Here is a 57,671-nt window from a genome sequence, read left to right as displayed (position 1 = left end):
GTCAACGCGCATTACCACGCCGATCAAATCAAAGCGCATTTGTCGGATACGGACATAAGTGTCAGTTCCGAAACTCCGGAGATTCTCGACACGGGCGGCGGGTTGCGCCACGCGCTACCGCTGCTTGGGACTAATCCTGTCTATACACTGAACACAGACGCCGCGTGGCGTGGCCCGAACCCGCTGCATCAACTGGCGAAAACATGGGACCCGGACACCATGGACGCGCTTTTGCTCTGTGTTCCGCTTGACCGTGCGATTGGGCGCAAAGGCGGCGGAGACTTTGATATCGGTTCTGATGGTCAACTCACACGCCCCGGTGATGTCGTTTTTACCGGCGCACAGATCATCAAGACCGATCGCCTGGCGGAAATTGAGGAGACCGTCTTTTCGCTCCGGGAGTTGTGGAGCCTGATGGCCGACACGGGGCGTTTGCACGGGGCGCTGTATCCCGGCCAATGGTGCGACGTGGGGCACCCGGACGGCATCGCGCTGGCTGAGGACATGTTGCATGGCTGATCCACGCCTCTTCGCCTTGCCCCCCGGTGTCGATTTCGGCGAAGCGCTGGTGCACGGCCTGCGCGCGCGGTTCGGCGAGACGCCGGATGCGCTGGCCAAGGTCGAGCTTTATGTCAACACAACCCGCATGAAACGGCGGGTCGAGACGCTTTTCGACGAAGGGCCTGCCACGCTCTTGCCGCGCATTCGGCTGGTCACTGATCTGGCGGATCCGCTGACCCGCGCCGCCCTGCCCCAGCCTGTGCCAAAACTGCGGAGACGGCTGGAAATGACCGGCCTCGTGTCGAGATTGCTGGAAGCGCAACCCGGGCTCGCCCCCCGCGCGGCGCTGTATGATCTTTCGGACAGTCTCGTCACGATCATGGAGGAGATGCATGCAGAAGGCGTTTCGCCGGAAACCATCGAAGGGCTCGACGTCAGCGACCAGTCCGGCCATTGGGCGCGCGCACTGACGTTTTTCAATGCGGTGCAGCCATTTTTTGACGAAACAAGTGAGCCGGACGGCGCCTCTCATGCCCGACTTGCGCTGAAACAGAGACTGTTTTCTTGGCAATCCACTCCGCCAGAGCACCCGATTGTTATCGCGGGCTCAACCGGCTCTCGCGGCACAACGGCGGACTTTATTAAGGCTGTGGCCGCGCTTCCGAATGGCTATGTCGTTCTGCCCGGTTTTGATTTCGATATGCCGGTGTCGGTCTGGGATCAGCTTGGCGAACCCCTCAAAGGCGAGGATCATCCGCAGTATCGATTTGCACGGCTTATGGGCGATTTGGGCCTGAATAGAGACTGTATTGAGCATTGGACAAAGACCCCGGCCCCGGCCCCGGCGCGCAATCGGCTGATCTCGCTCGCCCTGCGGCCCGCGCCGGTCACACATCAATGGATGAGTGAAGGGCCCAAGCTGCCAGATTTGCGCGAAGCCTGCGCGGACATCACCCTTGTCGAGGCCCCGACAGCGCGCGAAGAGGCGCTCGCGATTGCGCTGCGCCTGCGGGATGCGGCGGAGAAAGGCGAGCGCGCGGCGCTGATCACGCCAGATCGCATGTTGAGCCGACAGGTAACGTCCGCCCTTGATCGCTGGGGCATCGTACCGGACGACAGCGCCGGAACCCCGGCCCAGCTGACGCCTCCGGGCCGGTTCCTGCGCCACGTGGCCGTGCTTTTGACAGAGCCGCTCACGGCGGAATCGCTTCTGACCTTGCTGAAGCACCCGCTGACCCACTCCGGTTCCGAACGCGGCGACCACCTTAGACACACCCGCGATCTCGAGCTTCATATTCGCAGAAAAGGCATGCCCTACCCCTCCCCGGATCGGCTCAACGCCTTTGGCGCCGCCCGCAAATGCGAAGATTGGGCAGCCTGGGTGGCCGAAGTGTTTTGCGACCGGCGGAGCCCGGGCGAACAGCACCTGAGCGTATGGATCGATTATCACGTCGCCCTCGCCGAACGGATGGCCGCCGGGCCGGGGGGAGACGGGTCCGGTGGGCTTTGGGACGAAAACGCCGGGCGCAAGCTTGCGGAAATCGTTGCTGACCTGTCTCTCGAGGCGGAACATGGCACAACCCTGACAGCCCGTGACTACGCAGACCTCTTCGGAGCGATTGTGTCGAGCGAAGAGGTGCGAAACCGGGATGCTGGCCATCCGGACATCCTGATTTGGGGCACGCTCGAGGCCCGGGTTATGGACGCAGACCTGCTCATCCTGGCCGGGCTGAACGAAGGGTCGTGGCCCGAAATGCCCGGCGCGGATCCCTGGCTCAATCGCGCTTTACGGGCGCAGGCAGGATTGCTTTTGCCCGAACGCCGCATCGGCCTCTCTGCCCATGACTTCCAGCAAGCCGCAGCCGCACGAGAGGTCTGGTTGACCCGGTCCTTGAAATCCGATGACGCCGAAACCGTCACTTCCCGCTGGCTGAACCGGATGGAAAACCTGATGAAGGGTTTGCCGGATCGTTTTGGGCCAGAAGCATTGCAAGACATGCGGGGCAAAGGGCAGACGTGGCTGTCCTACGCGCGCACCGTCGAGGCCCCAATAGAGACGCCCCCGGCCAAGCGCCCCTCCCCCGCCCCGCCTGTTGAGGCGCGCCCGCGCGAGCTTCCGGTGACGGACATCAAGAAACTGGTGCGCGATCCCTTTGCCATTTATGCGCGCAGAGTGCTGCGTCTGAAACCGCTGGATCCGCTGATGCAGGCTCCTGATGCGCTCCTGCGCGGTGTTTTGGTGCACAAGGTTCTTGAGAACTTCGTCAAGGACACGCGGGATGACCCGTCCCGCATCACGCCCGGCGCTCTGCAAGACCATGCCAAGGCGTTGCTGGATGATCCTGACCTCGTACCTTTCCCTGTGATGCGCGTGCTTTGGCAGGACAAGGTTCGCCAGGTCGCAAGCTGGTTCACCCAAACCGAGGCCGACAGGCAAACCAAAGCCCGACCGGCGCATTTCGAAATCAGTGGGCGCGTCGCAATCCCGTCGCTCGGCTTTACGCTCAAGGGACAGGCCGACCGGATCGACATCGACGAACGCGGCGGCGCGCATATCTATGACTACAAAACAGGTAAGGCCCCTACCGGCCCGGAACAGCAGCATTTTGACAAACAGCTGCTGCTCGAGGCCGCCATGGTTCTGCGCGGTGCCTTTCCGGATCTGATGCCGGATCACGTGGAGCGCGCCCTGTTTATTTCTCTCAAACCCGGTGATCCAAGGGAGGTTCCTGCGCCTTTGGAAGAGTCGCCGCCAGACAAGGTCTGGGAGGAGTTGACCCTGCTGATCAGTGCCTATCTCGCCCCAACTCGGGGATTTACGGCACGCCGGGCGCTCATGTCCGACACGGATCAATCAGATTATGATCACCTGTCTCGCCTCGGCGAATGGGACGTGACCGACGCCCCGCATCGGGAGGATCTGACATGATCCGCGATCTCGCCACACAACGTCAGGTCGACGCCGCCGCGCCCGGCAATTCCACCTGGCTCGCCGCCAATGCGGGCTCGGGCAAGACCCGGGTGTTGACCGACCGTGTTGCGCGCCTTTTGCTCGAAGGCGTTTTGCCGGAACACATCCTGTGCCTGACCTACACCAAGGCGGCGGCCACAGAGATGCAGAACCGCCTGTTCAAGCGACTTGGCGCCTGGGCGATGCTGGAAAGCGATGCTTTGCGTGCGGAATTGCGCTCTCTTGGGGTAGAACAGAGCCTGAATAACGACTTTCTGCGCGATGCCCGCACGCTCTTTGCCCGCGCAATCGAGACCCCCGGTGGTCTGCGTATTCAGACCATTCACTCGTTCTGCTCATCTCTCCTCAGGCGCTTCCCGCTTGAAGCTGAGGTCAGCCCGCAGTTTCAGGAGATGGAAGACCGCGCCGCAGAGCGTCTCCGTGCCGAGATCCTTGATCAGATGGCAGAGGGGCCGCAGGCGCATCTGCTGCACGCGCTTGCGCCCTACATCTCGGGCGACGACAGCGCTTCGTTACTGGCGGGTCTGACGCGAAACAAAGCCGATTTCATCAAAGCGCGTAGCGCCAGTGAAATCTTGGGCGCTTATGGGTTACCGGAAAACTTCACCGAAGAAAGCATAGCCGGTGAAGTTTTTCTTGGCGACGAAAAGAGCTTGTTTGACGCCATTCTGCCCGTCTTGGATGGAAGCGGTAGCAATGGACAGAAACTGGCCGATGCGCTGAAGCAGTGGAAATCACCCGACAGCGCCGGCCTGTCTCTGATCGAAACCGCTTCGCTGACAAAGGCGGGTACCGTCAACAAACGCCTGTTTGTGAAAAAGGTCCGCGAGGCTGCGCCCGGTCTTGTCGAGAAAATGGAGATGCTTCTGTCTCGGGTCGAATGCGCGCGCGAACGTAGGTTTTCGTTGCTCGCGGCTGAACGGGACATCGCTCTACACAACTTCGCCGCCCACTTTGTTCCGGCTTATGAGCAGGCCAAACAGCTGCGCGGCTGGCTGGATTTCGACGACCTCATTATTCGGGCACGGGATCTGCTGAATGACCCGAAGGTCGCGGCCTGGGTATTGTTCAAGCTGGACGGCGGCATTGACCATATTCTGGTGGACGAAGCGCAGGACACATCTCCGGTGCAATGGCAAGTCATCGAACGGCTGGCGCAGGAGTTCACCGCTGGCGAAGGCGCGCGGGCGGATGTGCGGCGGACCATCTTCGTTGTCGGGGACAAGAAGCAATCAATCTACAGCTTTCAAGGGGCCGATCCTGCCGAATTTGACCACATGCGGGATGAGTTCGGCGGACGACTGAAGGAAACGGACGCCCCCTTGAACGCCATGGAGCTGGAGCACAGCTTTCGCTCTGCCGATCCGATCCTGCGGCTGGTCGACATGACATTCGACAACGCCGAGGCCTCCGGTTTTACCCCGGACCAGAAACACATCGCCTTCAAGGACCAAATGCCCGGCCGCGTCGATCTCTGGCCGGTGGTCGGCAAGGTCGAAGAGGAAAAGGACGGTGACTGGTTCGAGCCGGTAGATCGCGTCGGGGCGCAGCATCAAACCGTGATCCTCGCCCAGCGCATTGCGCGGTTCATCAAAACAACCATCGACCGGAAAACCCCGCTTCCGATCGAGAAGGGCCACAGCGGCACTTATGAAGCCCGGCCCGTACACGCAGGGGATTTTCTCATCCTGGTGCGGTCCCGCTCCCGTCTGTTCACTGAAATCATCCGCGCCGCGAAACAGGAGGGCCTGCCGATTGCCGGGGCAGACCGGTTGAAAGTCATGGCTGAACTGGCGGTCAAGGACATCATGGCGCTGCTGCGCTTTCTTGCGACACCCGAAGATGACCTGTCCCTGGCCACCGCCCTGCGCTCGCCGCTTTTCGGGATCAGCGAACAACAGCTTTTCGATCTCGCGCACAGGCGCAAGGACAAGGCCTATCTTTGGGAAGCCCTGCGCGATCGGCGGGAGGATTTTCCGCAGGTTCTGGACATCATCTTGGACCTGAACGGGCAGACCGACTTTCTGCGCCCCTATGATCTGATCGAACGCATCCTGACACGCCACAAGGGCCGCCGCCTTCTGGTTGGCAGGCTGGGGTCAGAGGCAGAAGACGGGATCAATGCTCTTCTTGCGCAGGCGCTCAGCTATGAACGGACAGACATACCGTCGCTGACCGGCTTTCTGGAATGGGCGGAAAGCGACAACCTTGAAATCAAGCGTGCCGCCGAAAGCGCGGGTGAAACCCTGCGTGTCATGACGGTGCACGGCGCGAAGGGCCTTGAGGCACCAATTGTGATCATGCCCGATTGCGCGGAACGCAAGGACACGCTGCGCGCAACCCTTCTGCGCGATGAGCATGGGCTTTTGTGGAAGCAAACCAGCGACGCCCTGCCTGCCCGGCACAGCGCCGCTATTGACGCTGCCAAACAGGCGGAAGCCCGGGAGCGGGATCGTCTTCTATATGTCGGCCTGACACGCGCCGAAAAATGGCTGATTGTAGCGGCCGCTGGTGAGACCGGAAAATCCGGGAATGCGTGGTATGACAAGGTTCAGCGCGGTATGGAAGGCTGCGGGGCCGAGGAAACCTCTTTTGATTTTGGGGATTTGGGGGCTGACGCTGGTCTGACGTTAAGCCACGGCGATTGGGCCAAGCTTGACATGACCGCGCCTGAAAAGAAAAGCGAACAAACGCGTGCCCTTCCGGACCATCTGCTCGAGCCGACCCCGGAGCCCCCTGCCCGGCCTCAGGCGCGTAGCCCGTCTGATCTGGGCGGTGCCAAGGCATTACCCGGCGATCACGGTGACGAAGAGGACGTTGCTAAGGCGCGCGGCACTCTGATCCACGAACTGATCGAACTGCTCGCGCCATTGACGCCGGAAGCGCGTGCCACCGCCGGTCAGCAACTTCTCAAATCGCGGGGGCTTTGGCCGGAGGCCGAGCCGATGCTTGGCGAAACCCTTCTAACTTTGGATACCCACCCGAACCTTTTCACTCCGGACACTTTGGCCGAAGTTCCGATCACGGCGGACCTGCCGAACCTTGGACGGATTCATGGCATCATGGACCGCCTTCTGATCACCCCGGAGTGCATCCTCGTTGTGGATTACAAAACCAACCGCGCCGTGCCGGATACGCCCGAGCAGACGCCGGAAGGGCTCCTGCGCCAGATGGGCGCCTATGCCGCGGCCCTGACACAAGTCTATCCCGACAAGGACATCCAAACCGCGATCCTGTGGACCGCAACAGCACAATACATGCCGTTGCCGCACGAAACCGTGACACAGGCCCTCGCCCGTGCGACCACATCTTGACGCGCCCCCTACCCGTCCATACGTTCCCCCTCCAAAGACACGCTGCCCCTATTTCAGGAGATACCACCATGGCCACCGTTGCCGTTACCGACGCCACCTTTGACGAAGAAGTCAAAAACTCCGACGTTCCCGTTGTTGTCGACTTCTGGGCCGAATGGTGTGGCCCCTGTAAGCAGATCGGCCCGGCTCTCGAAGAGCTCGCCGCCGAATACGAAGGCAAGGTGAAGATCGCCAAAGTCGACGTTGACCAGAACCCGAACGCTGCCGCCGCCATGGGCGTGCGCGGCATCCCGGCTCTGTTCATTTTCAAGGACGGTCAGGTTGTCTCCAACCGCGCCGGTGCCGCTCCGAAAGCCGCGCTGGAAAGCTGGATTACGGAATCGCTCTGATCTGCATCCGCAGTCACACGAGCAACGAAAGCCCCGCCCGACCCGGCGGGGCTTTTCTCTTTTCCGGTCTTCTCCTTGGCAAAAATACCCAAATCCCCCATATGAACGGGAGCACCACAGGAGGCAGCACATGAGCGATACCGATTTCCCCGGCTGGCACGGCACAACGATCATCGGCGTGCGCAAGGGCGGCAAGGTCGTCGTGGCCGGTGACGGGCAGGTCAGCCTCGGCCAGACTGTGATCAAAGGCACCGCCCGCAAGGTGCGCCGCCTTTCGCCTGGTGGGTATGACGTGGTTTGCGGCTTTGCCGGATCGACGGCGGATGCCTTTACCCTGCTGGAACGCCTTGAGGCCAAACTCGAAGCCACACCCGGCCAGCTTCAGCGCGCCTCTGTCGAACTGGCCAAGGACTGGCGCACCGACAAATACCTGCAAAAGCTCGAAGCCATGCTGATCGTCACCGACGGCACTGATCTGCTGATCATCACCGGTGCAGGTGATGTGTTGGAGCCGGAACATGGCATTGCCGCCATCGGCTCCGGCGGAAACTTTGCCCTCGCCGCCGCCCGTGGCATGATGGACAGCGAGAAGGACGCCGAAGAGGTGGCCCGGTCCGCCATGGCCATTGCCGCCGACATCTGCGTCTACACCAATGGAAACCTGACGGTAGAGACCATATCCCCATGAGCATCGTTTCAGACGCCCTCGCCTTCTTTGATCGTTTCCTCGGCCCCGATGCCCACCGGAAACGGCAAAGGGTGAAGCTTCTGAACACTTTGCTCGATGACAAACGAAAAGCCCCAAACGGCATTCGCAGCCTCGATACCCTCGCCCTCAAAACCGGCATGTCCCATGAAGACTGCCGTACCCTGCTCTCCGAAATGGGATGTGAGGGTGTTGAGATGGACGACGGCAGCGAAGGTTGGCGCAAGATCAAGGACCCCAAATGACTGACCTCACCCCGCGCGAAATCGTCTCGGAACTCGACCGTTTCATCATCGGACAGGCCGACGCCAAGCGCGCCGTTGCCGTCGCATTGCGCAATCGTTGGCGGCGCAAGCAACTGTCCGACGATCTGCGGGATGAGGTCTATCCCAAGAATATCCTGATGATCGGGCCGACCGGTGTTGGCAAAACCGAGATTTCCCGCCGTCTGGCAAAACTCGCCCGCGCGCCGTTCATCAAGGTTGAGGCAACGAAGTTCACCGAAGTGGGTTATGTTGGCCGTGACGTGGAACAGATCGTGCGTGATCTGGTGGATGCCGCCATCGCCATGACGCGCGAGCACATGCGTGAAGACGTCAAGGCGCGCGCCCATGAGGCCGCCGAAGAACGCGTGATTTCGGCCATCGCTGGAGAGGACGCCCGCGAAGGCACGCGCGAGATGTTCCGCAAAAAGCTCAAGAGCGGCGATCTGGACGATACCATGATCGATCTCGACGTAGCCGAGACAGCCTCGCCCTTCCCCATGATGGACATCCCCGGCCAACCCGGCGGCGGCCAGATGGGTATGATGAACCTTGGCGATCTCTTCGGCAAAGCTCTTGGTGGCCGAACCACGCGCAAGCGCATGTCCGTTGCGGACAGCTATGAGGTGCTGATCGCAGAAGAGGCGGACAAACTGCTCGACGACGAACAGGTCAAACTGGCCGCGATTGAGGCAGTCGAGCAGAACGGCATTGTTTTCCTTGATGAAATCGACAAGGTCGCCGCACGGCAGGAAGCGCGTGGCGGCGACGTTTCCCGCGAAGGCGTGCAGCGCGATCTGTTGCCGCTGATCGAAGGCACCACCGTTTCAACCAAACATGGCCCGGTGAAAACCGACCACATCCTCTTCATCGCCTCCGGCGCGTTTCACATTGCCAAACCGTCTGACCTCTTGCCCGAACTGCAAGGCCGACTGCCAATCCGCGTGAACCTGCGCGCGCTGACCGAAGCGGACTTTGTGAGAATTCTGACGGAGACCGACAACGCCCTAACCCTGCAATACACGGCGCTTATGGCGACCGAAGAGGTGACGGTTGAGTTTACCGAAGACGGCATCGCCGCCCTGGCCAAAATCGCAGCTGAGGTGAATCAAACGATCGAGAACATCGGCGCGCGACGTCTCTACACGGTGATGGAACGGGTCTTTGAAGAGCTTAGCTTCGACGCCCCGGATCAGGCGGGCACAGGCGTGACTGTGGATGCGGCCTTTGTGGAGAAGCATCTGGGTGAGTTGACCCGTAGCGCAGATCTGAGTCGCTACGTTCTTTAAATGCAACCCAATTAGCGCTTGAAGTATTGACTCTTCCATGAGATTCTGGAATCGGAATTCGGAGGATGATTCGATGAGCGGAAAGAATCTCGTTGATAGACTTTTTGAGAATGGGCTTCTTGACCCAAACGCCTTGAAAGCAAGTCCTCATACTTTCGAACAATCAAAGTCAGTGACAACTGTGGGCTTTTCGTTGTACGGAGATTTTACACCAATAACTGTAAGATCGCATTCGATACCCAAAGATGCCGACATGGAATGAAGTTGACACTGATATCAATAGCAGGATTGCCGAAGGAAAGAGCGTTGATCTCGTTTGCGACGAGCTGAGACGAGACTACCTTAGCAATCTGTCTGCCTATGTAGGGCGACCGGTAATTGCCTATTACTCAGGCTTCTTACAAAAACCCCCGCATCCAGCGTTGTCTATCAACGATTTTGACATGAACGGTCTCATGGCCGTCATACACAATGTCGAAAGAGACAAAGGGCTGGATATTATTTTACACACACCCGGCGGCGGAATAGAAGCAGCAAGAGCAATTGTAGAATACCTTTATGCCATGTTTGGAAAGGACATCAGGGCCATAGTACCGCAAATAGCAATGTCTGCTGGGACTATGATTGCCTGCGCTACCAAACAGATTGTGATGGGAAAACACTCTAGTCTTGGTCCGACCGATCCTCAGGTCAACGGCGTTCCTGCAACAGGCGTCATACACGAAATTGAAAGAGCCTTGGACGAAATAAAGAAGGATCCGATTAGACAAGTTGTGTGGCAAGAGATTTTTCGCCAGTTTCCGCCGTCGTTTATCTCAAATTGCGAGCGGTCTTTGACCGGATCTAAAAAGATGGTTACTTCTTGGCTTGCTGAAAACATGTTTTCGGAAAGCCAAGACGCGACCAAGAAAGCTGAAAAAGCAGTATCTGAGTTAACTAACTATTCGAAAACCACGGAACACGGGCATCACTTTATGAAAGATGCATGCTGTAATTTCGGGCTCGACGTGTTCTCGCTCGAAGACGATCAAGACTTCCAAGAACTTGTCCTAAGTGTTCACCATGCTTATGTCGCTAGCTTCGCGCGCGTTAAGTCATTAAAATTCATAGAGAATTCTATCGGTGCGAGCTGGAACGTTTCCAGCGACTGAATCTTCAACTCTTCTTCGAAAAGATGCAGGCTTTCCGATCCCAACAAAGAAAAACGCCCCGGAATTCCGGGGCGTTCTTTTGTTCTAATCCGGTAAGGCTTACGCCATCCACCAACGCTCCGCCATGCGGGCGTTGTCCATTTGCCAGAGGTTGCCGACCGTGTCCGGGTTGGCGATCTTGTTGGAGACCGCCTGCACGTAGTTGGCAAACATCGGCAGGACCACGCCGCCGTCGTCCTTGAGGATCTGCTGCATCTCGCCGTACATATCGCGGCGCTTGTTGCTGTCGAGCTCCGCGCGTGCGGTGACGAGAAGATCCTGGAAACGCTCGCTGTCTTCACGGCCCCACTGGGTGTCGTTCCACGGCACACCATCTTCGTAGGCGGTGGCGAACATCCAGTCTTCCGTCGCACGGCCGGACCAGTAGCAAGCACAGAACGGTTTCTTCAGCCAAACGTTTGACCAGTAGCCATCGCTCGGTTCCTGCACCACGTTGATGTTGATGCCGGCGGACTTGGCCGATGCCTGATAGAGCTGCGCCGCATCAACCGCGCCTTCGAAGGCCGCGTTGGAGGCAGACAGGTCGATGTCCAGCGAGGAAAGACCCGCTTCCTTGAGGTAGAACTTTGCCTTGTCCGGATCGTAAGCGGTCTGCTCCATGTCGGAGGCAAAGTACTGGTTGGCGGGGCCAATCGGTGTGTCGTTGCCGACGCGACCATGGCCAAGCAGGATCTTGTCGACCATTTCCTGACGATTGATCGCAAATTTCAGCGCGCGGCGGACGTTTACGTCATTGAACGGCGCGACGTTCGTCAACATCGGGAAGGTGTACTGCTGGTTGCCCGTCACTTCCTGAATGCGGACCATCGGGTTCGCCTTGAGGAGCGCTTCGGTCTTGAAGTCGATCCGGTTGATCGCTTCGACCTGGCCGGTCATCAGCGCGTTCATCCGTGCGGTGTTGTCGTTGATCGCGATGTATTCCACTTCATCGAAGTGACCCGCTGCGTCGCCCTTGTAGTGGCTGTCCACCCGCTTTGCGACCATGCGCACGCCGGGCTCAAAGCTGACAACGCTGTAAAGACCGGTGCCGATGCCGTTGGCGATGGCTTCTTCGATCTGGCCCGCCGGGTACATCAGGATGTGATAATCCGACAGCAGGTACGGGAAGTCGGCGTTGCCGGCCTTCAGCGTGAATTGCACCTGATGATCGGTGATCTTCTTCATGTCGGTGATGGCTTCGACAATCGGCTTGGCTGCCGATTTCGCGCCTTCGGCCACGTGCATTTGCAGCGATGCAATCACGTCGTCTGCACCAAAGGCCTTGCCGTTGTGGAAGGTCACGCCCTGACGCAGGTTGAAAGTCCAGGTCTTGGCGTCTGCCGAGGCTTCCCAGTTTTCCGCAAGTTCGCCGGTCAGCGTACCGTCCGCCTTCACCTCGGTGAGGCTGTCGAACACGGTGCCCTGGGCCGCTGCGATCATGAACAGGTCGGAATGCGTCCGGGCATCCCAGCTGTCAGAAGTGTTTGCGCCGCCGAGGCCCGCACGAAGGCGTCCGCCGCGTTTCGGCATCGCCCGAAGGGGCAGGCCAGAGGCTGCGAGAACACCGGCGGCTGCACCGGTGGTCAATAGAGCGCGTCTGCTGATGCGTGTCATGTTGAGTGGTCTCCCTGTTGGCAGCGGCCTGAGCCGCCTTTTGTTTTGATGATTTGGCGCGGAATCAGGCCATCTTGTCAACGGCTGCGTCGCCGATGTTATCGGCACCGCGTTCCGCGAGCAGCGTGCTAAGCCAATCCGGATCCATTTCCGGAACCGAGCTGAGCAGCAAGTCCGTGTAAGGGTGATGCGGAGGTTGGAACATGTCGGTCTTTGGACCCTGTTCAACCACGTTCCCATCTTTCATCACCACCACTTCGTCCGCAATGGAGCGCACGGTCGCCAAATCGTGGGTGATGAACATATAGGAAAGGCCAAGCTCATCTTGAAGGTCTGCGAGCAAACGCAGAATGCCTTCGGCGACAAGTTGATCAAGCGCAGAGGTCACTTCGTCACAGATGATGAACTTCGGTTCGGCGGCCAAGGCGCGGGCAATCCCGATGCGCTGTTTCTGTCCGCCGGAGAGCTCCGATGGCAGGCGGTCAAAATACTGCGCAGCCGGCAGCTCGATCTGGTCGAGCAATTCTTCGACGCGGCGGCGCTTCTCGCGGCCCTTCAACCCCATGTAGAACTCGACCGGACGGCCAATAATCTCGCCGATCTTCTTGCGCGGGTTCAGCGCTGTGTCGGCCATCTGATAGATCATCTGAACCTGGCGCAGTTGTTCCTTGTCCCTTTGGCGGTAGTCGAGAGGCAGGGTGTTACCATCCAGTTCAATATGACCAATGCGTGGCGGCAAAAGCCCGGTGATGCAACGCGCTGTCGTGGACTTGCCAGAGCCGCTTTCGCCCACAACCGCAACGGTTCGCCCGGCATGAATGTCAAAGCTGACATCGTGCAACACATCGATTTTGCCATAAGCCGCTGTCACACCCTGAACCGAAATCACCGGCGTGGCGTCGGTTGAAACAGGCGGTTTTTGCGGCCGCTGGAACTCGCGGACCGCCCAGAGACTCTTGGTGTATTGCTCTTTCGGGTTCGAGAGCATCTCACGGGTTTCGTTTTCCTCAACCTCGTCGCCCTTGAGCAGAACTTTGATGCGGTCGGCCATCTGGGCAACCACGGCCAAGTCGTGCGTGATATAAATGGCCGCCGTGTCATACTCTTCGACGATATCACGAATGCTGGCGAGCACTTCGATCTGTGTGGTCACGTCGAGCGCCGTTGTCGGCTCGTCAAAGATGATCAGATCGGGGCGGCATGACATGGCCATCGCGGTCATCGCCCGCTGGAGCTGGCCACCGGAGACTTGGTGCGGATAGCGAAAACCGATCTCATCCGGATTTGGAAGCCGGAGCTTGCGATACAGCTCCATCCCATCAGCTTCGCTTTCGGCCTTTGACATCACGTTGTGCTGGGTCGGGCCTTCGGAGTGCTGATCGATCAGCTTGTGCGCCGGGTTAAAGCTCGCGGCGGCGGATTGCGCCACATAGGCAATCCGCTTGCCCAGAAGCGCGCGCTTCTGCTCGGCAGAGGCTGCAAGCAGATCGATCCCGTCAAACGTCACACTGCCTTCGGAAATCCGCACGCCATCGCGGGTGAAACCCATGGCGGCGAGACCAAGCGTGGACTTGCCGGCACCGGATTCACCGATGAGGCCAAGCACTTCGCCTTTCTGCAAGGTCAGGTCGACACCTTTGATAATCGGCGTCCAGGTTTCATCACTGCGGCCTTCCATTTTGATGCCGCGCATTTCGACAAGGGTAGGGCGGTCAGACATGGCTTACTCCTTCAGCCCGGAAGACCGGTGCAGCATCCAGTCGACAACAAAGTTCACGGCAACCGTCAGCAGCGCAATCGCACCGGCAGCCAGAAGCGGCGAGGCGGCGATTTGGGGGGCGAAGGCGGCGTAGTTGATGAAGGCCGAGAGGTCTTTCACCATCGTCCCCCAATCCGCGAGCGGCGGCTGAATGCCAAGGCCAAGGAACGAGAGCGCCGAGATCGTCAGGAAGACGAAGCAGAAGCGCAGACCAAACTCCGCCAGAAGCGGTGCCGTGGCGTTTGGAAGGATTTCCTTGAAGATCAGGTAACCAAGCCCTTCACCGCGCAGTTTCGCCGCTTCGATGTAGTCCATCACAACGATGTTCATGCCAACGGCGCGAGCAAGACGGAAGACGCGGGTGGCGTCGATCACCGCAATGATCACGATCATGGCGATGGTCAAACCCGTGCCACTGACCCAGGCAGAGGCCACAGTGATCAGCAAAAGCGAGAAGATCAGCGAAGGAATGGCCATCAGCACGTCCACCGCGCGGCTCAGAAGCTGGTCAACCCAGCCGCGCAACGTGGCGGCGAGAAAACCAAGGCTTCCGCCCAGCACAAAGGCCAGCAAGGTGGTGGCAAAGGCAATACCCACGGTGTTCTGCGCGCCGTAGATCAGGCGGGAGAGAATATCGCGGCCGATCTGGTCGGTTCCCAAGGGGAAGTCCGGATTGCCGCCCAGCGCGGGATCACCACCCGGAACAACGTTTGCGGCCGAGAAAACCTGATCTTGTCCGTATGGCGCAATCAGCCCGGCGAAGACCGCGGCAAACCCGTAGATCAGGATCACGAGGATGCCAAACGCGGCGGTCAGCGGCATTTGCCGAAAGATCTTGCGCGAAGCTTGTGTGCCAACGGCGCGTCCAAGCAGGCGGAAGATGAAGGCCGCGATGGCTGCGACAATAAGGAAATGTACAGCCCAGCGCCAGAAAACCACCGACGCGCGCGGCACACCGGCTTCATTTGCAGGCGGTTGCAGGTAAAGCCAGACGCCGCCAACAAACAGGGCCGCGCCAAGCGCAAAACCAAACGAGACCGCGTAGGGCATGTCCCGGAAGTAAGGTTTGTTCCCGGTCACCATCTGACCAGCAAAACGGAAGGCCCAGCCCAGCGCGGCAACCACGGCGAGCGCGACAATAATCCAAAGCAACGTGTTCATTTGGGATGCCTCAGGCGCGGGTTGGTCATGATCGAAAGAATGTCAGCGGCGAGGTTCAGAAGGATGTACGCCCCGGCAAAGATCAGGCAGCAGGCCTGCACCACGGGAATATCCCGGTTCTTCACCGCATCGACAAACAGCTGGCCGATGCCCGGATAGTTGAACACCACTTCGACAACAACAACGCCGGTGATGAGATACGCAAGGTTCAGCGCGATCACGTTGATGATCGGCGCCCAAGCGTTCGGCAAAGCGTGTTTGACGATGACGCGCAGAGGCGAGATGCCCTTGAGCCGTGCCATTTCGATATAGGGAGAGGCCAGAAGGCTGATGATCGCGGCGCGCGTCATGCGCATCATGTGAGCCGTCACGACGAGGGTCAGTGTTAGGGCCGGAAGCAGCGTGGCGACCAGTCGGTCTTGAAACGAAATCCCCTGATAGATGTTTGCGATCGACGGCAACAGCGGGTTCAGAACGGCGAGGAAAAGAACAAGGATGTAAGCCAGGAAGAATTCCGGGCTGGAGATCGACGTGAGCGTTGCGATGTTCACGCCTTTGTCGAAAACCGAGTTCCGGTAAAGCGCCGCCAGAACACCCAAGGTTACGGCGAAAGGAACCGCGATACAGGCGGTCACCCCGGCAAGAAACATGGTGTTGGCAAATCGCGGTGCAATCTGATCGGCGACGGTTTTCAACGTCGACGCACCCATGTTGCTTTGGAAGTTCAACTGCGCATAGCTCACCCCGAGATCGCCGGTCAGCATGGCGCCAAGCCATGAGAAATAGCGCACAAAGAAAGGCTGATCGAGATTGAGGTCTTTTCGGATAGCGGCAACCGCTTCGGGGGTTGCTGACTGTCCGAGCAAGGCTTCGGCGAAGTCGCCGGGGAGCATGTTCACTGCTGTGAAGATCACGAATGAAACGATGAGCAGTGTGAGAAGGCCAAGGGCCAGGCGTTGGAGTATGATTGTCAGTACTGGATTCACGATCCCTGTCGATCTTTTGTTATACTTGACTCACAAGTTAACGACCGAGTGGCGTCTGTAAAGCATTATGTCGAAAATCGACCAAAGCGTCGTTTTTGGAACAATCCTTCGACGTGCACAGCTTTCCTATACGTCAAAAGAATCCGCGATCCGATCCATCACCCGCACCAGTTCCGCGCTGATTCCGGGTTCAGACAAGGCATGACCGGCGTTGCGGATCATGTGTAAATCACTGTTGGGCCAAGCCTGTGCAAGCTCCCAGGCCCGTTGCGGCGGGCAGATCATGTCATAGCGACCTTGAACAATATCGCCGGGGATTGCCGCGATCCTGTCGACATTGGCGAGGATCCAGCCGTCGTGCTCCAGAAAGCCGTTGTTGACGAAATAGTGATTCTCGAGACGCGCAAAGGCACGGGCATAATCCCCCGGCGCTTCGCCACCGTGCCCGGACGAATAAACTGACGCCAAAGCATTTTCCCAGGCGGACCACGCCTGCGCGTGTTTTGTCTCGACCCGCAGATCACCGCAAAACAGCCGTTGGTGATAGGCCGTGATCAGATCGTCCCGCTCCTCAACCGGAATCAGATCGCGGAAACGCGCCCAGGTTTCCGGCCAGAACTGACCCGCGCCGCCACCATAGAACCAGTCCAGCTCTGTCTGAGTCATGAGGAAGACGCCGCGCAACACCAAATGGCGCACCCGCTCCGGATGGGAGATCGCATAGATCAGTGAAAGCGTGGCGCCCCAGCTTCCGCCGAAGACGATGAACTGATCGATGCCGAGTGTTTCGCGGATCGCTTCGATGTCGGAGACGAGATGCCATGTCGTGTTGTTCGACACGCTGGCATGGGGGCGCGACCGCCCACAGCCCCGTTGATCGAACAGGACGACACGGAAAACCTTGGGATCAAAATACCGCCGCATCGCGGGGCTGCACCCGCCGCCCGGACCCCCGTGCAGAACAATGACCGGGATCCCATCCGGGTTCCCACATTGTTCGACATACAGGTTGTGCCCATTCCCGACATCAAGCCGCCGATGGTCATAAGGGTCTATGGGAGGGTACAAGTACTGCACTGCGCGCTTTTGGCTCGGGTATTTGTCCATGATGCAACTATATGTAAGAGCATCAGCGAAAAGACCATGGGGAATGTCATGACAGTTACGGTTGATCCGGCGGAAGTGGCGAAATTCGAAGCGATGTCTGCGGAGTGGTGGGATCCGAACGGCAAGTTCAAACCGCTGCACATGCTCAATCCCTGCCGGCTGGACTATATCACGACGCAAATCGCCGGTGAGTACGACCGCGATTTGACCCAGCCAGAACCGTTCAAGGGCCTGTCTATTGTCGATATTGGCTGTGGCGGAGGGCTTTTGTGCGAACCTATGGCACGGCTTGGGGCAACGGTTGTTGGCGTGGATGCCGCAGAGCGCAATATCCCGGTGGCCATGACCCACGCTGAGCAATCCGGTCTGCAGATTGATTATCGCAACACAACCGCAGAAGCCGTCGCCGCCGGTGGAGAACGGTTTGATGTTGTTCTGAACATGGAAGTGGTCGAACACGTCGCGGACCCGCTGGCTTACCTGACTGCTTGCCGTGAATTGCTCAAACCGGGCGGGCTTCACATCTGTTCGACGATCAACCGCAACCCGAAAAGCTTTGCCATGGCGATTGTCGGGGCGGAATACGTCATGCGTTGGTTGCCCAAGGGCACGCATGAATGGAACAAGTTCATCACGCCTGATGAGCTTTATGATCTGATGCGGCAGGCCGGGCTGGACCCGGTGGATCGAAAAGGCTTCGTGTTCAATCCGATCAGCTGGAAATGGAGCCTGTCGGACAAGGATCTGTCGGTGAACTACGTCACGGCTGCGCTCAACCGCTGATTTACCCTTGCAGGGCGGATCTTTCGGGCCGATAGCGGAAACATGAGTACGCTCCGTTTTCTGTTCGGCAATTTTTCGTGGCTGTCCGTCGGCATCCTGCTGACGTTCCTGTCGAGCTTTGGTCAGACCTTTTTCATTTCGATCTTCTCCGGGGAAATTCGCGAAAGCTTCGCTCTGACCCACAGCGCATGGGGTGGGATTTATACGCTTGGCACCGGGGCGTCGGCAGTAGTGATGCTCTGGAGCGGAGCTTTGACCGATCATTTCAGGACACGCAGCCTGAGCGTTGTCGTTCTGATTGCGCTGGCCGTCGCCTGTCTTGCCATGGCGCTCAACCCTTGGGCTGCGCTGCTCCCATTGGTGATCTTTGCGCTGCGGCTGTGCGGGCAGGGGATGATGAGCCATCTGGCCGTTGTGTCCATGTCCCGCTGGTTTCTTGCCTCGCGTGGGCGCGCCCTGTCTATCGCCGGGCTTGGTTATGCCTTGGGCGAAGCGATCCTGCCCGTCAGCTTTGTCACTCTCATGCTGTTTGTCGATTGGCGCGTGCTCTGGATAGCCGTCTCTGCGGTTTGCATCGGTGCCGCGCCGCTTATCGTGCTGCTACTGAAACAGGAACGAACACCGCAAAGCCACGCTGAAACCGACAGCTCCACAGGCATGAATCAAAAACACTGGACGCGTGTGGACTGCCTGCGCCATCCGCTGTTCTGGTTCATGGTGCCCGCCGTTCTGGGCCCGGCGGCCTTTGGCACTGCGTTTTTCTTTCAGCAAGTGCCCTATGCTGCGGTCAAGGGATGGGGTCATATTGATCTGGTTGCGCTTTTCCCCGTCTACACGGGGGTCGCCTTTGTTGCGATGCTCATCTCGGGCTGGATGCTTGACCGTTTCGGCACCGCGCGGTTGATCCCCTGGTTTCAGCTTCCCAGCGTCGTCGCCTTCGCAATCTACGGGATGGGAACAGAAATTTCCCACGTTCTTCTGGGACTGGTCTTCATGGGGTTGACCACAGGTGCCAACGCCACGCTTCCCAATGCATTCTGGGCAGAGTTCTACGGAACAAAACACCTCGGCGCGATCAAGGCGACTGCTGCCGCCGTGATGGTTCTTGGCTCGGCCTTGGGCCCGGGGATCACCGGTGCGTTGCTGGATTTCGGGATCGGGCTTGAGGCGCAATACGCTGGAATCGCGTTTTATTTCATCCTTACAACGGTCTTCATGGCGCTGGGCATAAGACGGTATGCGTTTAGCGACTCCGCTTGAGGTACACGTAATATGCCCCACTGCCGCCGTGTTTGATATGCGCTTCGGCAACCTGCAAAACCATCAAGGACAGCGGCGCATGACGGAGCCACATGGGAACCTGCCGTTTCAAAACACCGCGCCGATGGGGCGTCGGATCATAGGGATCTTCGCGTGATCCTTTGCCGGTGATCACCAGAACAAGCCGCATGCCGCGTGTGTGCGACGTCATGATAAAGCGGTTCAAGGCAGGATGGGCTTGATCCAATGTCATGCCATGCAAATCAATCCGCGCTTCCGGCACCAGCTTCCCACGCTTGAGGCGCTTGAATCCCTTCGTGTCCATTTTCACAGGCTCCGTTTCGAGCCTCTGACTGGTTGTCTTTGGAAAGTAATGCGTTTCCGTATGCGGAGACGTGTTCGAGCCGACGTCGAATTGTGAAATCGGTTTCGGGGCAGGGGCTTCCTTGCGCTTCTTGGGCACCGTGATTTCCAAAGGTTCCTTGGAAATCGGTCGTTTGTTCAGGGGGTCCGCGCTTTTGGCAACTTGCTGCCACAAATCCAACTCGTCAGGGCGCAGTCGCCTGCGGCTCATAACGCGGGATCCGATAAAAGGGCATAGGCACGCTGGATCGGCATCAGGACAATCATGCGGCCAGGATCTTTCATCGTGCCCGCAATCCGGCCGGCCTCATCCCCGGTTCCCATGAAGATATCAGCGCGTTGGGCGCCCTTGATGGCAGACCCCGTGTCCTGCGCGATCATCAAGCGATTAATCGGGATTGCGCCGTCTTTCTCGATCCAGACCGGCGCTCCGAGTGGCGTGAACTTCGGATCAACTGCCACAGATCGGAGCGTCGTGATGGATCGGTTCATGGCTCCGAGCGGCCCCTTGTCTGAAGGCACCTCGCTGACTTCGCGGAAAAAGACATAAGAGTTGTTGTGATACAAAAGCTCTTCGCCCGCGATCGGATTGCGGCGTACCCAGTTCTTGATGACCTCAGCGGAAACCTGGTGCTGGGAGTACGTGCCCCGACGCACCAGTTCCTTGCCAATCGAACGATAGGTGTGACCATTGAACCCTGCATAGCCAACCCGGACCATACGTCCATCGGGATAGCGAACCCGTCCTGATCCCTGGATCTGGAGAAAAAACAATTCCACCGGATCATCGACCCAGGCGATCTCAAGCCCGCGATTGTCCATAACTCCGGACGTCAGAATGTCCCGCCGCGTCAGCCATGGCCGGATTTTCCGGGCCTCGGGAGGCATTTTGTAGATTGGGTACCGGTATCGGGGGGTTGGGTAGGGGGAGCCGCTTAGCTCCGGCTCAAAGTAACCAGTAAAAAGCGCGGGCTCCGGCTCACCCTGGCTGATCAGAACCGGGCGAAAGAAAAGCTCGAAGAAGGATCTCGCGTTCTCCGCATCACCGGCAACCTTGCACAGGGCGCGCCAATCCGGATCATCGAAGTCCATACACGTGTTCCGAAAAGCCCTGAGCGCGCCCTCCTGATCATCCTCTTGCCAGCCATTCAAATCATCGAAACCGAGGATCTGATATTGAACCTCGGTTTCTGCTGTTGATTGGTCTGTCATGAGGAAGAGAGCAAAGAGCGCTGCAAGGGCTGTTCGTATCATTCGTCCGTGGCGACAAGCTGCCAGTTTGGATTGTCACTGCCCATGATGCGGGCATAGGTCCAGGTGTCTTTCTGCTTTTTGACGGCCGTTGCGGACCCTTCGATCACCTGACCGGTATCGTCTTTGACAACCGAGGTCAGCTCGCCCACATATTTCACCGTCACCTCGCCGCGGCGGGTTTCTGGGTCAAACGTCGCTTCGGTCAGTGTCATTTCTCGGACACCAACGAACTCCGCTTCGATGGTCAGGCCTTGTTCGGCGCGTTGTTCGACAACGGCTTCAAACGTCTCAAAGACATCTTCACCAAGGAACGGACGAAGGTCTTCGATCTCTCCACGCTCGAATCCCATCAGGATCATCTCATAGGCGCCGCGTGCACCGGAAAGGAAATCGGAAACGCCAAAACCCGGTTCGGCGCGTTTCATGTCTGCCAAAGCAAGCGCACTGTCAGAACCGTCCGGGACGTGATCCGTGATGTCGAGATCCGGTCCACCTTCGATCACTTCAAGCTCGGGACCATCGCGCCGTGTGGTGGGTGATGACTGAGCCGGTGGTTTTTCGAACCCTTCGCGCGTGCCGAGCACGCTGCGCAGGCGCAGGACAAGGAAAATGGCGATTCCGGCAAGGACCAGAAGCTGCAAGATAGGCGAATTCATCGGCACCTCATGTTGGGGGTGGATGGCAATTGGGCTGTTGGGTTCCTATGTAGGTGCTGAGTGCAGGCAAGTCTACCTGCGCCGGGATAGGAAGGAGCCCACCCATGTGGTTGTTTGTTGCATTTCTCATGGTTCCCCTGATCGAAATCGCCTTGTTTATCCAACTGGGCGGTCTGATCGGGTTGTGGCCGACGTTGGCAATTGTTGTTCTTACAGCGGTGTTGGGAACTTACATGGTTCGGCAACAGGGACGGGCAGCAATTGCCAATTTGCAGTCGTCTTTTTCCCGTTTGGACAATCCCAGCGAGCCTTTGGCCCATGGTGCGATGATCCTGATTTCCGGCGCTCTTTTGCTGACTCCGGGTTTTTTCACCGATGCCGTGGGCTTTGCTCTGTTGCTGCCGCCGGTGCGCGAAGCCGTCATTGCCTGGGCCCGGAAAAGGGTCACTGTGACGCAGTTTGAAATGGGCGGTCAGATGCATCGGGAGCCTCCGCGCCCTGAGCCCACACCTCGTTCCTCGCATCCGAAACCGGATGATGTCATTGAAGGGGAGTTTACCGAAGTCCCCGACGGCAAGAATCCCAATCATCCCGGTTCCGGCTGGACGAGGCATTGAGCCTGTCCGGCCTGCCTGTTAAGGCTTGGCGCGAAAATTTTTGATCCAGCGGAGTTCGGCCCATGGCAGAAAACGAAAACGGCGCGGCGCCTCAGGCCGGCCAGCCCCCGAAGATGAATGTTCTGGCACAATTTGTGCGGGACATGTCGTTCGAGAACATTCTCTCTCAGAAAGGTGTGACCGGCGAAGTTCAGCCTGATGTTCAGGTTCAGGTGAACCTCGATGCCAAGAAGCGGTCCGCCGACAACCAGTACGAGGTGATCCTCAAGCTGAAGGTGGAAGCAAAGTCCAAGGGGACGGGCGACCACCTCTTCCTTCTGGAACTTGATTACGCTGGTGTGTTCCAGATCGAAAATGTTCCGGAAGACCAGATGCATCCGTTCCTGCTGATCGAATGCCCGCGCATGCTCTTCCCGTTTGTGCGCCGCATTGTGTCTGACGTCACGCGTGACGGTGGCTTTATGCCGCTCAATCTCGACACGATCGATTTCCTCGCGCTCTATCGCGCAGAGATCGCAAAGCGTCAGCAAGAAGCAGCGGCTGCGCCGGTGTCCTGATCGAGAGTTGCGCTCAGGTTTTCAACCAGAGCGCGTTTTCTCCAAGCTTTTCGACAAAGGCGGCATGAGCCGCCTTTTCTTTTTCCGTGATCCGAGACGGGATCGGCTTCGGGCGCGGCATTGGGCGCCAGTTTTCCTCTACCTCGGAAGTCGACCCGGAAGACGTTTTGACCGGAGCGGCCAGGCCGAAGTCCGGCTGCTTTCCGCCAATCAACTCAAGATACACTTCAGCGAGAATTTCGCTGTCCAGCAAAGCCCCGTGCAAGGTACGCGCCGAGTTGTCGATGCTGAAGCGCCGACACAGCGCGTCGAGCGTGGCCGGAGAGCCGGGAAATTTCTTGCGCGCCATGGTCAGCGTATCGACCGCACGGGCGTTGTCTATTTCCGGCAATCCCATCCATTTGAGTTCCGCATTGAGGAACTTCATGTCGAAGCTGGCGTTGTGGATCACGAGATCGCTGTCCTCGATAAAATCGAGAAAGGCCTGACCGACCGCCTTGAAAACCGGTTTGTCCTTGAGCGTCACTTCGCCCGGCTGAGCAGGGCGCGGCCCGCTGACCAGAAGATCGGGACCAATGCCATGCACGCCAAATGCTTCATCTGGCATGTCGCGTTCGGGATTGATGTACTGATGGTAAGTGCGCCCGGTCGGCATGTGATTGAAGAGTTCCAACGCACCGATTTCCACGATTCGATCGCCTTGAAACGGCTCGAATCCAGTTGTTTCCGTGTCGAGTACGATCTCACGCATGGGTCGGCCTGTCCTGAATATCCTTGACGATAGCTTGCACCTGGGTGCGCGCATTCTCAAGCGTGTCTGTTTCGATGACATAGGTTGCGCGGGCACATTTTTCCGCGTTCGGCATTTGCCTTTCCAGAATGCGATCAAGATCCTTCGGAGACATGGTGCCACGCGCCAATACCCGTTGAACTTGAACTTCTCGCGAGACGGTGACGCAGGCCGTGGCATCCATTTCGACATCACCACCCGTTTCGAACAAAAGCGGGATGTCAAAGACCCCGATGTGGCCGGGATGTTGCGCTGCGAAGTCTGCGCGGTCCTGTTGGACAAGCGGGTGAACGATGGCTTCAATGCGAGGAAGAACAGTAGAGTCGGATGCGATCAAAGCGCGCAGCTTCTCTCTGGAAACAGACCCTTCCTCTATACAGCCGGGAAATTCTTCCGAAATTGGGAGAACCGCAAATCCTCCCTTAGCGTATAGCCGGTGAACCGCTGCATCTGCATCCCAGACAACGCAGCCTTCTTCTGCGAACATCTGTGCGGTTGTCGACTTTCCCATACCAATGGAGCCTGTGAGGCCGAGGCGGAATTTCATAGCGTAAACGCCCCGCAGGAGTTTGAGAATTTCATCATGAATCTCATTCTAACCATCTATCAACCGCGTGATTGCGAGGTGGTTCAAAAGTTCCAGAAGAGGCAGACCCAAAATGGTGAAGTGATCACCTTGAATGGTCGTAAACAGGCGCACGCCTTCTTTCTCCAACTTGTAGCCACCAACGCTTGATCCGATGTCGGGCCAGTTTCTGTCCAGGTAACGGTTCAGATAATCGTCGGAAAACGGGCGCATCGTCAGCCTTGCTGTTGAGACGTGCCGCCAAACGGGCCGGGACTCACGGTAGAGCACAGCTGCAGACAGCAATCTGTGCGTCTTTCCTCTCAAGGTAAGCAGATGTTCGCGTGCCTCTTCTTCGCTGGCAGGCTTTGACAGGATCCGTCCTTCAAACTCCAGTACCTGATCACATCCTAATACGAGGAACTGCGGATTCTTCCTCGACACCTTTTGCGCTTTCGCTTCAGCCAAGGCATCGGCGATGTCGCGCCCTGAAGCCTCTTCTGCAAGCAAAGCTGCCTTGATCGCCTGTTCGTCCAGACGCGGCGATTCGATTTCAATGGAAAGACCCGCTGCACGAAGCAAATCCGCGCGAATTTGAGAGCCGGACGCGAGAAGAAGATCAAGATTCATGTGGATTAATCTGCGAAAAACCGTGTGTTCATCCTTTCCTATGGTTCTGGGGAAAAACCGAAGCGCATGCAAGACAGAGGATAAACCCGGCGATTTCCCAACATACAGATGCGTTGTTCGGCCTGTGAGAAGGACAAATCTGGTGAAGAGGAAAACTTGTGCCGACCGAGTTATCCCTCGGGCTGTACAAACGTCAGGATGCCTGAGAATCTTGGGTTTGGTGGAAAGTTCCTGGACTTGTCCACAAAACGCTCAACCGAGTTCTAGCTGTGGGCAACCCGTGGGGTGATCCATTAATCCACAGTTAACCTCTCCCTATACTAAAAACAAAAACCTTTTTTCTTTCTTAATTTCTTTGATCAAGGGCGGGGTAGGGCTGAGAGATTGACGAACAGACCCTTGGTGCGGTAGGAGGATTTTGCTCCTGCTCTGGAGCGTTCTTCCCCAAAGAGATAAAAGGCGGGCCGTTTGGTCCGGTATCAGTGCTATGAGCCAAGAAAGATTGAACCTTGCCGATCTGAAAGCCAAGAGCCCGAAAGATTTGCTTTCGATGGCCGAAGAGCTGGAGATCGAAAACGCATCGACGATGCGCAAAGGTGAAATGATGTTCCAGATTCTGCGGGAACGCGCAGATGACGGTTGGGACATTTTTGGCGATGGCGTTCTGGAGGTGCTTCAGGATGGGTTTGGTTTCCTGAGATCGCCTGAAGCCAATTACCTGCCTGGTCCTGATGATATCTATGTCTCGCCTGACATGATCCGGAAGTATTCGCTTCGTACAGGGGACACGATTGAAGGGGAAATCAAGGCGCCGGATGGGGAAGAACGGTACTTTTGCCTGGTGTCGGTCACGAAGATCAACTTCGAGACCCCCGAAAAAGCACGCCACAAGATCGCGTTTGACAACCTGACACCGCTCTATCCCGATGAACGCCTCAAGATGGAAATCGAAGATCCGACGATCAAGGATCGCTCGGCACGTGTGATCGATCTGGTTGCACCGATCGGGAAGGGTCAGCGTAGTTTGATCGTTGCGCCACCGCGGACGGGTAAGACGGTGATCCTGCAGAACATCGCGCACTCTATCGAGAAGAACCATCCCGAGTGCTATCTTATCGTTCTCCTGATTGACGAACGTCCTGAAGAAGTGACGGACATGCAGCGTTCTGTGAAAGGGGAAGTTGTGTCTTCTACCTTTGATGAACCGGCGCAGCGCCACGTTGCCGTGTCCGAAATGGTGATTGAAAAAGCCAAGCGATTGGTAGAACACAAACGAGATGTAGTTATACTTCTCGACTCAATCACAAGACTTGGTAGGGCTTTCAACACTGTTGTGCCGTCTTCTGGCAAAGTTTTGACCGGTGGCGTGGATGCGAATGCCCTACAGCGACCGAAACGTTTCTTTGGCGCTGCGCGAAACATCGAAGAAGGCGGATCTCTGACGATTATCGCAACTGCGCTTATCGATACCGGTTCGCGAATGGACGAAGTGATCTTTGAAGAGTTCAAAGGCACGGGTAACTCTGAAATCGTTCTGGATCGGAAAATTGCAGACAAGCGAGTCTTCCCGGCCATCGATATTTTGAAATCTGGTACCCGGAAAGAAGATCTTCTGGTGGATAAGATCGATCTCCAAAAGACCTTTGTGCTCCGTCGCATTCTGAATCCGATGGGCACGACGGACGGGATCGAGTTCCTTCTTTCGAAACTCAAGCAAACCAAGTCGAACAGCGAATTCTTTGATTCGATGAACACCTGATTGGCTCTTGCCGATGGATACGATTTTTGCGCTGGCTTCAGCGCCCGGACGGGCGGGCGTTTCGATTGTTCGTGTCTCGGGACCGCGAGCGTTTGAAGCGGCGCGGGCTTTGTGCGGATCGGTTCCGGCATTTCGGGTTGCCGGACTGCGAAAACTTGTTGATGAGCACGGCGCCCTTCTGGACGAGGCTCTTGTCCTTGCGTTTGAACCTGGCAAGAGTTTCACTGGCGAAGAAGTCGTCGAGTTTCAGGTGCATGGGAGTTTGGCCGTTGTATCCGCTCTTCTCGATTTTCTGAGCAGGATGGAGGGGCTTCGAATTGCAGAGGCCGGAGAATTTACGCGGCGGGCTCTCGAAAACGGAAAAATGGATCTGACCCAGGTTGAGGCCTTGTCAGATCTGATAGATGCCGAAACAGAAGCGCAGAGAAAACAGGCGTCAGATGTTTTGTCAGGCGCTATCGGGAAGTTGGTTGAGCAGTGGAGGAGGGACCTTATCCGGGCGGCTGCTTTGCTGGAAGCCACGATAGATTTCGCGGATGAAGACGTCCCGGTTGATGTGACTGACGAAGTTCGGGCGCTGGCGAATTCAGTTCGTTTGGATTTGGAACAGCAGTTGAGCGGTCTTAAAGCAGCGGAGCGCGTCAGAACTGGGTTTGAAGTTGCGATTGTTGGATCGCCAAATGTCGGAAAATCTACGCTGTTGAACTATCTTGCTGGTCGCGATGCGGCGATTACTTCGGAAATTGCTGGGACCACGCGGGACGTCATCGAAGTTCGCATGGATGTGGGTGGATACGCTGTGACGCTCATTGATACGGCGGGGTTGAGAGAAACTGGTGATGCGGTTGAGGCAATCGGTGTTGATCGCGCTTTAAAACGCGCTGCCGAAGCGGATATCCGAATTCATCTACTGGAACAGGATGAAAAGCCAACGCTGGATGTTCGGCAGCATGATTTCGTTCTCAAAGGTAAGGCGGATGTTCAAGATAGAGATGGCGACATATCAGGCATCACTGGTGAAGGTGTCTCGGAGTTTCTGAATGCGCTGGAAACAACGCTTTCGCAGATGTCCTCTCGAGCGGGGGTCGCAAGCCGTGTACGTCACAAGGTTGCGCTTCAAGATGGTTTGACTCATCTGGAGAGCGCTTTGGTTCTGTTGGCTGAGGGGCCTGAGCTGTATGATGTTGCCAGCGAAGAGATTCGGGTATCGGCGCGGTCGATGGAGTCTTTGCTTGGCTACGTAGATGTGGAGCATTTGCTCGACGAGATTTTTTCTTCATTTTGCGTTGGCAAATAGGGAGTGTTTCACGTGAAACAAAACCAGTTTGACGTGGTTGTCGTTGGTGGCGGACATGCCGGAACAGAAGCCGCGGCCGCATCGGCTCGGTTGGGTGCAAAAACTGCGCTCATCTCACTGCGCAAATCTGATTTCGGCGTGATGTCCTGTAATCCAGCGATTGGTGGTTTGGGTAAAGGACATCTCGTTCGTGAGATCGATGCGTGCGATGGCATCATGGGCCGTATGGCGGATAAAGCTGGGATTCAATATCGACTGCTGAACAGAAAAAAGGGTCCTGCCGTTCAAGGACCTCGTGCACAGATCGATCGCAAACTCTACCGCGACGCTATGCAAGAGGAGTTGAAGCACACTGAGAATTTGACACTGATCGAGGCAGAAGTTTCCGATTTTATTATCGAAAATGGAGCGGCGACCGGTGTTGTCTTGGGAGACGGAACCGAGATTCGATCCATCGCGACCGTTTTGACGAGCGGCACATTTTTACGAGGTGTGATCCACGTTGGACAAGATCAAAAACCGGGCGGTCGAATGGGGGATAAACCCTCAGTGCGATTGGCGGAGAGGATTGACGACCTTGGGTTGGCGCTCGGACGGCTAAAGACTGGAACGCCGCCTCGCCTGGATGGTCGGACGATCAACTGGGATATTCTGGACAAACAACCAGGAGATACCGATCCGACACTGTTTTCCTTTCTTTCGACTTCCGTTACAGCGCAGCAAATATCCTGTGGGATAACTCACACCAACCTGAAGACGCATGAAATAATCGAAGCCAATCTTGAACGATCCGCTATGTACGGAGGCAGTATCGGAGGTGTCGGCCCAAGGTATTGTCCATCGATTGAAGACAAAGTCGTTCGATTTTCAGAGAAGGACAGCCATCAGGTGTTTCTGGAGCCAGAAGGGCTTGATGATCACACGGTGTATCCAAACGGTATTTCTACGTCTCTTCCAGTTGATGTTCAGCATGAGTATGTCCAGAGCATCTATGGCTTGGAAAATGTTCAAATCCTCCAACCTGGTTATGCGATCGAGTACGATTATGTCGATCCGCGGGAGCTGAACATTAATCTTGAGTTACGATCGCTGGAATCGCTCTACTTGGCAGGGCAAATTAATGGGACAACGGGCTACGAAGAGGCCGCCGCACAAGGTCTCGTCGCGGGGCTGAATGCAGCGGCGAAGGCGCTTGGGAAAGACGGGATATCCTTTGGTCGCAGTGACAGCTACATCGGTGTCATGGTGGACGACTTGACCACGCGCGGCGTTTCTGAACCGTATCGCATGTTCACGTCCCGCGCAGAGTTCCGCTTGTCTCTCAGGGCAGACAATGCCGATCAACGCCTTACACCGAAGGCTATGGCCACGGGTAGTGTTTCCGAGGAGCGACAAAGGCTCTTTGAGGGAAAACTGAATTCTCTCGAAAACGCGCTCGCGCTCGCGAAAGAAACTGTTGTGACCCATCAGGTGTTTTCGGAACTCGACGTCGATCTCAAGTTGGACGGGAAAAAACGGACGGCTTTTCAAGCGCTTTCATTGAAAGACGTGTCCTTTGAACAACTCGCGGAGCGGATCCCGGAGTTGTCTGAAATCGAGGCAGAGATCGGCAACCAAATGAAGCGGGAAGCTTTGTATTCCAATTACATTGCTCGGCAGAAGAAGGATGTTGAGTCTCTACAGAGAGATGAGGCGATGAAGATTCCGGATGATTTTGACTACAACACTTTGGCGAGTCTTTCCTCTGAACTGAAGTCGAAACTGAATCGGGTGAGGCCGCACAGCCTAGGTCAGGCCGCCCGTGTTGAGGGGATGACACCTGCTGCTTTGACGCTAATCTTGGCTAAAGTACGCTGATTGACAGGGGAAGATGAAAGCCTATGAAGCCCCCCGCGACGCTCGGACTCGATGTTTCACGTGAAACAAAACACCGTTTGGAGATCTACATCGATCTCCTGACGCGATGGAACAAAAAAATAAATCTCGTTTCGCCAAACACTCTTCCCGAAGTTTGGACCCGACATGTTCTGGATTCTGCGCAACTGCTAAGCCTCTCGCGCCAGACCAGCGGATCCTGGGTTGACCTCGGCAGCGGAGGTGGTTTCCCCGGTATGGTTGTCGCCATCCTTACCGCAGAAGAAAAGCCAGACATTCAAGTTACTATGGTAGAAAGCGATCAACGAAAGTCGGCTTTTTTGCGAACCGTGGCGCGCGAAACAGGATTAACCATCCACGTAAAGTCAGAACGAATTGAAAACACGAAACTTCCTCCGGCAACTATTGTAAGCGCACGAGCCCTTGCTCCTTTAAACACCCTGTTGGGGTTCGTTGAGCAACATATCGCGCCCGACGGCAAAGCCCTGCTTCCCAAAGGTGCACAGTGGGAAGAAGAGGTCGCAACAGCCAAGGAAAGCTGGAGCTTCACCTCCAAAGTCCATAAAAGCAAAACGAACCAAGACGCAGTGATCCTGGAAATTGGAGAAATTTCTCATGTCTGATGCAGTAAGGACATCCAAACCCAAAATCATAGCGGTGGCCAATCAAAAAGGCGGCGTTGGCAAGACGACCACCACGATCAATCTGGGCGCGGCCCTTGCAGAAATAGGTCAGAACATCTTGATCATTGATCTAGACCCTCAGGGTAACGCGTCCACCGGACTAGGTATAGAATTGGAAGATCGTACAATCACCACATATGACCTTCTGTTAGAAGATATAGATGTTTGTGAAGCGATTCAGTCTACAAGTTCTGAACGGTTGCAAATCATCCCGGCTACGGTCGATCTGAGCTCTGCGGACATCGAGCTGATTTCCAACGAAAAGCGCAGCTTCCTCTTGCACGATACGCTGCGCCAGCCAGCAATCGACGATCAGAATTTTGACTACATTCTGATCGATTGCCCGCCGTCTCTTAACTTGTTGACTGTAAATGCAATGGTCGCGGCAGACTCGGTGCTGGTGCCGCTCCAAAGCGAGTTTTTCGCACTGGAGGGTCTTTCACAGCTTATGCTCACCATTCGTGACGTGCGGCAAACGGCGAATCCCGATCTTCGGATCGAAGGTATTATTCTAACCATGTACGACGCCCGAAATAACTTGTCGCAACAAGTTGAAGCCGACGCCCGCGCCAACCTTGCGGACTTGGTTTTTCAAACGGTCATTCCGCGCAATGTGCGTGTTAGCGAAGCGCCATCTTACGCGCTCCCGGTTCTGTCCTACGACGGTCAATCAAAGGGTGCTGCGGCCTATCGCCATCTCGCCGAAGAGCTCATGGAAAAGAACGCGAAACTCGCAGCCTGAACAACGCGCCTAACAGGAGTAACTCATGGCAGATAAAAAAGAACAACGACGAGGACTGGGGCGCGGACTTTCGGCTTTGATGGCGGATGTAGACGTTAACTCTCAACAGTTGGAAAAAAGCTCCCCAACGCGACCCGATCAAGTTGTCCCGATCGAACGCGTTGTCCCGAACCCGGATCAGCCGCGCAGAACGTTCACCCAAGATCAGTTGCAGGAATTGGCGGATTCGATCCGCACGAAGGGAATTATCCAGCCGCTGATCGTGAGGGTGAACCCGCGAAACGCTGAAGAGTATGAAATTGTCGCAGGTGAACGCCGATGGCGCGCGGCCCAGATGGCACAGCTCCACGAGGTTCCCGTTCTCGTGCGGCAATTCGACGATACCGAAGTGTTGGAAGTTGCAATCATCGAGAACATCCAGCGCGCAGACCTGAACGCGATCGAAGAAGCGGCGGGCTATCGTCAACTGATGTTCAAGTTCGGCCATACGCAGGAAAAACTGGCTGAAGCCCTCGGGAAAAGCCGTAGCCATATTGCCAACCTCATGCGTCTTCTTAACCTTCCGGAAACCGTGCAGGACATGGTTGTTGCGGGTCAGTTGAGTGCAGGCCATGCCCGAACTCTTGTCACAGCGGTTGAGCCGGAAACCCTCGCCAAAACCATTGTCGCCAAGGGGCTATCTGTTCGGGAAGCGGAAAAGCTCGCAAAGAAGTCAAACGAACCGCTTGCTCCGAAAGCCAAGCCAACTGGAACGTTCAAGGTCGAAAAAGATGCGGACACCCGCGCATTGGAAGCTGATCTCTCGGCTGCTCTCGGAATGAAGGTTTCTATTGACCACAAGCCGGATCAAGAGAGCGGAAAACTGACGATCAGCTATGATACGCTTGAGCAGCTGGATTCATTGTGCGGCATGCTGAGCGTTTGAGGAAACGGCTCAACTAGGGAAGAAGCTCTGCAATCACGGCGTTCAGAACCAGCTTCCCTTGTTCTGTAACGCCCAGAGCATTTTCCGTTTTCCAGGCAAGGCCAAGGTCTACGAGATGCTCAACAACATCGTCGGCCAGAACCCGGGAATTAAAAGACCGCAAACGATCAAGCGAAACACCTTCGCGCAACCGCAGTCCCATCATCAGGTATTCGCCAGCCTGGTCTTTGCCGCTAAGCCGTTCAAAGCTCACATCACCTGAGCCACCCTGAGCCGAAGCAAGCCACTTGCCAGGCTGAGAGTATGAGACAGATGCGAACTTCTTGCCATTTAAAGTAAGACGGCCATGCGCCCCAGGGCCTACGCCGGCATAATCTCCATACCGCCAATAGATCTGATTGTGACGGGACTCCGCGCCCGGCGCCGCATGATTGGAGACTTCATAAGCCGGCATGCCAGCTTCAGCACAGATCTCTTGAGTCAGCTCAAACATATCCGCGCCTAAATCGTCGTCAGGAAGGCCTTTCAGCCGCCCCGTATTGTACCGATCCCCAAAGGCAGTACCTTGCTCGATTGTCAGTTGGTAAAGCGATAGGTGATCCACAGAAAGATCCAGCGCTTCATGCAACTCATCACGCCAGTCTTCGAGCGATTGGCCTTGCCTGGCATAGATCAGATCAAAACTGACCCGATCAAAAACAGACCGCGCGACGGAAAAGGCCGCTTTTGCCTCCTCGACTCCATGCAGTCTGCCGAGCGCTTTCAGATCAGGATCTCGGAGCGACTGAACACCAAGCGAAACGCGGTTCACACCGGCATTTGCATAACCTTCAAACCGAACCGCGTCGACGGAGCGAGGATTGGCCTCAAGCGTGATCTCGATATTGTTGGACCACGTCCAATCTTCCTTTGAAGCCTCAAGAACAGCCTTGACGGTCTCAGGCTCCATCAAAGATGGTGTCCCGCCTCCAAAGAATATGGAGTTCAGGACCCGACCTTTTGTCAGCCCGGAAACACGGCGTACTTCCTTGGCAAGCACCTGAGCCCAAACTGCCTGATCAATCCCGCGCGTCACATGGCTGTTGAAGTCACAATACGGGCATTTCGCCTCGCAGAACGGCCAATGAACATAGAGCCCAAAGCCGCCATTCTGCCAGTCTTCAACTGTCAAAACAGCCCGCTACGAATTTGCGGAACGCATCCGCGCGATGGCTGATTTTGTTCTTCTCCCATCGGTCCATCTCGCCGAAAGTTACATCATACCCTTCCGGTTGGAAAATCGGATCGTAGCCGTGTCCCTGATCCCCACGCATCGGCCAAACCACCTGACCTTCCATGACACCGGGGAAGACCTCGTCGTGACCGTCCGGCCAGGCAAGAACCAAAGTACAGCAAAACCGTGCCGTCCAAGGTTGCGCCGCGCCGCTTTCCCGCAGCAAGGTGTGGGACTTCTCCATAGCCATGACAAAGTCACGACCAGTCTCTGTTTCTGCCCAATCCGCCGTATAGACGCCGGGCGCCTTGTCCAGAGCGTCGATCTCGATGCCACTATCGTCAGACAGAGCAGGCAATCCCGTCGCTTTGGCCGCGGCATGGGCTTTGATCCGGGCATTTTGGACAAATGTCGTTCCGTCTTCGACAGGCTCCGGCAGATTCATCTCTTTGGCGCCCACAACCTTGACGCCAAAGGGCTGCAAGAGATCCGCGATCTCTTCCAGCTTGCCTTGGTTGTGTGTCGCGACGAGCAGCGTTTCGCCTTCGAAACGACGTGTCATGCCAGCGCTGCCTTTTGAGCTTCGACCAACTCGCCCACGCCCTTCTCTGCCAGATCCATCAACTGACTCATCTGATCTCGAGAGAACGTTGCGCCTTCCGCGGACATCTGCACTTCAATTAACTGACCGTCACCGCGCAGGATGAAATTTCCATCGACACCCGCTTCGCTGTCTTCCGGATAGTCCAGATCAAGCACTGGCTGACCAGCATAGATCCCGCAGCTGATGGCCGCGACCGGCGAGATCAGCGGATCGGTTTTGATGTCACCGATTTTCATCAGCTTGTTCACTGCCATGCGCAGCGCAACCCAACCACCGGTGATCGAAGCACACCGGGTTCCTCCATCCGCCTGGATTACGTCACAGTCGACGGTGATCTGACGCTCACCCATCGCCACGCGGTCAACACCAGCACGCAGGGACCGTCCAATCAGTCTTTGGATTTCCACAGTGCGCCCACCTTGCTTTCCGGCAGCCGCTTCACGGCGCATCCGCGAAGAAGTGGAGCGGGGCAACATGCCGTATTCAGCTGTCACCCAGCCAAGGCCGGAGCCTTTGATGAACGGAGGCACACGCTCTTCGACAGACGCGGTGCACAGAACATGCGTGTCGCCCATCTTGATCAGGCAAGACCCTTCGGCGTGTTTCGTAACGCCAGTCTCGATTGAAACTGTGCGCATTTCGTTTAGGTTCCGTCCTGAAGGTCTCATGGCCACATCCTTAATCCAAAGTTGCGCCACGGATAGACGGGGCAGGGGTCAACACGCAAGCCCGATTGACGTCACCGGCGCAGCGTCTTTAATGATCTGACGCAGTCGAGGTCAGAATGAACAGCGCACACGAACTCCTGTCCCAAATGAATGATCGCTCGCGGGAGGTCTTTCGCCGCGTGGTCGAAGGCTATCTCGAGTCTGGCGAACCTGTCGGATCGCGGACACTGACGCGGACCTTGTCGGAGAAAGTTTCCGCCGCCACGATCCGGAACGTCATGCAGGATCTGGAGTTTCTCGGTCTGCTGGACAGCCCTCACGTCAGCGCGGGACGCATTCCAACGCAGCAAGGCCTTCGCATGTTTGTTGACGGTCTGTTGGAAGTACGGGATCTCGATAACACGGACCGCGAGAAGATTGACGCCACAATGGGCGCTAACACGCAGGACGTCGGGGGGCTGCTCGACAAGGTCGGATCCGCGTTGTCCGGGGTCACACAGGGCGCTTCGCTTGTTCTGACCCCAAAGCACGAGGCACCTCTCAAGCACATCGAGTTCGTCAGCCTCGGCCACGACAGGGCGCTTGTCGTCATTGTCTTCGCAGACGGCCACGTCGAAAACCGGGTTTTCACCCCGCCGCCAGGGCAAACTCCAAGTTCCATGCGAGAAGCCGCGAATTTCGTGAATGCACTGGCGGAAGGGCGGACGGTGAACGAACTGCGCCGCGTCATGATCGAAGAAACCAAGCGCAGACGTCAGGAGATCGACAGTCTCGCCGCTGAGCTCATCGAAGCCGGCGTCGCGATATGGGAGGGCGAATCAGACAGTTCCGAACGGTTGATTGTCCGGGGACGCGCGAATCTTCTCGGCGATGACTCCGCTGAAGATGAGTTGGAACGCATCCGCCACCTTTTCGATGACCTCGAGCGCAAGCGCGACATCGCAGAATTCCTTGATTTGACCGAACAGGGCGACGGCGTTCGCATTTTCATAGGCTCCGAGAACAAACTTTTCTCACTTTCGGGTTCCTCTTTGGTGGTGTCTCCATATATGAACGCGGATCGTAAGATCATTGGCGCGGTTGGGGTCATCGGACCCACGCGTTTGAACTATGGCCGGATTGTCCCGATTGTGGATTACACGGCGCAGTTGGTCGGTAAGCTCATCGCCGACCGAAGTTAGAGGTGAAGAATGGCAGACCCGAGAGACGACGATTTTCTCGACGACATCGAAGCGTTGGAAGCCGAGGAAGCAGAAGCGGCCGAAGCCGAGCCGACCCCGGAAGAGATCCTCTCCTCGCTCGAAGCGGAACGTGACGAATACAAGGACCGTTTCATGCGGGCCTTGGCCGATGCGGAAAATGCCCGCAAGCGCGCTGCAAAGGATCGTCAAGAGGCGCAGGCTTATGGTGGAACACGCATCGCACGGGATTTGATCCCGGTATACGACAATCTGCAGCGAGCTTTGAATGCCGCCAAGGAAGCAGAAGGTCAAGCCTCCGTCGCATTGACCGAAGGCGTTGAGTTGACGCTCAAGGAGCTTCTGACCGTTTTTGATCGCCACGGCGTCAAGCGCGTTGCGCCCGAGGTTGGTGACAAGTTCGACCCCCAGCTTCACGAAGCCATGTTCGAAGCCCCGGTTCCGGGCACCAAGGCGGGCGACATCATCCAGATCTCTGCCGAAGGCTTCACCCTGCATGACCGTCTTCTGCGCGCGGCGCAGGTAGGCGTGTCTTCGATGACCGGCTGAAACAGGGTTTCATGTGAAACGGAACGAGGCGGGGGTTAGCCCCGCCTTTTTCTTTGGATGATTTTGTTTGTCAGCTCTTGGCCAATGCCTTGAGATCGTACAGCGCCTGCAAGGCCTCGCGTGGGGTCATCTCATCCGGCATCAAATCTTGAAGGCGACGTTCCACATCGGAAGGCCCAGCCTGTTTTTCTGGCTGAGGCGGCGCCATAGCGGCCGCCGAAAACAAGGGAAGATCGTCGATCAAAGCCTTGGGAGAGGCCCGATCCCGCTCACCTTTTTCCAAAGCATCCAGTACGGAACGCGCACGATTGATCACCGCCTTGGGCAGTCCGGCCAATTGCGCCACCTGCACGCCGTATGATCGGTCCGCGGCCCCGTCGTGTACTTCGTGAAGGAAAATGACCTCGCCGTCCCATTCCTTCACCGCGACCGTCGCATTCTTCACCCCGGGGAGTTTTCCCGCCAACGCTGTCATCTCGTGATAATGCGTTGCGAAAAGGCCCCGCACCCGGTTGGCTTCGTGAAGGTGTTCCAATGTCGCCCAGGCGATGGACAGACCGTCATATGTCGCCGTGCCGCGTCCGATTTCATCAAGGATGACCAAAGCCCGGCTGTCAGCCTGATTCAGGATCGCGGCGGTTTCGACCATTTCGACCATAAACGTGGAACGGCCCCGCGCGAGATCGTCGCTCGCGCCGACGCGGCTGAAGATTTGGCTCACCAGGCCGATGTGGGCTGATCGGGCAGGGACGTAAGAGCCGATTTGCGCAAGAAGGGCGATCAACGCGTTCTGCCGAAGATATGTAGACTTACCGGCCATGTTCGGACCGGTCAGCAAGGTCACGGACGCGCGCTCACCTTCGGCGGTCAATGCGCAGTCGTTCGCGATAAACGGCTCGCCGGCCTTGCTTAGAGCCTCTTCCACTACCGGGTGCCGACCGCCTTCAATGGCAAAGGCTCTGCTATCGTCGACCTGCGGCTTGCACCAATCCCGACTCCGCGCCAGCGAGGCCAAACCGATGGACAGATCGAATTCCGCCAGGGCCAATGCGAGTTCCGAAAGGGCAGGGGCAGCATCCAATATCGCGCGACTTAAGGCGGAATAGAGCCGCTTTTCGATCTCCAGAGCCTCATTCCCGGCGTTTAGAATCCGGGTTTCCAACTCCGACAGTTCCACGGTTGTGAACCGCACCTGGTTGGCAGTGGTTTGGCGGTGGATGAAGGTTTCCGACAGCGGCGGGGACATCAATTTGTCCGCGTGCATCGCCGTCGCTTCAATAAAGTATCCCAAGACATTGTTATGCTTGATTTTTAGCGCTTTGACGCCTGTCGTTTCGGAGTATTGTGCCTGCAGGGCGGCGATGACGCCTCGCCCCTCGTCGCGCAGCTTCCGCGCTTCATCAAGAGCGTCGTCGTAACCGGGCGCAATGAAACCTCCGTCGCGAGCGAGCAGCGGCGGCTCTGCAATGAGCGCGGCGTCCAACAGCTCCAGAAGCGTTTCGTGCCCTGTTAGAGACTGTTTTGCCTTCTCCAACAGTTCTGGTAGAGCCGCTTCGGAAATTTGGGATGACACGGTTTCCGCCTGCGTAACGGCGTTTCGCACCGCAGCCAGATCTCGAGGCCCGCCGCGTTCGAGGCCCAAACGGGATAAGGCTCTGTCGAGATCAGGCACACGACGCAAACAGTCCTGTACAGGATTGGCCAGTGGTGACTCGCAGGCCCATGTGACAGCATCCAGCCTTTCGCGGATTACTGGCAGTTCGCGGGACGGAGAAGATACGCGCCGTTCCAGCAAGCGGGCGCCTGCCGACGTCACGGTCTTATCGATAGAGGCCAAAAGCGATCCGCTGCGTCCGCCATTCATGCTTTGCGTCAGTTCCAGATTCCGCCTCGTCGCAGTATCGATCTGCATCAGCCGCGTCACGGTTTCCTGCCGCGGCGGATTCAAAAGCGGCAACCGGCCCTTCTGAGTGATCTCGAGGTAGTCAACAACGGCGCCCAAAGCGGAAAGCTCAGGCCGGGAGAAATTCCCGAATCCGGAAAGCGTTTGAACCGAAAAGACCTCACAGACACGCGTTTCACCGGCTGCGGAATCGAAGGAGGCGGCGCCGAGAACAGTGGCTTCTATTCCTAAGTCGCCGAACACTTCACGCAGAGAAAGCTCGACCTTCTCCGTCGTCAAAACCTCCGAGGGCGCCAAGCGCGCCAGTTCCGCACCGATCCGCGCCTGGGACAGCGGCATGACGTGCAGCGCGCCTGTCGAGATATCACACCAGGACAGCGCGAATTCGTCTCTAACCTGGCTCAACGCAGCCAAAAAGTTGTGACGGCGTGCCTCCAGTAGAGTCTCTTCCGTCAACGTGCCGGGGGTCACCAAACGCACAACATCGCGTTTCACAACAGCTTTGTAACCGCGCTTCTTCGCCTCTTCCGGGCTTTCCAGCTGCTCGCCCACCGCGACCCGGAATCCCTTGCGGATCAGTGTCAGCAGATAGTTCTCAGCTGCATGTACAGGAACGCCGCACATGGGGATATCTTCACCGTCGTGCTTGCCGCGCTTGGTGAGCGCAATATCCAACGCCTCAGCCGCCGCGACCGCGTCATCAAAGAACATCTCATAGAAATCGCCCATTCGGTAGAACAGCAAGGCGTCCGGATACTGGGCCTTGATCTCCAGATATTGCGCCATCATTGGCGTAACTGTTGGCTTGTTAGCGTTCACGTCCTCTTCCCCCCACGGGTTTCGCGTGACATTAAGGCTCCCTATCACCGGGGAAAACCCGATATTCCTATGACGTCCGGGAGGAAGCATGTCGAAACCCAAATTCACCCGTGAAGAAGCGCTGGCCTTCCATCTCGAGCCGACGCCGGGCAAATGGGAGGTTCAGGCCACCGTTCCGATGACCACGCAGCGAGACCTCAGCCTTGCCTACTCACCGGGCGTTGCTGTGCCCTGTGAAGACATCGCTGAAAATCCGGAACTGGCCTATGACTACACGAACAAGGGCAACCTTGTTGCGGTGATCTCGAACGGCACGGCGGTTCTTGGGCTTGGTAATCTTGGGGCGCTGGGCTCGAAGCCGGTGATGGAAGGCAAGTCCGTGCTCTTCAAGCGGTTTGCTGATGTGAATTCCATCGACATCGAACTCGACACAGAAGACCCGGACGAGTTCTGCAAAGCCGTACGTCTGATGGGGCCGACCTTTGGTGGTATCAACCTTGAAGACATCAAGGCGCCGGAATGCTTCATCATCGAGCAGCGCCTCAAGGAAGAAATGGACATTCCCGTCTTCCATGATGACCAGCATGGCACGGCGGTTATCTGCGCGGCTGGCCTGATCAACGCGCTGCATCTCTCGGGCAAGAAGATCGAAGAGTGCAAAATCGTGTTGAACGGGGCCGGTGCTGCCGGGATCGCTTGCCTGGAACTGGTGAAGTCCATGGGCGCGAAACACGACAACTGCATCATGTGCGACACCAAGGGCGTGATCTATCAGGGCCGCGCCGAAGGCATGAACCAGTGGAAATCGGCCCACGCTGCGCAGACTGATGCGCGTACGCTCGAAGATGCAATGAAGGATGCGGATGTCTTCCTCGGCGTTTCGGCAAAGGGTGCGGTGACGCAGGACATGGTGTCTTCCATGGCTGACAATCCGGTGATTTTCGCCATGGCGAACCCCGATCCGGAGATCACGCCGGAAGAAGCGCATGAGGTTCGCGCCGACGCCATCGTGGCCACAGGGCGTTCCGACTATCCCAACCAGGTGAACAACGTTCTCGGCTTCCCGTACCTGTTCCGCGGGGCGCTCGACGTGCATGCGCGCGCCATCAACGACGAGATGAAGATCGCTTGTGCGCAGGCGCTGGCCGAACTGGCGCGGGAAGACGTGCCGGACGAAGTGGCGCTGGCTTATGGCCGCGCGCTGACTTTTGGCCGCGATTACATCATCCCGACACCGTTTGACCCGCGTCTCATTCACCGTATTCCGCCGGCCGTGGCCAAGGCGGGCATGGAAACCGGCGCGGCGCGACGTCCGATTGTGGACATGGAAGCCTACGAAGAATCGCTCAAGGTCCGCATGGATCCGACGGCGAGCATTCTGCGCGGCATCAACACTCGTGCGCGTGCGGCCCAGGCTCGAATGATTTTTGCCGAGGGCGACGATCCCCGCGTTCTGCGCGCGGCTGTTTCGTATCAACGCAACGGTCTTGGCAAAGCGCTTGTTGTTGGCCGCGAGGCGGACGTCAAAGAAAAGCTTGAAGCGGCGGGTCTTGGCGACGCCGTGCGCGAGCTTGAAGTTGTGAACGCCAGCAACACACGTCACCTGCAAGCTTACAAAGACTTCCTGTACCAGCGCTTGCAGCGCAAAGGCATGGACCGTCAGGACATTCACCGCCTTGCCGCGCGGGATCGTCATGTGTTTGCGTCGCTTATGCTGGCGCACGGGCACGGCGATGGGTTGATCACCGGCGCGACTCGGAAATCGGCCCACGTCATGGAGCTGATCAACCATGTGTTTGACGCAGAAGCGGGCAATGGCACGGCGGGCGTGACAGCACTTCTGAACAAGGGTCGGATTGTTCTGATCGCGGACACGCTTGTGCATGAATGGCCTGACGAAAATGATCTCGCGGATATAGCCGAGCGTGCCGCTGATGTGGCCCGGCATCTTGGACTTGAGCCGCGTGTCGCCTTTGTCAGCTTCTCGACCTTTGGCTACCCGGTTTCGGAACGGGCAGAGAAGATGCACATCGCGCCGCGCGTGCTTGATCAGCGCGGCGTTTCCTTCGAATACGAAGGCGAGATGACCGTTGATGTGGCACTGAACCTCAAGGCTCAGGAAGCCTATCCGTTCCAGCGCTTGACTGGCCCGGCCAACATTCTTGTTGTTCCGGCGCGGCACTCGGCGTCGATCTCGGTCAAGCTGATGCAGGAGATGGCGGGCGCGACCGTGATCGGCCCGATCCTTGCCGGTGTCGACAAGTCGATCCAGATCTGTTCGACCAACTCGACCGCGAATGACATTCTCAACATGGCCATTCTCGCGGCGTGCAAAGTCTGATAATCCGTCGTAGGGTGCGCATTCTCTGCGCACCCAAAACGTCGGTTCTCACATGACTATCTTCAACCTCGGCTCGATCAACGCGGATCTGGTTTATCGCGTTCCTCACCTTCCTGCGCCCGGAGAAACCCTTGCGGCAACGGGGTTTACCCGTGGGTTGGGCGGCAAGGGCGCGAACATGTCTGTCGCGGCGGCGCGGGCTGGCGCGCGTTGTGTGCACATCGGGGCGGTTGGCGGGGATGGCGTTTGGGCCTTGGATCGGCTTACAGAATACGGTGTCGATACCCGTCAGATTGCCAAATCTGACGAGGCCACAGGACATGCCATTATCGCTGTCGATGAAGCGGGTGAAAACGCGATCATCCTGCACCCCGGTGCCAATGCCGCATTGAAGAAAGTTGGCCTGATCAATGCCCTGGCAGAGGCGCAGGCTGGTGATTTCTTTCTGACGCAGAATGAAACGACATTGCAGGCCGAAGGCGCGCGCATGGCGCAGGCAAAAGGGTTGCGCGTTGCCTATGCAGCGGCGCCTTTCGAAGCGGACGCGGTTCAGGCGGTGCTGCCGTTTTTGGATCTGCTCGTGTTGAACGCGGTAGAAGCGGCGCAATTGGAAGACGCCACCGAAAAATCGGTGGCGGATCTGTCCGTAAAGGACATTGTTGTCACGCTCGGAGCCGACGGATGTCGGTGGTATGAGACTGAAGAAAAGACGGTTCAGGACTTCCCGGCCTTCAAGGTTGATCCGGTTGATACAACCGGGGCCGGGGACACCTTTACGGGCTACCTGATTGCCGGTCTTGATCGCGGCATGCCGATGGAACAAGCGATAAGGCTGGCTTCAAAGGCCGGGGCTCTGATGGTTACGCGGCTTGGCACCGCCGACGTGATCCCCGACCTCAAGGACGTTCAGGACGCTTCGTTTAATTGACGAACGCGGCGTTGTTGCCCCAAAGCTGCTTCACGCGCTGATCTCGGCCACAGGCATCGCGGTAGCGCTTGTAGGCTTTGCTCTGACGCAGTGGGCCAAAGCGTGTGATGACCAGTTTGGTGCCCTTGTAGTAGTCTTGGTGATAACCTTCGGCCTTGTAAAACTTGCCCGCGTCAAGGATCGGGGTGACAATCTTGCGCCCAAGTTCCTTGGCAGCCGCAGCTTTTGCCGCTTCGGCCGCCTCGCGCTGGGCTCCGTTTGTGACAAAGATGGCCGTGCGATAGCTTGCGCCACGATCGCAGAACTGCCCGCCCGCGTCGGTGGGATCCACAGAGCGGAAGAACATGTCATAGAGTTGCCGTGCGCTCACCCTGTTGGCATTGAACTGAATTTTCACCGCTTCATAATGGCCGGTTCCGCCGCCTGTGACCTGTTTGTAGGTCGGCGCGCTGGTCTTGCCGCCCGTGTATCCCGAGGTGACCTCCCGAACGCCGCCAACCTTTTCAAAATCGGCTTCGACACACCAGAAACAGCCACCGGCGACGAATATCTCATCCGCACTCGCGCGCATTGGGGCGAAAGCGGTGATGGCGGCGAAAGTCAGAAACGCAAGTATTCGGGTCATGAGGGTCTCCTTTTGAGGAGACCGTGCCCGCGCAGATTTTTCAAAGCAATGGCTGCAATCAGACCTCACCCGAAGGTGACAGACCGTGAGGCCCGGATCGGCGTCAATCGTCGGCGCTGAAATCCGGTGGATCCTGGTAGATGGACCAGCCAACAGGGCGGCCTGAGGGCGGAAGATCTGCCTCATCGCGGTGCATGCGAAGATAGGTTTGCGCCATGAAATGCGCGGTGATCGGCGCTGTGATGAAAAGGAACAGGGTGATCAGAAGCTCGTGGAACGAAAAATGCCCGTCGACCAGCGCAAAATAGATCATCGAACCAATCAGCACGCCACCCAGCCCAAGCGTGGTTGCCTTGGTCGGCGCGTGAAGCCGCTGCATCGCGTCCTGGAGTTTGACCAGGCCGAAAGACCCGACCAGCCCGAAAACCCCGCCAAGTACGATAAAGACCGAGATGATGATGTCCTGGATCATGGGCTTTCCTTACTCGATGATATCGCCGCGCAGCAGGAAGCGGCAGAAGGCAACGGTTGAGACAAAGCCGACCATGGCGATCAGCATGGAGGCCTCGAAGTAGACCTTTGTTCCGTTTGCCACGCCGTAGAGCACGAGGATGGCAATGAAGTTGATCACCATCGTGTCCAACGACAGGATGCGATCCGCGCGGGTTGGTCCGCGCAACAAGCGCCAGAGGCTGAACACAAGGCCGATGCCAAAGCAGGCCATGGCGAAGGTCACGGCATAGGCAATCATGCAAAGATCTCCTTCAGGCGGCTCTCGTAACGAGATTTGATTTCTTCGATAACGCTTTCCGGATCGTCCGTGTGCAGACAATGCACAAGCAGGCTGCCCGCATCGGCGGACAAAAGCGCGGTGACCGTACCGGGCGTCATGGTGATTGTTCCGGCAAGGACGGTGATAGCCTCGGGCGAGGTCAGTTCCAAAGGTACAACAATCCAGTGCGAGTGAATATTCTTGTGCCGCTTGAGCAGAATAATCAGCGCAACCTGAACGTTGGCAACAACGATGTCCCAAAGCACGATCAGGATATAGCCGACAATCTTGATTGGGCGTTTAATCTCGGGTCTGCCCGGCCAGTAGGCCGCCGTCATGATTGGTAGTGCAAAGCCGATAATCACGCCGAGAACGAGGTTCCCGACGGTGAATTTGTTGACGAGCATGGTCCAGACGATGACCAGCAGCAAGCTGAGAAGCGGGTGGGGGAAGATGCGCTTAAACATGGTTTAGTGATCCTCCCCGTGGTCTTTGGCCGGTTTGGCGTGGCTGTCGTCTTTCTTGTCCTTGCCGAACACCTTTGTCTTGGCCTCGGGATCCAGAACCGCACCGATATAACTCGCCGGGTTAAAGAGCTCGGTGGCCCCGCCTTCGGCATAGCGCACGGCAGGCCCGGCAAAGATGGTCAGCGCAGCAAGCGCAAGGATGGCGAGCCCCGCTGGTGCCCATTCTATGAATGACGCTTCGGGCGGGGGCGGCGTGCTGTCGATGGGTTCGGTGCCTTCTTCGGGGGTGACCTGTTCGCATTTCCAGAAGAGCGTTGAGCCAGCACGGGCAAACCCCAGGATCGTGATCAGGCTCCCGACCAGAACCGCGATCCAGGCGGCTGCCATCCATGGTCCGCGCAGAGCGTCGAGGATCAGGAGCTTGCCGAGGAAACCGGACAGAGGCGGCATCCCCGCCATAGCGATGGCCCCGCCAAAGAACAGCGCGGCGAAAAGACCGTTTTGCAGGGTCTTGGGTTGGGGCCTCAGGATATCGTTACCGCGCCTACTGACGACAAGATCGGCGATGATGAACAAAGCCGCAGCGGCAAAGGTCGAATGGATAATATAGTAGAGCGCTGCCGTCATGGCGTGGGGTTCAAAGACCGAAATCGCCAGCATGAGCGTGCCCATGGATCCGATCACGGAATAAGCCAGCAGGCTCATCAACCTGCGCGCGCCCAGAACGCCGATTGCACCAACGGCAATTGTGATCAGCGCCGCCGGGAACAGCACGGAGGAAATCAAACCTTCGGTCGCGGGCGTACCGGGACCAAAGACAATCGTGTGAATGCGGATGATCGCATAGGCGCCGACCTTGGTCATGATCGCAAACAGCGCCGCGACCGGGGCTGGAGCGTTGGCGTAGGTGGCGGGTAGCCAGAAATGTACCGGCACGATGGCAGCCTTGATGGCGAAGACGAGCAACAACAGAACCGCAGCGACACGCAGAAGCGCGGCGTCGTCCGGGTTCATCTGCTGAACCTTCAGTGACAGATCCGCGATATTGAGCGTGCCGGTTGTGGCATAAAGCGTGCCCAGTGCGATCAGGAAGAGGGTCGAGCCAGCAAGGTTCATCACAAGGTACTGCAAGCCCGCCTGCATCCGAACGCGACCGCCGGAATGGACCATCAGCCCATAAGAGGCGATCAGCAGAACTTCGAAGAAAACGAAGAGGTTGAAGGCGTCACCGGTGAGGAACGCGCCGCAAATGCCCATCAGCTGGAATTGCCAGAGCGCATGAAAGTGGCGGCCCCTCTTGTCCCACCCCGAAGCAATGGCGTGCATCAGAACAATCAGCGCAAGCACCGTTGTCAGCAAAACCATGGTGGCGCTGAGGCGGTCGAGAACGAGCACAATCCCAAACGGCGCAGGCCAATCGCCGAGGCGGTAGACATACACGTCTCCGTTCCCGGCAAGCCCCACCAGCCCGGCGGCAATCGCCACCAGCAGGATATTCCCGGCAACGGAAAAGGCCCGTGCAACGGTGATGTCGTGCCGCATGACAAAGCCGATCAGCGGCGCGATGATCGCGGGTAGAGCGACGGGGGCGATGATCCAATGTTCGATCATGTGCGGTCCTCCGCAGGCTCGGCGCTCATATCGAGGGCGATGCCTTCGGTGATCGGATCATCTATGTCCGGCTCTACCTCATCCATGTCGATCCGGTCGTGGCCCGCTTCGAGATAGGCGCCAAGCGTGAACATCACGAGCACTGCCGTCATGCCAAAGCTGATCACAATGGCTGTCAGCACGAGAGCCTGTGGCAAAGGGTCCGTATAGACCGGGTTCTCGGCGTATTTGTCGAGGATCGGCGCTGCGCCCGTGGCCAGCCGACCTGTCGAAAACAGGAAAACATTAACCGCGTAAGACAGCAGAGAAATGCCAAGGATCGCCGCAAAGACACGCAAACGCAGGATCAGGTAAACCCCGCAGGCCGTCAGAACGCCGATGGCGGATGCAACAAGAGCTTCCATGTCAGCGCCCCTCCTCTTCGGTGCGGTAACCATCTTCGAAGAAGGTCGGCGCTTTTGACGGGTCGTAGTCCATGGGTTCGGTGTTCACGGTTTCTCCGGAATGGCGCGCAAGGCGGGACAGCGAGTAGAGCATCAGCATCACGGCCCCAAGCACGCAAAGGAAAACCCCAAGGTCAAACAGGGCTGCCGTGGCAAATTCGAATTCCTCGATGGGCGGCAGGTGGATGTAAGTAAACCACGATGTCAGGAAGGGCGTTCCGGCAAGGATCGCCCCGAGGCCGGTCAGGCCCGCAATGACAACGCCAAAGCCGATCAGCCCGTGGTATTCCATCCTTTGCCTGCGCGTGGTCCAGGCAAAGCCCGATGCCATGTATTGGATGAGCAAGGCGATGGAGATGACAAGGCCAGCCACAAAGCCGCCCCCCGGTTCATTATGGCCGCGCAGGAAGATGTAAATGCCGACAACGCCCGCGATGGGCAGCATCAGTCGCGCGGCGATAACCATCATCAGGGGATGGCGGTCATGGCTGCGGTCATTGTTATACCCGGAGTTCCTGAGACGGGCCCCGGCAGGTCCGCTGAGCAAGGTTTCCATGAGCGCATAAATCGCAAGACCGGCGATGCCCAGAACGATGATTTCGCCGTAGGTGTCATAGCCCCGGAAGTCGACAAGGATCACGTTCACCACGTTTGTACCGCCGCCACCTTCATAGCTGTTAGCCAGGTGATAGCCGGAGATCGAAGAGAAATCGCGCATCATGAAGGCATAGGCCAATGCACCGATGCCCAAGCCTGATCCAATCGCGATCAACCCATCCAGCCTGCGTTTGCCAATGCTGGACTCGACAGGAGTTTCCTTGGGCAGGAAGTGCAGGGCCAGCAGCAGGAGCATGATCGTGACCGTCTCCACGCTGATCTGGGTCAGCGCGAGGTCCGGTGCGGAAAGGTAGACAAAGCCGATGGAGATCACGAGGCCAATCACGGAAATCGCAATCAGCGCGGCAAAGCGCGTGCGGTGCAGGACAACCACGAGGATCGTCGCAAGCACCATCAAGGCCCAGGCGACAATGGCCAGCGGCGGGGTGGGCAACATCTCTCGCGTGGCCGGAAGCAGGCCCCCACCACTATAGGCCAGATAGCCAATCGCAACGGTCGAGGCGCAGAAAATTGCCAGATACCGGCTTAGCGCACCATTGTGCAGAACGTCGTTGACCCGCCGGGTCAGCCCGACGACGCCCCGGATCAGATCGTCAAACAGGCGCTTGGCTTCGGGTCGGGGCGCTGCGAGCCAGGCTGCATCAAGCGGTCTGTGAAGCAAAAGCAGCACGATGCCGACGACAATCGCAACGATGGACATGTAGAGCGCCGGTTTGAACCCGTGCCAAAGAGCGAGGTGCGGATGCACCGTTTCGCCAATCACGGCAGAGGCGGCCATACCGACGATTCCGTCCGCAATACCGGGGAAAAGGCCAAGAATGACAACGAAGATGGCCAGGAACGCCGGGGAGGCATACATGCCAAACGGCGGATCGTGTGGCTTGGCCGGGTAGTCGTCCCGGACCGGGCCATCGAAAGTGTGGAAGATGAAGCGCAGGGAATAGGCCACTGAGAACACTGCGCCGAGCGTCGCCAGCGCCGGAACAATCCAAGGGTTTTCCCACCAGACGGTATGCGTGGCTTCTTCCAGCATCATCTCCTTTGAGACAAAGCCGTTGAACAGCGGAATGCCTGCCATGGACAGGGCCGTGATTGTCGCGATGGTCGCCGTGATCGGCATAAGCTTGCGAAGCCCGCCAAGCTGTTTGATGTCTCTGGTCTTTGCCTCATGATCGACGATCCCGGCGGACATAAACAGAGCAGCCTTGAATGTCAGGTGATTGAGGATGTGGAAGACCGCCGCGACCGCCGCGGCCTTGGTCCCAAAACCAAGCAGCATGGTCAGAAGTCCGAGGTGGCTGACGGTGGAAAACGCCAGAAGCGCTTTGAGATCATCCTTGAACAGAGCGATCACCGCACCAAGCACCATGGTGATCAGGCCAATGGTGGCGACGATGTAGAACCATTCACTGGTCCCGGCGAGCGCGGGCCACATGCGCGCCATTAGGAACACGCCAGCTTTCACCATGGTGGCTGAGTGCAGGTAGGCTGAAACCGGAGTAGGCGCAGCCATGGCGTGCGGAAGCCAGAAGTGGAACGGGAACTGAGCAGACTTCGTAAACGCGCCAAGCAGGATCAGGATGAGAGCGGGCAAGTACCATTCGCTTGCCTTGATCTGATCGCCGGCGGCGAGGATGTCGGTCAGGTTATAGCTGCCGACAATGTCGCCAAGGATCAACATGCCGCCGATCATGGCCAACCCGCCTGCGCCGGTGACAGTCAGAGCCATACGTGCGCCTTGTCGTCCTTCTGGCAGATGCTTCCAATAGCCGATCAACAGGAATGAGCTGAGCGAAGTCAGTTCCCAGAACACGAGCAGAAGCAAAATGTTGTCTGACAAGGTAATCCCGAGCATCGCGCCCTGGAACAGCAGCAAATAAGTGTAGAACTGGCCCATCGGATCATCGCCCGACAGGTAAAACCGCGCGTAGAGTGTGATCAGCAGACCGACACCTAGGATCATGCAGGCAAACATCAGCCCAAGACCGTCCAGGAAGAAGGAGGCCTCCAGTCCGAGCTGCGGAATCCATGAAAAGTGCGTTGTATAGACGGTGCCGTCATAAACGGAAGGAGCAAGCGTGCCGAGCATCACAAGCGCCAGCAGCGTTGGAGCCGCTGTAAAGGCCGCGCAGGCGTTTCGTCCGGCTCGTATGACGATGCCGGGCATCAACGCGCCTACAAAAGGCAGGATGGCAATGATGGGCAGAAGGCTGATCTCGCTCATACATGTCTCCGCAATTCAGGATTAACCGTTTTTGTCGGAGAACAGGCCGAGCAACGCAATAGTAATCGTGCTGGATATAGGCGAGACGGGAAGATTTTCCACGGTTTCCCGTTATTGCGCGTCGTCTTTCCATCTTGGGGCGAGAGTCACGTGTAGACCAAGCGCGTCAAGCCACCGTTGCACCTGATGGTTCACCAGATCATCGAGCGTCTGACCTTGCGTGTAGAAGGCCGGCATTGGCGGGGCGATGATCGCCCCCATTTCGGTTGCGGCGGTCATGTTGCGCAGATGCCCAAGGTGCAAAGGCGTTTCCCGAACGCCGAGAACAAGCCTCCGTCGCTCCTTCAACGTGACATCTGCCGCGCGCGTGAGAAGGCTGCTGCCGATTCCGTTGGCAATCTCCGCGAGGGTTTTGACGGAGCAGGGTGCGATGATCATGCCGTGTGCGCGAAAAGACCCTGAGGCAAGGGATGCTCCTATGTCTGCATTGGAGTGAACGTGGTCAGCCAGAGACCGCGCCATGTCATATCCGCCGTCCGTTTCCACGCCGAGGGTCTGAACGGCGGCCTTGGAGACAATCAGGTGCGATTCAACAGAAATCCCCTGCAATATCTCCAACAACCTGAGGGCGAACGGCATGCCCGAAGCGCCGGAGAGCCCGACGATCAGCCGGGTCGGCGTCTCCGCCTCTCCGCCCTTGGATTCAAGTTGAGTCGACTTATTGGGTTTTATCTCTGTTGTTCTCATGGCAAAGTACCTTTAAATTGTAGACTCGATCACTCTTCTCCTTTAAGTCGTGTCTGCAGAAAGTTAACGTCGGGGAAGACGTTCATGCGAAAGCAACCAGACAAGAACAACCGAGTGACATGTTGCCGTGAGATTACTGCCAAGCTTCCGCCCCATCACATGTTATTTTATGTTATTTTTGAATAGACTGTCATGATACGCGTTCTTCTGATCGATGATGATGTCGAACTCGCCACCCTTACGGCGGATGTTCTGAAAAACTACAGCATTGAACTCGATGCGGTTCACAGCCCGAGTGCGGGCTTTGAGGCGCTGGAGGCCAAGAAATATGATCTTGTCCTTCTTGATGTGATGCTGCCGGAAATCAACGGCCTGCAAATGTGCAGCCAGATCCGCTACTCCAATGCACCTTATAAGGATGTGTCGATTATCATCCTAACGGCGAGGACAGAGCTGACAGACATGGTGGTTGGCCTCGAGACAGGCGCCGATGACTACGTGACAAAACCGTTTGAGCCGCGCGAACTTGTGGCCCGGATCAATGCGATCCTGCGCCGGACCCGCGCGCCGGATGCCGCAACGCAACCGGTCAGCACAGCCGCGCCGCAACCGGCCGCGCCCGGCAAGTCCGGAGTCGCGGTCGAGATTACGCTTGAAAACGATGTCCTCCAGATCGAGACACAGCGCGCGCAGGTGCTGGTCAACGGCACCAAGCTTGAAACCACATCGATGGAATTCGAACTGATCGCCGCGCTTGCTCAGCGGCCCGGGGAAATCCTGAACAGGGATGATCTGCTTGGCGAGGTGCACGGAACCACGGTGATCTATTCGCGCAGTATCGACGCGCTGATTTACCGTCTGCGCACCAAGATCAAGGAAGCCGGTGCGGAGGTAGACTTCATCCGCACCGTTCGCGGACGCGGGTATTCTCTGGTTGGCCAGGTCACGACCCCGATTCAGGCCTGACGCCGGGCAAGAACCCCGCATCGATTCTGGTAAAACATGCCATTTGGCAAAGCGGGCCGGACACGTTGGTGTCCGGCCTGAACGTTTTGTCACACACCTTTTACGTGCAAGCTGACGAGAGATAACGGCTTGAGGCGAAAACCGTCATGAAACTCCGAAATACCAGCGCTCCGGATCATAGAGCGTTCAGCGTGCTGTCATGTTCTGTGACAAAACATCATGAACAATCATTTATCGCAGATTTAAGCTGTTTTATGGAATGATGTGTGGCGCCATTTAGCTCTCATGCGAAATGCACTATGTTTGGTTTAACGCAAGAGCCATCCGTAAAGGAGAGTCACGTCCATGTTTAGACTCAATTACATTCTCTGCCTGACGCCCATCATTCTTTTTGGAACCATTGGTGGCTTTTTCTACGCATACTCTGTATCCGTAATGCAGGGCCTCAATACATTGCCGGAAGTTGACGCGATTCACGCAATGCAGAAACTGAATCAGGGAACCAGAAACGGTGTATTTCTTTTCACTTTCTTGTTTACACCGATCATTGCTCTGAGTTGCGCTGCACTGTTGTATGTGAAGGGTAAGCAAGCGGCGGGGTTGTTCTTGCTCGCTGCTGCGGGTGTCTACTTTGGCGGGTCGTTCCTGCCCACGGTCAACATCAACGTGCCAATGAACCACGCTTTGGAGGCTCTTGATCCCGCATCCCTTTCTATAGGCGAGGCTGGGCCGATCTGGAGCGCATACAGCGCGGACTGGTTCTTCTGGAACACGATGCGCGCGGTCATGGCGCTCATTGCGCTCGGGCTCGCGGCCACAGCCATGCATGTTCTGCAACGCGAAACTGACGATGTTACGGGCGCCCAAACAGCCTGACCTGTCGTTCCGTTAACGAGTACAAGTCGCTGGATCCGTCCGGCGGCTTTTTTTGTTTTCTATCACCAATATGATTTTATTCCGCGAATATGACGGAGTGTTCCGCTTATATGTTGGAGAATGTCATATCTCAGAAATCCTATATTCAAAGCGCGTTGATTTAGCACTCTTTGTTGTTTGAGTGAATCACTCCTCGGTCCGTAAATTGGATGTAGATCAAACATCCATCCGTGAGGACCGTAACAGTGAACCAAGCCTATAACCCCCAGTCGTTCCAATACGACATTGCGCAGAACCCTGGCGCGCGCCCTGCACGGGATGTGGCCGTCAGCTTCAAAGGTCTCAGCAAGACCTACAAAATGGATCGCGTCGAAGTGCCCGCGCTGAAAGGTGTCTCGGGCAGCATCGCGAAAGCCGCGACTACCTTCATCACCGGCCCGTCTGGCAGTGGTAAGTCCACGCTGTTGAACCTTCTGGGTCTTCTTGATCGCCCCACTGACGGCGAAATGGAGATCCTGGGTGAAGACGTTACCAAGCTGACCGACAAGCAGGCCGCCGATTTTCGCGCGCAGCACATCGGCTTTGTCTTCCAGAGCTTCAACCTGATCCCGGTGCTGTCTTTGCGTGAAAACGTCGAATTTCCGCTCCTGAACCGCAAGATGTCCTGGGCGTCGCGTAAGACGCGCGCACTAGAGTACCTCGAAGCGGTTGGTCTTGGCGATTTTGTTGATCGTCGTCCCGGTGAGATTTCCGGGGGTCAACGCCAGCGCGTGGCGATTGCCCGCGCTCTTGTCAGCGAACCGACGCTTCTGATCGCGGACGAGCCGACAGCAAACCTCGATACCAAGACCTCGCGCGAGATCGTCGCGCTGATGGATCGCATCAAGGTCGAACTCAACACCTCCGTGGTGATCTGTACCCATGACACCGATCTGATCACCCCCGGAAGCGCAATCATCAACATCGTCGACGGCCAGACGGCCGGGGAGTACTGAGCCATGATTTGGAAAATCGCTCTACGCAATATCTTCAAGAACGCCCGGCGGTCGGTGACAACCGCTTTGGCCATCGGCATCGGCGGGCTTGCCGCGCTGCTCTTTGGCGGGTTTGTCACGTCGATCTGGTACGGGGTTCAGACCTCTATGATTCAGGAGCAGGGCAACCTGCAGGTTTATCGCAACGGTTACCTGGAGTTCGGTGCCGCCAACCCCGATGCTTATACGATCAAGGACTGGGACAAGGTTGCCGCCCTTCTGGCTGCGGACCCGATGCTGGCGGAAAACATCGCCGTCATCACGCCCCGCATTGACCTTGCCGGCGTGGCTGGCAACGCTGAAACCGGCAACTCCAAAACGTTCATCGGTACCGGCATTGTTCCGGCGGAAATCGACGCGATGCGCGGTTGGGATGGCTGGAACATCGGTCAGGTTGCCCCGGTTACCGGTCTGGCGGCTGGCGGTCAGGAAAGCGTGATCGTGGGTCTCGGTATGGCCCGTTTGATGGGCATGTGTGAGGCGCTGAGCGTGCCGAACTGTCAGGATGCGCCGGTTGACGCCTCTACTTTGGTTGTTGAAGAGCAGGACTTTACCTCTCTTGTTGGCACGGAAGCTGGTCTTGCTGATCAGGGCAACGGCACCGAAAAACCGCAGCTCAACGTTATGGCCGCCACCTCTGCCGGTGTACCGAACATTGCGCGCGTCGGTATTGAAAGCGCGCAGGCCCAGGCTGTCCGCGCAATCGACAACAGCTTCATCATGATGCACTTCGAGCAGGCCCGCGGTCTTCTCTATGGTGACAGCCAGGAAGCCACCGCCCTGATGCTTCAGGTTGCCGATCCGGCGCAGGTGGATGCTGTGAAAGCGCGTGTTGATGCGGTGATGACCGAGGCCGGTCTGGACCTTTCCGTCTATCACTTCACCGAAGTGGACCCGACGTTTGACCGCATCTTCGGCATGTTCACCTTCATGTTCATCGTCGTCAGCATCGTACTCTCGATTGTGATCGTCTTCACCATCGTCAACACCATCTCGATGACCATCGTGGAGCGCGTGAAAGAGATCGGCACAATCCGGGCGCTGGGCTTCCGCAAGGGCTTTGTCCGCGCACTCTTCCTCACGGAAAGCACCATGATTGGCCTCATCGGCGCATTGATTGCCCTCGGCTCCGCCATCCTGCTGTCCAACGTGATCAACGCCGCTGGCCTACAGTGGACGCCGCCCTCGAATGCAACCCCGCTGACCGTGCAGCTCATGGTCCTCGACAATCCGACCTTCGCGATTGGTGTTGTGGGAACGCTGGTGGCCCTGTCCTTCCTCGCCTCGGTCTGGCCGACCTTCAAAGCGGCTCGCCTGAATATCGTCGAAAGCCTGCAACGGGCCTGATCCCCATACCCACGCCGAGGGGCCGCGCCCCGGCCCCCGGCACCTCCAAGACCCTATCCGACCCAAAACTGTCTCAACTGAAAAATCGCAGCCCTGCGCTGCACCACGAAAGGAAAGACCAATGGAACTCGATCGTCGTGAATTCGCTAACCTTCTTCTTGGCGGTGCAACTGCCGTCTCCATGGGCTCGCTTGGCCTGCCGGCCTTTGCCGCCAATAACGCCGCGACCATCCTCAAGAAGACTGACGCCATTCGGAACCCGCAGCGCAGCTTTGCCGTGGATGTTTCCCTGATCAACTATGAGCGCGGCAAGGTGAAGGAAAAGACCTCTGTCACCACCTACTCTCGCCCCACCGGCAGCCAGTTTCAGACCCTGGTGCACATCAATGCGCCGTCCGCAGATCGGGGCAAGATCCTTCTGCGCAATGGCAACAACCTTTGGCTCTACGATCCGTCGTCCAAGGCCTCTGTTCGCATCTCCCCACGCCAGCGTCTGCTCGGCAACGCCTCCAACGGTGACGTGGTCAGCTCGAACCTTGTCGGCGACTACAACGTCTCGCTCTCGGGCTCCGAGACCGTGGCGGGCGGTGACAAGAAAAACTACAGCTGCCACAAGCTGCGTCTGACACAGAAAGCCTCTTCCGCGCCTTACAGCGCCGTGGATTTCTGGGTGGATCAGAAGAGCAACCAGCCGATCAAGGGCAAGTACTACACCAGCTCCGGCAAGCTCATCAAAGTGGCCTGGTATCGCAAGCTGAAGAACGCCATGGGCGCGACCCGTCCGACCGAAATCATCATCGCTGATGGCTTCGATCCGAACAAGGTGACCGTGATGACCATGGGCAACTACCGCGCCAAGGACATCCCGTCTTCCTGGTTCAAAAAAGAATGGCTCCCGAACTTCAAGGGCTGACCCCAGCCCGGTTCCCGTAACTCAGTAAAGAAAGGAGACGAAACCATGAAACGCCTTCTGATGCATTCGGTCGCTCCGACGCTTGCCCTCATCCTCGCCCTTCCAGCTGCAGCACAGGATTTTGACCTCCCACCTGATCTGCCCGGCGCCGGGGATGTGAGCGTCGACCCCCAACCCGAACCCGTCGAAGCACCGGGTGCATTGGAAGCCGCCGAAACCACGCCCGGCGGACCAGAGCTGCCCCCTGAGGTCGCCGGTAGTGAACTGCCGCCTGATCTTCCGGGTGAACTCCCACCGGAGGTCGAGATGACGGAAGCTCTGCCCGAAGACGGTGTTATCCCGGAGGGTGACATCAGCGCTGACGGCGAAGCCATGCTCGCCAGCGAAGAGCGCCGCGGCATGCGTCACGGAACGCTGGAGCTTGAAGCGCGGGCCTTCCACAACACCGATATCAATGGCGACAGCGAAAATGCCTTCCGCCTGTCTGCGCATTATTTCGGAACGCGTGAGATCACCGACAGCACGTCGTTGCTCTTCAACTTGAGAGCGCGGGCCGACACGGTCTCTGGCCGGAGCTTCCGCTTTGAGGATGACTTCAACTTCGATGTGCAGGAGCTGGCCTTCAGCTTTGCGCTTGGGCCGCAAACCACGCTGCAACTTGGTCGGATCAACATCCGCAACGGGGTTGCCACGGGGTATAACCCGACGGATTGGTTCAAGGATGACAGCCTTGTCGTGACCGGCAGTGCCGCGCCTGCGGATCGCCGGAACGAACGCCTGGGCGTTTTTGCCCTGACCGGCACAACGACCATTGGTCAAACGCTTGTCACGGCCGGGTATCGCCCCGAGATCGACGCAGATCTTGGCACGGGGTGGACCGACGCTGACAACTACGGTTTGCAACTGCACCGCACCAACCCGTCGGATGCCTGGTTCCTCAAGGTAACGCCGCCGACAGGAGACAACCTTTCGTTGACTGCAAATGCAGTCTTGATTGATGGCGACCCCGGTTTTGGCTTTGAGCTAAGCGGCGGTGTCGGCGACAATCTGGTGCTTTATACCGAGGTCATGGCGCAGAAGCGCTTGAGCATCGCGGACGAGGCGCTGGGTACGTCTCTCGGGTCTCTGGGTTTTCGTGACGGTGTTGGTGCCGGGGCCGGCAAGGATTGGCACTACAGCGCCGCTGTGGGCATGAACTGGGCTCTGCCCATGCAACTTGTCGGGCAGCAGGATATCTCCGTTACACTGGAATATCACCTTAATACAGCGGGACTTACCGGCTCCCAGATCGACGCCCTGGCCGGTGCAACAGGATTGGACGGGCTCGCTGCCGGTGCCATCTACGGCGTGGCATCCCGCAGGCAGGAACCCTTGGCGGAGCAGCAGGTTTTCACCCGTGCCGCCTGGAACAATATCTGGGGCGACAGCGATCTTTCGCTGCTTGGCTTCTATGTTCCACATGACGGTAGCGGTCTGGCGCAAATCTCCTACGATGTGCCCGTGGGCCAGAACGGCAAGTTCAACCTACGCGGTATGACGACCTTTGGAGATGATACGTCGATCTACGGTGCCAACCCGAACAAAAGCTCGATCCAGATGGGCTACACCTTCACGTTCTGAAGCGTGGCCGCGTTGCGCGCGGCCCGCTCACCCCGCAACAGCAACGCAGATATAAAGGATAAAAGACTTGCGCGTTCTGATCCTCGACGATGACGAAGAACTGGGCAGCCTGATGCAGCCCGCACTCGAAAAGTACGGTATGGAGCTGAGTCTCAGCTACGCGCCGTCTCAGGCTTTCGAGATGCTCGATGCAGAAGAGTTCGACTGCCTGTTGCTCGACATGATGCTTCCCGAATTGGACGGCATGGCGGTGTGCCGCGCGATTCGCTCCAGCGGCAAGCCTTATGCAGAGATCCCGATCGTCGCCCTGACCGCACGGGCGGAACTGACGGATCGCATCGTCGCACTGGAAAGCGGGTTTGATGACTTCGTGGCGAAACCGATGGAAATGCGCGAACTGGTTGCCCGCATCGGTGCAGTTGTGCGGCGCAAGCGGGATGATACAGCAACAGAGGTCGTTCCGGCCGCACCCCAGCAGGAGACCCACAGCGGTTTGCACCTGTCTCCGACGCATATGTCAGCCGTTTATGGGGCCTACGCGGTCAATCTGACAGAGTTGGAAATGCGGGTCCTGACGGCCTTGTCAGACGCCGATGGGGCCATCCTGAGCCGGGCCGACATCCTTAACCATATCGGGTACAATGACCAAAGTGATCCCGCTATGATTGATACGATCATCTATCGCGTGCGCCAGAAGTTCCGGGAGCAGGGGCTTGCCACGGATTTCATCAAGACCCTGCGCGGGCAGGGATATTGCATAAGGACAGAGCAGGTTTCATGAGCAGCATTATCGAACAGGCCGGGCTTTGGGTGCGGACGCGGTCCGTTTTCAGCCACCTTCTGTGGGCGACACTGGTGTCGACGGCTCTGCTGAGCCTCGTGTTGATCCTTTCGCTTCAGCGCGTGGCGGATGAGCACCCCCGTCGCTATTTGTCGCGCGCCCTGTTCGATGCCTTCACTGAAAACGCAATGCACCCCGATGAGCCGGTCGAGGCCATCGGGGAAGAACCGATGATCCTTATGACCCGTGCCGAGGCGGAAAACTCGCGTTTTGCCGACATCTATCGCGCGGCTCTGGAGGATTCCGACGGCATTGCGATCACCCGGTTGGGTGACAATTACGCGGCGGTCTCGGTCCGGGGGGATACGGTTAGCATCCTGCCAAAATTTGGCCGCCC

The 57,671-nt window shown here is 57.5% G+C and carries 53 protein-coding genes (2 of these 53 running past the window's edge); 30 read left to right on the top strand and 23 right to left on the bottom strand.

The window, feature by feature from the left end:
• The 8 genes from E4662_RS20195 to E4662_RS20160 all read left to right on the top strand — a co-directional run.
• On the top strand, positions 1-519 hold the 3' portion of the coding sequence (locus E4662_RS20195; protein WP_206080318.1) for a nucleotidyltransferase family protein. The gene continues 150 nt to the left of window position 1, outside the view; only the last 519 of its 669 coding nucleotides appear in the window; the start codon falls outside the window, past its left edge; the stop codon is at positions 517-519.
• Complete coding sequence (gene addB / locus E4662_RS20190) at positions 512-3,430, top strand: double-strand break repair protein AddB (RefSeq protein ID WP_136443432.1); 2,919 nt, start codon at positions 512-514, stop codon at positions 3,428-3,430. The genes E4662_RS20195 and addB overlap by 8 nt, the downstream gene beginning before the upstream one ends.
• Positions 3,427-6,786 (top strand): double-strand break repair helicase AddA, encoded by a 3,360-nt coding sequence (gene addA, locus E4662_RS20185; protein WP_136443431.1) that lies wholly within the window; start codon positions 3,427-3,429, stop codon positions 6,784-6,786. The genes addB and addA overlap by 4 nt, the downstream gene beginning before the upstream one ends.
• Before the next feature lie 68 nt (positions 6,787-6,854).
• Entirely contained in the window at positions 6,855-7,175 is a 321-nt protein-coding gene (gene trxA / locus E4662_RS20180; RefSeq protein WP_136443430.1) for a thioredoxin, read from the top strand.
• Positions 7,176-7,305: 130 nt separating this feature from the next.
• Positions 7,306-7,863 (top strand): ATP-dependent protease subunit HslV, encoded by a 558-nt coding sequence (gene hslV / locus E4662_RS20175; RefSeq protein ID WP_136443429.1) that lies wholly within the window; start codon positions 7,306-7,308, stop codon positions 7,861-7,863.
• On the top strand, positions 7,860-8,126 hold the full coding sequence (locus E4662_RS20170; protein WP_136443428.1) for a hypothetical protein: 267 nt from the start codon (positions 7,860-7,862) through the stop codon (positions 8,124-8,126). The genes hslV and E4662_RS20170 overlap by 4 nt, the downstream gene beginning before the upstream one ends.
• On the top strand, positions 8,123-9,433 hold the full coding sequence (gene hslU, locus E4662_RS20165; protein ID WP_136443427.1) for an ATP-dependent protease ATPase subunit HslU: 1,311 nt from the start codon (positions 8,123-8,125) through the stop codon (positions 9,431-9,433). The genes E4662_RS20170 and hslU overlap by 4 nt, the downstream gene beginning before the upstream one ends.
• 245 nt (positions 9,434-9,678) lie before the next feature.
• Positions 9,679-10,584, top strand: a complete 906-nt coding sequence (locus E4662_RS20160; protein WP_136443426.1) for an SDH family Clp fold serine proteinase — start codon at positions 9,679-9,681, stop codon at positions 10,582-10,584.
• A gap of 99 nt (positions 10,585-10,683) precedes the next feature.
• Here the strand turns inward: E4662_RS20160 and E4662_RS20155 are convergent, their stop codons facing one another.
• From E4662_RS20155 to pip, 5 genes are all read right to left on the bottom strand, one after another.
• Complete coding sequence (locus E4662_RS20155) at positions 10,684-12,237, bottom strand: ABC transporter substrate-binding protein (RefSeq protein ID WP_136443425.1); 1,554 nt, start codon at positions 12,235-12,237, stop codon at positions 10,684-10,686.
• A gap of 64 nt (positions 12,238-12,301) precedes the next feature.
• Positions 12,302-13,957: an ABC transporter ATP-binding protein gene (locus E4662_RS20150; RefSeq protein WP_136443424.1), complete on the bottom strand. Its 1,656-nt coding sequence runs from the start codon at positions 13,955-13,957 to the stop codon at positions 12,302-12,304.
• 3 nt (positions 13,958-13,960) lie between these two features.
• Complete coding sequence (locus E4662_RS20145) at positions 13,961-15,157, bottom strand: ABC transporter permease (protein WP_136443423.1); 1,197 nt, start codon at positions 15,155-15,157, stop codon at positions 13,961-13,963.
• Positions 15,154-16,143 (bottom strand): ABC transporter permease, encoded by a 990-nt coding sequence (locus tag E4662_RS20140; protein WP_136443422.1) that lies wholly within the window; start codon positions 16,141-16,143, stop codon positions 15,154-15,156. The genes E4662_RS20145 and E4662_RS20140 overlap by 4 nt, the downstream gene beginning before the upstream one ends.
• A gap of 126 nt (positions 16,144-16,269) precedes the next feature.
• The gene (gene pip, locus E4662_RS20135; protein WP_136443421.1) at positions 16,270-17,250 is read right to left on the bottom strand and encodes a prolyl aminopeptidase; all 981 of its coding nucleotides are present in this window, start codon (positions 17,248-17,250) and stop codon (positions 16,270-16,272) included.
• A gap of 48 nt (positions 17,251-17,298) precedes the next feature.
• Here pip and ubiG point away from each other — a divergent pair, with 48 nt between their 5' ends.
• Positions 17,299-18,033 carry a bifunctional 2-polyprenyl-6-hydroxyphenol methylase/3-demethylubiquinol 3-O-methyltransferase UbiG gene (gene ubiG / locus E4662_RS20130; protein ID WP_136443420.1) on the top strand — a complete coding sequence of 245 codons (735 nt, stop codon included), beginning with the start codon at positions 17,299-17,301 and terminating at the stop codon, positions 18,031-18,033.
• A gap of 42 nt (positions 18,034-18,075) precedes the next feature.
• Entirely contained in the window at positions 18,076-19,293 is a 1,218-nt protein-coding gene (locus E4662_RS20125) for an MFS transporter (RefSeq protein ID WP_136443419.1), read from the top strand.
• Here the strand turns inward: E4662_RS20125 and E4662_RS20120 are convergent.
• The 3 genes from E4662_RS20120 to E4662_RS20110 are packed head-to-tail and all read right to left on the bottom strand — an operon-like array spanning position 19,277 to position 21,566.
• The gene (locus E4662_RS20120) at positions 19,277-19,867 is read right to left on the bottom strand and encodes a Smr/MutS family protein (RefSeq protein ID WP_136443418.1); all 591 of its coding nucleotides are present in this window, start codon (positions 19,865-19,867) and stop codon (positions 19,277-19,279) included. The genes E4662_RS20125 and E4662_RS20120 overlap by 17 nt on opposite strands.
• Positions 19,864-20,910 carry a murein transglycosylase A gene (mltA, locus tag E4662_RS20115; protein WP_136443417.1) on the bottom strand — a complete coding sequence of 349 codons (1,047 nt, stop codon included), beginning with the start codon at positions 20,908-20,910 and terminating at the stop codon, positions 19,864-19,866. Before mltA ends, E4662_RS20120 begins: the two co-directional genes overlap by 4 nt.
• Positions 20,907-21,566 (bottom strand): Tim44/TimA family putative adaptor protein, encoded by a 660-nt coding sequence (locus tag E4662_RS20110; RefSeq protein ID WP_136443416.1) that lies wholly within the window; start codon positions 21,564-21,566, stop codon positions 20,907-20,909. Before E4662_RS20110 ends, mltA begins: the two co-directional genes overlap by 4 nt.
• 104 nt (positions 21,567-21,670) lie before the next feature.
• Between E4662_RS20110 and E4662_RS20105 the strand changes: the two genes are divergently transcribed.
• Together E4662_RS20105 and secB are read left to right on the top strand one after the other, a co-directional pair.
• Entirely contained in the window at positions 21,671-22,183 is a 513-nt protein-coding gene (locus tag E4662_RS20105; protein ID WP_136443415.1) for an FxsA family protein, read from the top strand.
• A 62-nt stretch (positions 22,184-22,245) separates the two neighbouring features.
• Positions 22,246-22,740 (top strand): protein-export chaperone SecB, encoded by a 495-nt coding sequence (gene secB, locus E4662_RS20100; protein WP_136443414.1) that lies wholly within the window; start codon positions 22,246-22,248, stop codon positions 22,738-22,740.
• Positions 22,741-22,753: 13 nt separating this feature from the next.
• Here the strand turns inward: secB and dnaQ are convergent, their stop codons facing one another.
• Genes dnaQ through E4662_RS20085 form a run of 3 tightly spaced genes read right to left on the bottom strand, consistent with a single transcriptional unit; the run spans position 22,754 to position 24,725 of the window.
• Positions 22,754-23,491, bottom strand: a complete 738-nt coding sequence (dnaQ, locus tag E4662_RS20095; protein ID WP_136443413.1) for a DNA polymerase III subunit epsilon — start codon at positions 23,489-23,491, stop codon at positions 22,754-22,756.
• Entirely contained in the window at positions 23,484-24,077 is a 594-nt protein-coding gene (gene coaE, locus E4662_RS20090; RefSeq protein WP_136443412.1) for a dephospho-CoA kinase, read from the bottom strand. The genes dnaQ and coaE overlap by 8 nt, the downstream gene beginning before the upstream one ends.
• A 48-nt stretch (positions 24,078-24,125) precedes the next feature.
• Complete coding sequence (locus tag E4662_RS20085) at positions 24,126-24,725, bottom strand: Maf family protein (RefSeq protein WP_136443411.1); 600 nt, start codon at positions 24,723-24,725, stop codon at positions 24,126-24,128.
• 487 nt (positions 24,726-25,212) lie between these two features.
• Between E4662_RS20085 and rho the strand changes: the two genes are divergently transcribed.
• From rho to E4662_RS20055, 6 genes are read left to right on the top strand one after another with little or no spacing between them, the layout of a single operon-like run.
• The gene (gene rho / locus E4662_RS20080) at positions 25,213-26,484 is read left to right on the top strand and encodes a transcription termination factor Rho (RefSeq protein WP_136443410.1); all 1,272 of its coding nucleotides are present in this window, start codon (positions 25,213-25,215) and stop codon (positions 26,482-26,484) included.
• Positions 26,485-26,497: 13 nt separating this feature from the next.
• Complete coding sequence (gene mnmE, locus E4662_RS20075; RefSeq protein WP_136443409.1) at positions 26,498-27,781, top strand: tRNA uridine-5-carboxymethylaminomethyl(34) synthesis GTPase MnmE; 1,284 nt, start codon at positions 26,498-26,500, stop codon at positions 27,779-27,781.
• Between the two features lie 3 nt (positions 27,782-27,784).
• The gene (mnmG, locus tag E4662_RS20070; RefSeq protein ID WP_136443408.1) at positions 27,785-29,638 is read left to right on the top strand and encodes a tRNA uridine-5-carboxymethylaminomethyl(34) synthesis enzyme MnmG; all 1,854 of its coding nucleotides are present in this window, start codon (positions 27,785-27,787) and stop codon (positions 29,636-29,638) included.
• Positions 29,639-29,661: 23 nt separating this feature from the next.
• Positions 29,662-30,279, top strand: a complete 618-nt coding sequence (gene rsmG / locus E4662_RS20065; protein WP_136443407.1) for a 16S rRNA (guanine(527)-N(7))-methyltransferase RsmG — start codon at positions 29,662-29,664, stop codon at positions 30,277-30,279.
• On the top strand, positions 30,272-31,081 hold the full coding sequence (locus tag E4662_RS20060; RefSeq protein WP_136443406.1) for a ParA family protein: 810 nt from the start codon (positions 30,272-30,274) through the stop codon (positions 31,079-31,081). The genes rsmG and E4662_RS20060 overlap by 8 nt, the downstream gene beginning before the upstream one ends.
• Before the next feature lie 25 nt (positions 31,082-31,106).
• Complete coding sequence (locus tag E4662_RS20055; RefSeq protein ID WP_136443405.1) at positions 31,107-32,006, top strand: ParB/RepB/Spo0J family partition protein; 900 nt, start codon at positions 31,107-31,109, stop codon at positions 32,004-32,006.
• A gap of 13 nt (positions 32,007-32,019) precedes the next feature.
• Here E4662_RS20055 and hemW read toward each other — a convergent pair whose 3' ends face one another.
• From hemW to rph, 3 genes are read right to left on the bottom strand one after another with little or no spacing between them, the layout of a single operon-like run.
• On the bottom strand, positions 32,020-33,177 hold the full coding sequence (gene hemW / locus E4662_RS20050) for a radical SAM family heme chaperone HemW (RefSeq protein ID WP_136443404.1): 1,158 nt from the start codon (positions 33,175-33,177) through the stop codon (positions 32,020-32,022).
• A complete protein-coding gene (rdgB, locus tag E4662_RS20045; RefSeq protein ID WP_136443403.1) occupies positions 33,167-33,781 on the bottom strand; it encodes an RdgB/HAM1 family non-canonical purine NTP pyrophosphatase in 615 nt (204 codons plus the stop codon). The genes hemW and rdgB overlap by 11 nt, the downstream gene beginning before the upstream one ends.
• Complete coding sequence (rph, locus tag E4662_RS20040; protein ID WP_136443402.1) at positions 33,778-34,491, bottom strand: ribonuclease PH; 714 nt, start codon at positions 34,489-34,491, stop codon at positions 33,778-33,780. Before rph ends, rdgB begins: the two co-directional genes overlap by 4 nt.
• Before the next feature lie 116 nt (positions 34,492-34,607).
• Between rph and hrcA the strand changes: the two genes are divergently transcribed.
• The gene (gene hrcA, locus E4662_RS20035; RefSeq protein WP_136443401.1) at positions 34,608-35,672 is read left to right on the top strand and encodes a heat-inducible transcriptional repressor HrcA; all 1,065 of its coding nucleotides are present in this window, start codon (positions 34,608-34,610) and stop codon (positions 35,670-35,672) included.
• Positions 35,673-35,681: 9 nt separating this feature from the next.
• Complete coding sequence (locus E4662_RS20030) at positions 35,682-36,239, top strand: nucleotide exchange factor GrpE (RefSeq protein WP_136443400.1); 558 nt, start codon at positions 35,682-35,684, stop codon at positions 36,237-36,239.
• A gap of 70 nt (positions 36,240-36,309) precedes the next feature.
• Here E4662_RS20030 and mutS read toward each other — a convergent pair whose 3' ends face one another.
• Positions 36,310-38,931, bottom strand: coding sequence for a DNA mismatch repair protein MutS (mutS, locus tag E4662_RS20025; RefSeq protein WP_136443472.1), 2,622 nt, complete (start codon positions 38,929-38,931; stop codon positions 36,310-36,312).
• A gap of 118 nt (positions 38,932-39,049) precedes the next feature.
• Between mutS and E4662_RS20020 the strand changes: the two genes are divergently transcribed.
• Both E4662_RS20020 and E4662_RS20015 read left to right on the top strand, forming a co-directional pair.
• On the top strand, positions 39,050-41,302 hold the full coding sequence (locus E4662_RS20020) for an NADP-dependent malic enzyme (protein WP_136443399.1): 2,253 nt from the start codon (positions 39,050-39,052) through the stop codon (positions 41,300-41,302).
• Positions 41,303-41,354: 52 nt separating this feature from the next.
• Positions 41,355-42,230: a ribokinase gene (locus E4662_RS20015; RefSeq protein ID WP_136443398.1), complete on the top strand. Its 876-nt coding sequence runs from the start codon at positions 41,355-41,357 to the stop codon at positions 42,228-42,230.
• Here E4662_RS20015 and msrA read toward each other — a convergent pair.
• From msrA to E4662_RS19975, 8 genes are all read right to left on the bottom strand, one after another.
• Positions 42,223-42,855 (bottom strand): peptide-methionine (S)-S-oxide reductase MsrA, encoded by a 633-nt coding sequence (gene msrA, locus E4662_RS20010; protein ID WP_136443397.1) that lies wholly within the window; start codon positions 42,853-42,855, stop codon positions 42,223-42,225. The genes E4662_RS20015 and msrA overlap by 8 nt on opposite strands.
• 103 nt (positions 42,856-42,958) lie before the next feature.
• On the bottom strand, positions 42,959-43,327 hold the full coding sequence (locus tag E4662_RS20005; protein ID WP_136443396.1) for a Na+/H+ antiporter subunit G: 369 nt from the start codon (positions 43,325-43,327) through the stop codon (positions 42,959-42,961).
• 9 nt (positions 43,328-43,336) lie between these two features.
• Positions 43,337-43,606 carry a K+/H+ antiporter subunit F gene (locus tag E4662_RS20000; RefSeq protein WP_136443395.1) on the bottom strand — a complete coding sequence of 90 codons (270 nt, stop codon included), beginning with the start codon at positions 43,604-43,606 and terminating at the stop codon, positions 43,337-43,339.
• The gene (locus tag E4662_RS19995; RefSeq protein WP_136443394.1) at positions 43,603-44,094 is read right to left on the bottom strand and encodes a Na+/H+ antiporter subunit E; all 492 of its coding nucleotides are present in this window, start codon (positions 44,092-44,094) and stop codon (positions 43,603-43,605) included. Before E4662_RS19995 ends, E4662_RS20000 begins: the two co-directional genes overlap by 4 nt.
• A 3-nt stretch (positions 44,095-44,097) precedes the next feature.
• Entirely contained in the window at positions 44,098-45,702 is a 1,605-nt protein-coding gene (locus E4662_RS19990) for a monovalent cation/H+ antiporter subunit D (protein ID WP_136443471.1), read from the bottom strand.
• Positions 45,702-46,109 (bottom strand): Na+/H+ antiporter subunit C, encoded by a 408-nt coding sequence (locus tag E4662_RS19985; protein WP_136443393.1) that lies wholly within the window; start codon positions 46,107-46,109, stop codon positions 45,702-45,704. Before E4662_RS19985 ends, E4662_RS19990 begins: the two co-directional genes overlap by 1 nt.
• A 1-nt stretch (position 46,110) precedes the next feature.
• Entirely contained in the window at positions 46,111-48,990 is a 2,880-nt protein-coding gene (locus E4662_RS19980; protein WP_136443392.1) for a monovalent cation/H+ antiporter subunit A, read from the bottom strand.
• A gap of 111 nt (positions 48,991-49,101) precedes the next feature.
• Positions 49,102-49,737 (bottom strand): UbiX family flavin prenyltransferase, encoded by a 636-nt coding sequence (locus E4662_RS19975; RefSeq protein WP_136443391.1) that lies wholly within the window; start codon positions 49,735-49,737, stop codon positions 49,102-49,104.
• A 192-nt stretch (positions 49,738-49,929) separates the two neighbouring features.
• On the opposite strand from E4662_RS19975, the gene E4662_RS19970 reads away from it, so the two are divergent.
• The 8 genes from E4662_RS19970 to E4662_RS19935 form a co-directional block, all read left to right on the top strand.
• Entirely contained in the window at positions 49,930-50,703 is a 774-nt protein-coding gene (locus E4662_RS19970; RefSeq protein WP_136443390.1) for a response regulator transcription factor, read from the top strand.
• 345 nt (positions 50,704-51,048) lie between these two features.
• Entirely contained in the window at positions 51,049-51,579 is a 531-nt protein-coding gene (locus E4662_RS19965) for an anthrone oxygenase family protein (protein ID WP_136443389.1), read from the top strand.
• Between the two features lie 245 nt (positions 51,580-51,824).
• Positions 51,825-52,574: an ABC transporter ATP-binding protein gene (locus E4662_RS19960; protein WP_206080317.1), complete on the top strand. Its 750-nt coding sequence runs from the start codon at positions 51,825-51,827 to the stop codon at positions 52,572-52,574.
• Between the two features lie 3 nt (positions 52,575-52,577).
• The gene (locus tag E4662_RS19955) at positions 52,578-53,960 is read left to right on the top strand and encodes an ABC transporter permease (RefSeq protein WP_136443388.1); all 1,383 of its coding nucleotides are present in this window, start codon (positions 52,578-52,580) and stop codon (positions 53,958-53,960) included.
• A 121-nt stretch (positions 53,961-54,081) separates the two neighbouring features.
• Positions 54,082-54,873, top strand: coding sequence for an outer membrane lipoprotein-sorting protein (locus E4662_RS19950; protein WP_136443387.1), 792 nt, complete (start codon positions 54,082-54,084; stop codon positions 54,871-54,873).
• Between the two features lie 45 nt (positions 54,874-54,918).
• Positions 54,919-56,493, top strand: a complete 1,575-nt coding sequence (locus tag E4662_RS19945) for a hypothetical protein (protein WP_136443386.1) — start codon at positions 54,919-54,921, stop codon at positions 56,491-56,493.
• 67 nt (positions 56,494-56,560) lie between these two features.
• Positions 56,561-57,274, top strand: a complete 714-nt coding sequence (locus tag E4662_RS19940; protein WP_136443385.1) for a response regulator transcription factor — start codon at positions 56,561-56,563, stop codon at positions 57,272-57,274.
• Positions 57,271-57,671: the 5' portion of a sensor histidine kinase gene (locus tag E4662_RS19935; protein WP_136443384.1), read on the top strand. Its footprint extends 907 nt past the window's final position; the window shows 401 of its 1,308 coding nt (coding positions 1-401); the start codon lies at positions 57,271-57,273; its stop codon lies beyond the right edge, outside the window. Before E4662_RS19940 ends, E4662_RS19935 begins: the two co-directional genes overlap by 4 nt.

This window comes from Pacificoceanicola onchidii (assembly GCF_004804335.1).
Lineage (GTDB): Bacteria > Pseudomonadota > Alphaproteobacteria > Rhodobacterales > Rhodobacteraceae > Pacificoceanicola > Pacificoceanicola onchidii.
Note: the sequence above shows the minus strand (reverse complement) of the source record. Positions and strands in the feature narration are given on the sequence as shown.

Coding starts and splice junctions, on each gene's coding strand:
- E4662_RS19950 (WP_136443387.1), top strand. CDS start 54,082: ATGGAACTCGATCGTCGTGAATTCGCTAACCTTCTTCTTGGCGGTGCA.
- secB (WP_136443414.1), top strand. CDS start 22,246: ATGGCAGAAAACGAAAACGGCGCGGCGCCTCAGGCCGGCCAGCCCCCG.
- E4662_RS19985 (WP_136443393.1), bottom strand. CDS start 46,109: ATGGAAGCTCTTGTTGCATCCGCCATCGGCGTTCTGACGGCCTGCGGG.
- hrcA (WP_136443401.1), top strand. CDS start 34,608: ATGAACAGCGCACACGAACTCCTGTCCCAAATGAATGATCGCTCGCGG.
- ubiG (WP_136443420.1), top strand. CDS start 17,299: ATGACAGTTACGGTTGATCCGGCGGAAGTGGCGAAATTCGAAGCGATG.
- E4662_RS20155 (WP_136443425.1), bottom strand. CDS start 12,237: ATGACACGCATCAGCAGACGCGCTCTATTGACCACCGGTGCAGCCGCC.
- hslV (WP_136443429.1), top strand. CDS start 7,306: ATGAGCGATACCGATTTCCCCGGCTGGCACGGCACAACGATCATCGGC.
- E4662_RS20005 (WP_136443396.1), bottom strand. CDS start 43,327: ATGATCCAGGACATCATCATCTCGGTCTTTATCGTACTTGGCGGGGTT.
- E4662_RS19945 (WP_136443386.1), top strand. CDS start 54,919: ATGAAACGCCTTCTGATGCATTCGGTCGCTCCGACGCTTGCCCTCATC.
- rph (WP_136443402.1), bottom strand. CDS start 34,491: ATGAGACCTTCAGGACGGAACCTAAACGAAATGCGCACAGTTTCAATC.
- mltA (WP_136443417.1), bottom strand. CDS start 20,910: ATGATACGAACAGCCCTTGCAGCGCTCTTTGCTCTCTTCCTCATGACA.
- E4662_RS20060 (WP_136443406.1), top strand. CDS start 30,272: ATGTCTGATGCAGTAAGGACATCCAAACCCAAAATCATAGCGGTGGCC.
- E4662_RS20160 (WP_136443426.1), top strand. CDS start 9,679: ATGCCGACATGGAATGAAGTTGACACTGATATCAATAGCAGGATTGCC.
- E4662_RS19965 (WP_136443389.1), top strand. CDS start 51,049: ATGTTTAGACTCAATTACATTCTCTGCCTGACGCCCATCATTCTTTTT.
- rho (WP_136443410.1), top strand. CDS start 25,213: ATGAGCCAAGAAAGATTGAACCTTGCCGATCTGAAAGCCAAGAGCCCG.
- mutS (WP_136443472.1), bottom strand. CDS start 38,931: ATGATGGCGCAATATCTGGAGATCAAGGCCCAGTATCCGGACGCCTTG.
- E4662_RS20000 (WP_136443395.1), bottom strand. CDS start 43,606: ATGATTGCCTATGCCGTGACCTTCGCCATGGCCTGCTTTGGCATCGGC.
- E4662_RS19970 (WP_136443390.1), top strand. CDS start 49,930: ATGATACGCGTTCTTCTGATCGATGATGATGTCGAACTCGCCACCCTT.
- coaE (WP_136443412.1), bottom strand. CDS start 24,077: ATGAAATTCCGCCTCGGCCTCACAGGCTCCATTGGTATGGGAAAGTCG.
- hslU (WP_136443427.1), top strand. CDS start 8,123: ATGACTGACCTCACCCCGCGCGAAATCGTCTCGGAACTCGACCGTTTC.
- rsmG (WP_136443407.1), top strand. CDS start 29,662: ATGAAGCCCCCCGCGACGCTCGGACTCGATGTTTCACGTGAAACAAAA.
- E4662_RS20145 (WP_136443423.1), bottom strand. CDS start 15,157: ATGAACACGTTGCTTTGGATTATTGTCGCGCTCGCCGTGGTTGCCGCG.
- pip (WP_136443421.1), bottom strand. CDS start 17,250: ATGGACAAATACCCGAGCCAAAAGCGCGCAGTGCAGTACTTGTACCCT.
- trxA (WP_136443430.1), top strand. CDS start 6,855: ATGGCCACCGTTGCCGTTACCGACGCCACCTTTGACGAAGAAGTCAAA.
- msrA (WP_136443397.1), bottom strand. CDS start 42,855: ATGACCCGAATACTTGCGTTTCTGACTTTCGCCGCCATCACCGCTTTC.
- addB (WP_136443432.1), top strand. CDS start 512: ATGGCTGATCCACGCCTCTTCGCCTTGCCCCCCGGTGTCGATTTCGGC.
- E4662_RS20105 (WP_136443415.1), top strand. CDS start 21,671: ATGTGGTTGTTTGTTGCATTTCTCATGGTTCCCCTGATCGAAATCGCC.
- rdgB (WP_136443403.1), bottom strand. CDS start 33,781: ATGACACGTCGTTTCGAAGGCGAAACGCTGCTCGTCGCGACACACAAC.
- E4662_RS20055 (WP_136443405.1), top strand. CDS start 31,107: ATGGCAGATAAAAAAGAACAACGACGAGGACTGGGGCGCGGACTTTCG.
- addA (WP_136443431.1), top strand. CDS start 3,427: ATGATCCGCGATCTCGCCACACAACGTCAGGTCGACGCCGCCGCGCCC.
- E4662_RS20015 (WP_136443398.1), top strand. CDS start 41,355: ATGACTATCTTCAACCTCGGCTCGATCAACGCGGATCTGGTTTATCGC.
- E4662_RS19975 (WP_136443391.1), bottom strand. CDS start 49,737: ATGAGAACAACAGAGATAAAACCCAATAAGTCGACTCAACTTGAATCC.
- mnmE (WP_136443409.1), top strand. CDS start 26,498: ATGGATACGATTTTTGCGCTGGCTTCAGCGCCCGGACGGGCGGGCGTT.
- E4662_RS19955 (WP_136443388.1), top strand. CDS start 52,578: ATGATTTGGAAAATCGCTCTACGCAATATCTTCAAGAACGCCCGGCGG.
- E4662_RS20125 (WP_136443419.1), top strand. CDS start 18,076: ATGAGTACGCTCCGTTTTCTGTTCGGCAATTTTTCGTGGCTGTCCGTC.
- E4662_RS20110 (WP_136443416.1), bottom strand. CDS start 21,566: ATGAATTCGCCTATCTTGCAGCTTCTGGTCCTTGCCGGAATCGCCATT.
- E4662_RS20020 (WP_136443399.1), top strand. CDS start 39,050: ATGTCGAAACCCAAATTCACCCGTGAAGAAGCGCTGGCCTTCCATCTC.
- E4662_RS20170 (WP_136443428.1), top strand. CDS start 7,860: ATGAGCATCGTTTCAGACGCCCTCGCCTTCTTTGATCGTTTCCTCGGC.
- E4662_RS19980 (WP_136443392.1), bottom strand. CDS start 48,990: ATGAGCGAGATCAGCCTTCTGCCCATCATTGCCATCCTGCCTTTTGTA.
- E4662_RS20120 (WP_136443418.1), bottom strand. CDS start 19,867: ATGAGCCGCAGGCGACTGCGCCCTGACGAGTTGGATTTGTGGCAGCAA.
- E4662_RS20030 (WP_136443400.1), top strand. CDS start 35,682: ATGGCAGACCCGAGAGACGACGATTTTCTCGACGACATCGAAGCGTTG.
- dnaQ (WP_136443413.1), bottom strand. CDS start 23,491: ATGCGTGAGATCGTACTCGACACGGAAACAACTGGATTCGAGCCGTTT.
- E4662_RS20085 (WP_136443411.1), bottom strand. CDS start 24,725: ATGAATCTTGATCTTCTTCTCGCGTCCGGCTCTCAAATTCGCGCGGAT.
- E4662_RS20150 (WP_136443424.1), bottom strand. CDS start 13,957: ATGTCTGACCGCCCTACCCTTGTCGAAATGCGCGGCATCAAAATGGAA.
- E4662_RS19995 (WP_136443394.1), bottom strand. CDS start 44,094: ATGTTTAAGCGCATCTTCCCCCACCCGCTTCTCAGCTTGCTGCTGGTC.